The organism is Erysipelatoclostridium sp. MSK.7.34 (assembly GCF_019041935.1).
Classification (GTDB): domain Bacteria; phylum Bacillota_I; class Bacilli_A; order Erysipelotrichales; family Coprobacillaceae; genus Thomasclavelia; species Thomasclavelia ramosa.
In genome coordinates this window covers 1-57,671 of sequence record NZ_JAHPYJ010000012.1, presented here as the reverse complement: position 1 = coordinate 57,671, position 57,671 = coordinate 1, and the positions used below count along the sequence as shown (strand labels likewise).

Annotated in this window: 60 protein-coding genes and 5 tRNA genes (1 of these 65 running past the window's edge); 60 read left to right on the top strand and 5 right to left on the bottom strand. The window is 34.1% G+C overall.

The window, feature by feature from the left end; genetic code table 11:
- Positions 1–650, top strand: partial view of an N-acetylmuramoyl-L-alanine amidase family protein gene (locus KTF99_RS09655; RefSeq protein WP_009009626.1) — the 3' portion only. 85 nt of this gene lie to the left of the window's left edge; 650 of the gene's 735 nt are visible here — the last part of the coding sequence; the start codon falls outside the window, past its left edge; its stop codon occupies positions 648–650.
- 281 nt (positions 651–931) lie between these two features.
- Positions 932–1,240, top strand: coding sequence for a hypothetical protein (locus KTF99_RS09650; protein ID WP_008790970.1), 309 nt, complete (start codon positions 932–934; stop codon positions 1,238–1,240).
- A 12-nt stretch (positions 1,241–1,252) separates the two neighbouring features.
- Here KTF99_RS09650 and KTF99_RS09645 read toward each other — a convergent pair whose 3' ends face one another.
- Entirely contained in the window at positions 1,253–1,747 is a 495-nt protein-coding gene (locus KTF99_RS09645) for a putative ABC transporter permease (protein WP_029481082.1), read from the bottom strand.
- 188 nt (positions 1,748–1,935) lie between these two features.
- Positions 1,936–2,412, bottom strand: a complete 477-nt coding sequence (locus KTF99_RS09640; protein ID WP_003537204.1) for a glutathione peroxidase — start codon at positions 2,410–2,412, stop codon at positions 1,936–1,938.
- Positions 2,413–2,591: 179 nt separating this feature from the next.
- Here KTF99_RS09640 and KTF99_RS09635 point away from each other — a divergent pair.
- From KTF99_RS09635 to KTF99_RS09590, 10 genes are all read left to right on the top strand, one after another.
- A tRNA-Ile gene (locus KTF99_RS09635) sits at positions 2,592–2,668 on the top strand.
- A 26-nt stretch (positions 2,669–2,694) separates the two neighbouring features.
- A tRNA-Ile gene (locus KTF99_RS09630) sits at positions 2,695–2,771 on the top strand.
- Between the two features lie 26 nt (positions 2,772–2,797).
- Positions 2,798–2,874: transfer RNA gene (locus KTF99_RS09625), tRNA-Ile, on the top strand.
- 18 nt (positions 2,875–2,892) lie between these two features.
- Positions 2,893–2,968, top strand: a tRNA-Ala gene (locus KTF99_RS09620).
- Between the two features lie 56 nt (positions 2,969–3,024).
- The gene (locus KTF99_RS09615) at positions 3,025–3,780 is read left to right on the top strand and encodes a putative ABC transporter permease (protein ID WP_029481080.1); all 756 of its coding nucleotides are present in this window, start codon (positions 3,025–3,027) and stop codon (positions 3,778–3,780) included.
- A 2-nt stretch (positions 3,781–3,782) separates the two neighbouring features.
- Entirely contained in the window at positions 3,783–5,144 is a 1,362-nt protein-coding gene (locus tag KTF99_RS09610) for an MATE family efflux transporter (protein WP_226814572.1), read from the top strand.
- Position 5,145: 1 nt separating this feature from the next.
- Positions 5,146–6,141, top strand: a complete 996-nt coding sequence (locus KTF99_RS09605) for a PTS transporter subunit IIC (RefSeq protein ID WP_029481047.1) — start codon at positions 5,146–5,148, stop codon at positions 6,139–6,141.
- 103 nt (positions 6,142–6,244) lie between these two features.
- Complete coding sequence (locus KTF99_RS09600; RefSeq protein WP_008790974.1) at positions 6,245–7,012, top strand: MurR/RpiR family transcriptional regulator; 768 nt, start codon at positions 6,245–6,247, stop codon at positions 7,010–7,012.
- A gap of 285 nt (positions 7,013–7,297) precedes the next feature.
- A complete protein-coding gene (locus tag KTF99_RS09595) occupies positions 7,298–11,689 on the top strand; it encodes a fibronectin type III domain-containing protein (RefSeq protein ID WP_029481037.1) in 4,392 nt (1,463 codons plus the stop codon).
- A gap of 12 nt (positions 11,690–11,701) precedes the next feature.
- Positions 11,702–13,693, top strand: a complete 1,992-nt coding sequence (locus KTF99_RS09590; protein WP_029481035.1) for a glycosyl hydrolase — start codon at positions 11,702–11,704, stop codon at positions 13,691–13,693.
- A gap of 156 nt (positions 13,694–13,849) precedes the next feature.
- On the opposite strand, the gene KTF99_RS09585 is transcribed toward KTF99_RS09590, so the two are convergent.
- Together KTF99_RS09585 and KTF99_RS09580 are read right to left on the bottom strand one after the other, a co-directional pair.
- The gene (locus tag KTF99_RS09585; RefSeq protein WP_003537221.1) at positions 13,850–14,071 is read right to left on the bottom strand and encodes a hypothetical protein; all 222 of its coding nucleotides are present in this window, start codon (positions 14,069–14,071) and stop codon (positions 13,850–13,852) included.
- A gap of 113 nt (positions 14,072–14,184) precedes the next feature.
- The gene (locus KTF99_RS09580; protein WP_029481034.1) at positions 14,185–17,391 is read right to left on the bottom strand and encodes an SNF2-related protein; all 3,207 of its coding nucleotides are present in this window, start codon (positions 17,389–17,391) and stop codon (positions 14,185–14,187) included.
- A gap of 133 nt (positions 17,392–17,524) precedes the next feature.
- On the opposite strand from KTF99_RS09580, the gene KTF99_RS09575 reads away from it, so the two are divergent.
- The 13 genes from KTF99_RS09575 (at position 17,525) to KTF99_RS09515 (ending at position 24,499) form a co-directional block, all read left to right on the top strand.
- Positions 17,525–17,600 (top strand) — tRNA-Thr (locus tag KTF99_RS09575).
- Positions 17,601–17,732: 132 nt separating this feature from the next.
- Complete coding sequence (locus KTF99_RS09570; protein WP_009301168.1) at positions 17,733–18,083, top strand: hypothetical protein; 351 nt, start codon at positions 17,733–17,735, stop codon at positions 18,081–18,083.
- Positions 18,084–18,469: 386 nt separating this feature from the next.
- Positions 18,470–19,825 carry a hypothetical protein gene (locus tag KTF99_RS09565; RefSeq protein ID WP_009301167.1) on the top strand — a complete coding sequence of 452 codons (1,356 nt, stop codon included), beginning with the start codon at positions 18,470–18,472 and terminating at the stop codon, positions 19,823–19,825.
- A gap of 22 nt (positions 19,826–19,847) precedes the next feature.
- Entirely contained in the window at positions 19,848–20,159 is a 312-nt protein-coding gene (locus KTF99_RS09560) for a hypothetical protein (RefSeq protein WP_009301165.1), read from the top strand.
- Between the two features lie 4 nt (positions 20,160–20,163).
- On the top strand, positions 20,164–20,400 hold the full coding sequence (locus KTF99_RS09555; RefSeq protein WP_009301163.1) for a hypothetical protein: 237 nt from the start codon (positions 20,164–20,166) through the stop codon (positions 20,398–20,400).
- A 40-nt stretch (positions 20,401–20,440) separates the two neighbouring features.
- Positions 20,441–21,160, top strand: a complete 720-nt coding sequence (locus tag KTF99_RS09550; RefSeq protein ID WP_008790981.1) for a ParA family protein — start codon at positions 20,441–20,443, stop codon at positions 21,158–21,160.
- 1 nt (position 21,161) lies between these two features.
- The gene (locus KTF99_RS09545; RefSeq protein WP_009301162.1) at positions 21,162–22,160 is read left to right on the top strand and encodes a ParB/RepB/Spo0J family partition protein; all 999 of its coding nucleotides are present in this window, start codon (positions 21,162–21,164) and stop codon (positions 22,158–22,160) included.
- Between the two features lie 31 nt (positions 22,161–22,191).
- The gene (locus tag KTF99_RS09540; RefSeq protein ID WP_009301161.1) at positions 22,192–22,623 is read left to right on the top strand and encodes a hypothetical protein; all 432 of its coding nucleotides are present in this window, start codon (positions 22,192–22,194) and stop codon (positions 22,621–22,623) included.
- Positions 22,620–23,165 carry a hypothetical protein gene (locus KTF99_RS09535; protein ID WP_009301160.1) on the top strand — a complete coding sequence of 182 codons (546 nt, stop codon included), beginning with the start codon at positions 22,620–22,622 and terminating at the stop codon, positions 23,163–23,165. The genes KTF99_RS09540 and KTF99_RS09535 overlap by 4 nt, the downstream gene beginning before the upstream one ends.
- A complete protein-coding gene (locus tag KTF99_RS09530) occupies positions 23,158–23,463 on the top strand; it encodes a hypothetical protein (RefSeq protein ID WP_009301159.1) in 306 nt (101 codons plus the stop codon). Before KTF99_RS09535 ends, KTF99_RS09530 begins: the two co-directional genes overlap by 8 nt.
- On the top strand, positions 23,460–23,750 hold the full coding sequence (locus tag KTF99_RS09525; protein WP_009301158.1) for a hypothetical protein: 291 nt from the start codon (positions 23,460–23,462) through the stop codon (positions 23,748–23,750). Before KTF99_RS09530 ends, KTF99_RS09525 begins: the two co-directional genes overlap by 4 nt.
- Before the next feature lie 41 nt (positions 23,751–23,791).
- Entirely contained in the window at positions 23,792–24,169 is a 378-nt protein-coding gene (locus tag KTF99_RS09520) for a helix-turn-helix domain-containing protein (RefSeq protein WP_009301157.1), read from the top strand.
- Between the two features lie 30 nt (positions 24,170–24,199).
- A complete protein-coding gene (locus KTF99_RS09515) occupies positions 24,200–24,499 on the top strand; it encodes a hypothetical protein (protein WP_009301156.1) in 300 nt (99 codons plus the stop codon).
- Positions 24,500–24,630: 131 nt separating this feature from the next.
- Here the strand turns inward: KTF99_RS09515 and KTF99_RS09510 are convergent, their stop codons facing one another.
- On the bottom strand, positions 24,631–25,500 hold the full coding sequence (locus KTF99_RS09510) for a hypothetical protein (protein WP_009301155.1): 870 nt from the start codon (positions 25,498–25,500) through the stop codon (positions 24,631–24,633).
- A gap of 129 nt (positions 25,501–25,629) precedes the next feature.
- Between KTF99_RS09510 and KTF99_RS09505 the strand changes: the two genes are divergently transcribed.
- The 35 genes from KTF99_RS09505 to KTF99_RS09335 all read left to right on the top strand — a co-directional run bounded on the left by KTF99_RS09505 (position 25,630) and on the right by KTF99_RS09335 (position 57,606).
- Positions 25,630–25,887 carry a hypothetical protein gene (locus KTF99_RS09505; RefSeq protein WP_009301154.1) on the top strand — a complete coding sequence of 86 codons (258 nt, stop codon included), beginning with the start codon at positions 25,630–25,632 and terminating at the stop codon, positions 25,885–25,887.
- A 25-nt stretch (positions 25,888–25,912) separates the two neighbouring features.
- Positions 25,913–26,125, top strand: a complete 213-nt coding sequence (locus KTF99_RS09500) for a hypothetical protein (RefSeq protein ID WP_009301153.1) — start codon at positions 25,913–25,915, stop codon at positions 26,123–26,125.
- 36 nt (positions 26,126–26,161) lie between these two features.
- Entirely contained in the window at positions 26,162–26,497 is a 336-nt protein-coding gene (locus tag KTF99_RS09495; RefSeq protein ID WP_009301152.1) for a hypothetical protein, read from the top strand.
- A 19-nt stretch (positions 26,498–26,516) separates the two neighbouring features.
- Positions 26,517–27,080 carry a hypothetical protein gene (locus KTF99_RS09490; RefSeq protein WP_009301151.1) on the top strand — a complete coding sequence of 188 codons (564 nt, stop codon included), beginning with the start codon at positions 26,517–26,519 and terminating at the stop codon, positions 27,078–27,080.
- A gap of 388 nt (positions 27,081–27,468) precedes the next feature.
- On the top strand, positions 27,469–27,636 hold the full coding sequence (locus KTF99_RS09485) for a hypothetical protein (protein ID WP_233521040.1): 168 nt from the start codon (positions 27,469–27,471) through the stop codon (positions 27,634–27,636).
- Positions 27,637–27,768: 132 nt separating this feature from the next.
- Complete coding sequence (locus KTF99_RS09480; protein WP_009301149.1) at positions 27,769–28,104, top strand: hypothetical protein; 336 nt, start codon at positions 27,769–27,771, stop codon at positions 28,102–28,104.
- A 592-nt stretch (positions 28,105–28,696) separates the two neighbouring features.
- Entirely contained in the window at positions 28,697–29,878 is a 1,182-nt protein-coding gene (locus tag KTF99_RS09475) for a hypothetical protein (RefSeq protein ID WP_009301148.1), read from the top strand.
- A gap of 214 nt (positions 29,879–30,092) precedes the next feature.
- Positions 30,093–33,959: a SpaA isopeptide-forming pilin-related protein gene (locus KTF99_RS09470; protein WP_029481031.1), complete on the top strand. Its 3,867-nt coding sequence runs from the start codon at positions 30,093–30,095 to the stop codon at positions 33,957–33,959.
- Complete coding sequence (locus KTF99_RS09465; RefSeq protein WP_009301145.1) at positions 33,946–34,770, top strand: class C sortase; 825 nt, start codon at positions 33,946–33,948, stop codon at positions 34,768–34,770. The genes KTF99_RS09470 and KTF99_RS09465 overlap by 14 nt, the downstream gene beginning before the upstream one ends.
- Positions 34,758–35,381, top strand: a complete 624-nt coding sequence (locus tag KTF99_RS09460) for a hypothetical protein (RefSeq protein WP_009301144.1) — start codon at positions 34,758–34,760, stop codon at positions 35,379–35,381. The genes KTF99_RS09465 and KTF99_RS09460 overlap by 13 nt, the downstream gene beginning before the upstream one ends.
- Before the next feature lie 221 nt (positions 35,382–35,602).
- A complete protein-coding gene (locus KTF99_RS09455; RefSeq protein ID WP_029481017.1) occupies positions 35,603–38,413 on the top strand; it encodes a SpaA isopeptide-forming pilin-related protein in 2,811 nt (936 codons plus the stop codon).
- An 84-nt stretch (positions 38,414–38,497) separates the two neighbouring features.
- A complete protein-coding gene (locus KTF99_RS09450; RefSeq protein WP_009301142.1) occupies positions 38,498–38,749 on the top strand; it encodes an LPD11 domain-containing protein in 252 nt (83 codons plus the stop codon).
- Positions 38,750–38,838: 89 nt separating this feature from the next.
- Positions 38,839–39,297, top strand: coding sequence for a hypothetical protein (locus KTF99_RS09445; protein WP_009301141.1), 459 nt, complete (start codon positions 38,839–38,841; stop codon positions 39,295–39,297).
- Positions 39,294–40,154: a hypothetical protein gene (locus KTF99_RS09440; RefSeq protein ID WP_009301140.1), complete on the top strand. Its 861-nt coding sequence runs from the start codon at positions 39,294–39,296 to the stop codon at positions 40,152–40,154. The genes KTF99_RS09445 and KTF99_RS09440 overlap by 4 nt, the downstream gene beginning before the upstream one ends.
- Before the next feature lie 40 nt (positions 40,155–40,194).
- Entirely contained in the window at positions 40,195–40,518 is a 324-nt protein-coding gene (locus KTF99_RS09435; RefSeq protein WP_009301139.1) for a hypothetical protein, read from the top strand.
- Positions 40,496–41,419, top strand: coding sequence for a conjugal transfer protein (locus KTF99_RS09430; protein ID WP_009301138.1), 924 nt, complete (start codon positions 40,496–40,498; stop codon positions 41,417–41,419). The genes KTF99_RS09435 and KTF99_RS09430 overlap by 23 nt, the downstream gene beginning before the upstream one ends.
- A 3-nt stretch (positions 41,420–41,422) precedes the next feature.
- Positions 41,423–41,716 carry a hypothetical protein gene (locus KTF99_RS09425; RefSeq protein WP_009301137.1) on the top strand — a complete coding sequence of 98 codons (294 nt, stop codon included), beginning with the start codon at positions 41,423–41,425 and terminating at the stop codon, positions 41,714–41,716.
- Entirely contained in the window at positions 41,716–42,120 is a 405-nt protein-coding gene (locus KTF99_RS09420; RefSeq protein ID WP_009301136.1) for a hypothetical protein, read from the top strand. The genes KTF99_RS09425 and KTF99_RS09420 overlap by 1 nt, the downstream gene beginning before the upstream one ends.
- A gap of 127 nt (positions 42,121–42,247) precedes the next feature.
- The gene (locus KTF99_RS09415; protein WP_227154608.1) at positions 42,248–44,545 is read left to right on the top strand and encodes an ATP-binding protein; all 2,298 of its coding nucleotides are present in this window, start codon (positions 42,248–42,250) and stop codon (positions 44,543–44,545) included.
- Entirely contained in the window at positions 44,538–46,607 is a 2,070-nt protein-coding gene (locus KTF99_RS09410; protein ID WP_227154609.1) for a hypothetical protein, read from the top strand. Before KTF99_RS09415 ends, KTF99_RS09410 begins: the two co-directional genes overlap by 8 nt.
- Positions 46,597–47,619, top strand: a complete 1,023-nt coding sequence (locus tag KTF99_RS09405) for a glucosaminidase domain-containing protein (protein ID WP_029481015.1) — start codon at positions 46,597–46,599, stop codon at positions 47,617–47,619. Before KTF99_RS09410 ends, KTF99_RS09405 begins: the two co-directional genes overlap by 11 nt.
- Positions 47,619–48,104 carry a hypothetical protein gene (locus KTF99_RS09400; RefSeq protein WP_227154610.1) on the top strand — a complete coding sequence of 162 codons (486 nt, stop codon included), beginning with the start codon at positions 47,619–47,621 and terminating at the stop codon, positions 48,102–48,104. The genes KTF99_RS09405 and KTF99_RS09400 overlap by 1 nt, the downstream gene beginning before the upstream one ends.
- Positions 48,105–48,721: 617 nt before the next feature.
- A complete protein-coding gene (locus KTF99_RS09395) occupies positions 48,722–48,955 on the top strand; it encodes a hypothetical protein (RefSeq protein ID WP_009301131.1) in 234 nt (77 codons plus the stop codon).
- A 5-nt stretch (positions 48,956–48,960) separates the two neighbouring features.
- Positions 48,961–49,191 carry a hypothetical protein gene (locus KTF99_RS09390; RefSeq protein WP_009301130.1) on the top strand — a complete coding sequence of 77 codons (231 nt, stop codon included), beginning with the start codon at positions 48,961–48,963 and terminating at the stop codon, positions 49,189–49,191.
- On the top strand, positions 49,179–49,475 hold the full coding sequence (locus KTF99_RS09385; protein ID WP_147322428.1) for a DUF6036 family nucleotidyltransferase: 297 nt from the start codon (positions 49,179–49,181) through the stop codon (positions 49,473–49,475). The genes KTF99_RS09390 and KTF99_RS09385 overlap by 13 nt, the downstream gene beginning before the upstream one ends.
- A gap of 242 nt (positions 49,476–49,717) precedes the next feature.
- Complete coding sequence (locus KTF99_RS09380) at positions 49,718–50,353, top strand: hypothetical protein (RefSeq protein WP_009301128.1); 636 nt, start codon at positions 49,718–49,720, stop codon at positions 50,351–50,353.
- 138 nt (positions 50,354–50,491) lie between these two features.
- The gene (locus KTF99_RS09375) at positions 50,492–50,788 is read left to right on the top strand and encodes a hypothetical protein (RefSeq protein ID WP_254210127.1); all 297 of its coding nucleotides are present in this window, start codon (positions 50,492–50,494) and stop codon (positions 50,786–50,788) included.
- 801 nt (positions 50,789–51,589) lie between these two features.
- The gene (locus KTF99_RS09370; protein WP_029480999.1) at positions 51,590–53,791 is read left to right on the top strand and encodes a helicase HerA domain-containing protein; all 2,202 of its coding nucleotides are present in this window, start codon (positions 51,590–51,592) and stop codon (positions 53,789–53,791) included.
- On the top strand, positions 53,779–54,210 hold the full coding sequence (locus KTF99_RS09365) for a hypothetical protein (RefSeq protein ID WP_009301125.1): 432 nt from the start codon (positions 53,779–53,781) through the stop codon (positions 54,208–54,210). The genes KTF99_RS09370 and KTF99_RS09365 overlap by 13 nt, the downstream gene beginning before the upstream one ends.
- A gap of 19 nt (positions 54,211–54,229) precedes the next feature.
- Positions 54,230–55,078 carry a replication-relaxation family protein gene (locus tag KTF99_RS09360; RefSeq protein ID WP_009301124.1) on the top strand — a complete coding sequence of 283 codons (849 nt, stop codon included), beginning with the start codon at positions 54,230–54,232 and terminating at the stop codon, positions 55,076–55,078.
- A 78-nt stretch (positions 55,079–55,156) separates the two neighbouring features.
- On the top strand, positions 55,157–55,348 hold the full coding sequence (locus tag KTF99_RS09355; RefSeq protein WP_008791014.1) for a type II toxin-antitoxin system HicA family toxin: 192 nt from the start codon (positions 55,157–55,159) through the stop codon (positions 55,346–55,348).
- Positions 55,349–55,380: 32 nt separating this feature from the next.
- Entirely contained in the window at positions 55,381–55,782 is a 402-nt protein-coding gene (locus KTF99_RS09350) for a type II toxin-antitoxin system HicB family antitoxin (RefSeq protein ID WP_009301123.1), read from the top strand.
- Positions 55,783–56,033: 251 nt separating this feature from the next.
- Positions 56,034–56,225 carry a type II toxin-antitoxin system HicA family toxin gene (locus KTF99_RS09345; protein WP_009301122.1) on the top strand — a complete coding sequence of 64 codons (192 nt, stop codon included), beginning with the start codon at positions 56,034–56,036 and terminating at the stop codon, positions 56,223–56,225.
- Between the two features lie 36 nt (positions 56,226–56,261).
- Positions 56,262–56,666: a type II toxin-antitoxin system HicB family antitoxin gene (locus KTF99_RS09340; RefSeq protein WP_117562845.1), complete on the top strand. Its 405-nt coding sequence runs from the start codon at positions 56,262–56,264 to the stop codon at positions 56,664–56,666.
- Positions 56,667–56,709: 43 nt separating this feature from the next.
- Positions 56,710–57,606, top strand: coding sequence for a DNA/RNA non-specific endonuclease (locus tag KTF99_RS09335; RefSeq protein WP_217215545.1), 897 nt, complete (start codon positions 56,710–56,712; stop codon positions 57,604–57,606).
- The last annotated feature ends 65 nt before the right edge of the window (positions 57,607–57,671 follow it).

Here is a 57,671-nt window from a genome sequence, read left to right as displayed (position 1 = left end):
AAAATGATGTGGCCGTAAGCAAAGATTTACCATTAAAAAATGTATCAGTAGTAATTGATCCCGGACATGGGGGCCTTGATAATGGTGCAAGTGTTGGAAAAATTTATGAATCGGAATTAAATTTAAAAATTTCATATGCCTTGAAAGAAGAACTTGAAAGTCGAGGGGCAACAGTAAATATGACTCGTGAAGACGAGCAGGATATGACCAAACGAAATCATCACTATTCAAAACAGGATGATATGTATTTAAGGGTTAAAAAGATAGATTCATATAAAAGTGATTATTTAATCAGTATTCATTTAAACTCAGCTCCAGCCTCAGGTGCTTGGGGTTCCCAAGTATTTTATTATAAAAACAGTGATAAAGGAAAGCGCCTTGCCAGTGAAATACAAACTACGATGAAAGAAGTTACAGGAAGTGCAAAACGCATTTCAGGTGCAGATTTCCGAGTTTTACGGGCAACCCAGACAGTCGGAGTATTGATTGAATGTGGTTTTATCTCTAATGCTAATGAAAGAGGACAACTGCAAAGTAGTAAGTATCATCAAAAATTAGCAGTCAAAATATGTGATGGGATTGAAAAATATCGTGAGAAATATCCAGAAGATACAATTGATCCAAAGGATTATGAAAAGATATTATCGTAGAAAAACTCCTTTTTTAAGTACACTCTATAATTTAGTTGGCTGAGTTATGGAAGTGTGCTTCATTTTATAGGAGTTTTTTAAATATAAATAATAAAATATATTGTCAAAAACAATAAAAAAATATAATAAATAGTGATGAAAGCATTTACATCTTTTCTTGTAAATGATATATTTGTGTGTATAAAAAATAATTTTTGCTTATAAAAAGTTTTTAATGTGATAAATTAATGGATAAAATACAACAAATTATACCAAAATATAAAGGAAAGGGGTTTAGCAAGATGAAAAAAATTGTTTTATTGTGGGATACAGAAATACCAAGTGATTTTTTTGTTGAAAAGCTGATTGAAGAATCTGAAAAAGGCTCTGTAAAATGTGAAATTCAAGCTTATTCAATTGCTGAAGCATTAGAAAACCGAATTGATGCTGATGTTGTCTTGTTAAGTCCTTTGATTTGTTTTGAACAAATTAAAATTGAGCGTTTAGTACGTTGTCCGGTTGATATAATCGGAATTGGTGCTTATGCTTTATTTGATGTTAAGGCAATTTTATTAAAAGCATTTGATGCGATGAGAAAAAAGAGAATCTAATATGTAGGCAACCTATTTAGGCTGCTTTTTTGTTACTTGAAATTGCTGATTATAAAATTGATATAGGATTATAAGGATATATATGAGTGCGATAATATTAACAGCATAATAATTTAAATTAATTAGAAGGCTATTAATAAATGGATCGATGTAATTAACTAAAATAATTCCTAAAAATCCCCACATCAAGCTATAGAACATACAAATACGGCTAGTATAATTGCTAGGTATTTTACCATAATCCCATACTTCTATTTGTGAATCATATGATAAGAAAAAGTGAGTCAAATATTCTAGGGCAGTACAGCCGAATAGTGAATAAAAAAAGATTTCAAAATTATTAGTATGATAAGGGACAATGCTTAAAATCAATAATGCACCAAAGCCATAGATAGGGATAAACGGTCCTTTTAGTAATCCCGATAGATAGAATTCTTTCTTTAAGATTGAAACATATACTGACTCAAGAATAAATCCTAAAAATGTATAAATTGCAAATTTTACCATTATTACCTCCTTTAATAATATATGTAATTAAAAGAGGAATATACAAGAATCTTATCTTAAAGATGAGGTATCAGATACGATGAATATTAATATTAAAAATGAACTTATTATTTTTGATTTAAAATAATAAGTTCATTCAATTTAGTAGTTTTTATTATGTTGCAATGCAAGTATGTTGTTATAAAGATTTATTTTAATAATTTTTTAATATTATTTTCAATTTCTCTTGGCTTTACTAACGGTTCAAAGCGGGCAACGACATCACCCTCTTGATTAACTAAAAATTTTGTGAAGTTCCAGTCGATTCGTTTTGATAAAGTACTATCTTGTTTTTCTTTTAAATATGTATAAAGTGGTGATTCATTTGGGCCGTTGACTTCGATTTTAGCAAATTGCGGAAAACTAACACCATAAGTATCCGCACAAAAAGACATGATTTCTTCCATTGTTCCAGGTGCTTGTTCACCGAATTGATTACATGGGAAATCTAGAATACAAAAACCATAATTATGATATTTTTCATAAAGTTCTTCTAAATCATCATATTGCTCGGTGAATTCACAATCGGTTGCTGTATTGACGATTAGTAAAACTTGATCTTTATAATTATTTAGTGAGATTGTTTGATTGTTATTATCTAATACTTCTATTTCATATAAGTTCATAATTGCCTCCCTTAAATATAAACTATAATCAAAGTATAACAATATTTAGATATGCAAACAAATAATATGCAATGACGATTTTTTGATAAAATTAAGAAATAAAAAAAATTGTCAAAATTATAAATAAATGCTTGACGGTAAAGAATCTACATGCTATTATATTAGGGCAGTTGATTGATGGGCCTGTAGCTCAGTTGGTTAGAGCGCACCCCTGATAAGGGTGAGGTCGATGGTTCAAATCCATTCAGGCCCACCATTAGTTAATTGCAAATAGATATATATGGGCCTGTAGCTCAGTTGGTTAGAGCGCACCCCTGATAAGGGTGAGGTCGATGGTTCAAATCCATTCAGGCCCACCATTAGTTAATTGCAAATAGATATATATGGGCCTGTAGCTCAGTTGGTTAGAGCGCACCCCTGATAAGGGTGAGGTCGATGGTTCAAATCCATTCAGGCCCACCATATATATTTTAATATTTTGGGGCCTTAGCTCAGCTGGGAGAGCACCTGCCTTGCACGCAGGGGGTCAGCGGTTCGATCCCGCTAGGCTCCACCAATTGTATATTAAGTCTGCTTTGGCAGACTTTTTAATTTATTTAAAGGAGGCAAAATATGACTGGAAAGTTGATAATTCTTGTGGTTTCATTCTTTATTTATTGTTTAATGGGGTGGATTTGGGAATCAATCATTTTGCCTTTATCACGGCATCAAAAACCATATAATCGAGGTTTTTTAAATGGTCCCTGGATTCCTATTTATGGTTTTGGTGCAATGCTGGTAATTGTTTTATTTGATATTCAGCAGGTTAATTATCCTATTTATACTTTATTTATTAGTGGCGGGGTAGTAGCTTGTTTATTAGAATATATTACTTCGTATGTAATGGAGAAACTGTTCCATCGACGCTGGTGGGATTATAGCCAAAAGGCTTTTAATTTGAATGGTCGTGTTTGTTTAGAGGGTTTTATTTGTTTTGGTTTATTTAGTGTTGTGGCAATCGATTATGTTCAGCCTTTTTTTACTAGTAAGCTATTATTAGTTGATGAAAATATTTTATTTGTCTTAAGTGGGGTTTTATCAGTTCTCTTTATTGTTGATACAATTGTATCAACACATGTAGCATTGGATATTGAAAAGAAATTAGAATTAGTAAAACAAGTACTGGAAGAAAGTGAAAATAGATTGATTGCAAGTATTGAGGAAAAACAAAATGAAGCACGTGCATATATTGAAAAACAGCGTCTAGAATGGCAAAAGCAGCAAGTCGTCTTAAAATCATTAATTAGACAAAAGAAGTTGTTTAAATATGGGCACCGGCGTTTGATACGTGCGTTCCCTGATTTATTAAAGAGAAAAAAGGATGAGTGATGATGCTGAAGAAATATTTTGGAACTAAACAATTCTATAGAACTGTTATTAGTATTGCTTTTCCAATTATGGCTCAACAGTTTATCACAACGTTTGTAAATTTAATTGATAATGTAATGATTGGCAGTATTGGCAATATTGCATTAACTTCAGTAACGGTGGCAAATCGTTTTTTTCTAATTATGAACTCAATTTTATTTGGGTTATGTGGAGCGGCGGGAATCTATATTGCTCAATTTTTCGGGGCTAAGCAGAAGAAAAATTGCCAAGAGGTATTTAATATTAATATGGCTTTTGCGGTTGGGGCAGGACTTTTATTTACATTAATAATTTTTATTTTTCCTCAATACGCAATTGAATTGTTTTCTAAAACACCGATTATAGTTGATGAGGCGATTAAATATTTACATCTTGCTAAATATACATATATCCCTTTTGCTGTTTCGTTCACTTGTATGATGGCTTTACGAGCAGTTGGTATTAACAAGATTCAGCTAAAAGTGGGGATAGTAGCAGTAATAACTAATACCGCATTAAACTATTGTTTGATTTTTGGAAATTTTGGATTCTTTAAAATGGGAATTCAAGGGGCGGCTATTGCAACGATTATTGCTCGACTTGTTGAAATGGCAATATATTTGATTATTTTATATCGAAATAAACATTTCTTTAGTTTTGATTTAAAAGGGATAATTAGAATTAATGTCAACTTATTAACCAGTATTGTTCGTAAAGCAATTCCTTTGACGATCAATGAAATTTTGTTTTCATTGGGACAAGCTTTAATTTTTATGTCATATATGCGATGTGACGAATATTTAGTGGCTTCCATATCTGTTGTTGACACAGTAGCTAATATAATGTTTATTGTTTTTGGTGGTCTATCTTCAGCTGTGTCGATCATGATAGGAAATAAATTAGGTGCTAATAAACTTGATGAGGCTAGAGATAATGCGCGTAAATTATTATGTTTTGCATTGATGGTATCGTTAATGATTGGGATGATATGTTTTTTATTGGCACCACTGATTCCTAATCTGTATAATGTTGATATACCAATTAAAGAAGCAATCGTAAGATTGGTTCGAATTAAATCGATAATGATTAATATCTATGCTTTTAATGTCTGCATCTTCTTTATTTTAAGGGCGGGTGGAGATGTTGTTAGTACGATGATTATGGATTCAGGTTTTTTGTGGGCTGCTGGAGTACTGGTTTCAACTCTATTATCGTCATTTACGACTATTTCTTTAATTTCGTTATATATCGTTGTTGAAAGTTTGGATTTGATAAAATTAATAATTGCAACCTACTTCTTTAAAAAAGAACGCTGGGTTAAAAATATTGCAGTTGTAGGAGGTTAGAATGAAAAAAGATAACTATATTATTAAATCATTAAATGGAATGGCATATGGCTTTTTCTGCAGTTTGATCATTGGAACGATTTTTAAACAAATAGGAAATTTTGCTAATATTAGCCAACTAGTTGCTTGGGGTGAGGTGGCAACTTATTTAATGGGACCAGCGATTGGAGCAGGTATTGCTTATGCAATCGATGCTAAAGGATTAAATCTAATTGCGGCAGTAATTGCTGGAACGATTGGAGCAGGAACATTTAATGGTAATACGGCGACAACTGGAAATCCAATCGCAGCGTTTGTAGCCGTAATTATTGCAGTAGAAGTAACAAGATTAGTACAAGGAAAAACACCGGTTGATATTTTGTTAGTGCCTTTTACTTCTATTATAGTTGCGGGAATAGTGACAATATTTATTGGTCCATATATCACTAAATTAATTGTTTGGATTGGTGATTTAATTAATCAAGGGGTAAACATGCAGCCATTTTTCATGTCAATTGTAGTTGCAGTTTTGATGGGAATAGCTTTAACAGCACCGATATCTAGTGCGGCGATCGGAGTGATGTTGGGACTTAATGGTTTAGCTGCTGGGGCTGCTTTAGCTGGGTGTTGTGCTCAAATGATTGGTTTTGCGGTAATGTCGATGGATGATAATGATATTGGTGATGTTGTAGCAATTGGCATTGGAACAAGTATGCTGCAGTTTAAAAATATTGTAAAGCATCCGATAATTTGGCTTCCGCCGATTTTAACAAGTGCTATTATTGCTCCAATTTCTACTTGTTTGTTGGAAATATCTTGTTCAGCAATTGGTTCAGGAATGGGAACTGCAGGACTGGTAGGGATTTTAGAAGCTGTTAATGTGATGGGAAATAATTATTGGATTCCAATCATTGTTATTGATTTACTAGCACCAATGTTGATCAGCTTTGGAATTTATAAAGCTTTTAGAAAATTAAACTATATTAAAGCAGGGTATCTTAAATTAGACCGTTTTTAGTTAATAAATAAATTTTAAACTCTTAAATTTGGTGGATATATGTGTTAGAATTATACATAATCAGGGAAGAAAGCTTCATCCAACAAAAAAAGGGGGCGATAAAATGCTGTTTACATACAAGCAAATTGCTAATTTGAATGAAACAGAAACATTTATTTATCGTTATGTAATGAAGCACATTAAAGTTGTTACAAATATGAGTGTTCGTGATCTGGCTGAATGTACTCATGTATCAACGGCGACAGTAGTACGGTTTTGTCAAAAATTGGATTGTAATGGTTTTGTAGAATTCAAGACAAAGTTAAAGTTATTTAATGATGGACTTACTCTACCAGAAACTGATGATGAAATTGATGTTCTTTTAGAATTTTTTAACTATGCACGAAGTGTAGATTTTAAGGAGAAAATTAATAAATTTGTTAAGTATATCAAGGAAGCTAAGTCGATTTGTTTTTTAGGAATTGGAACAAGTGGTACTTTAGGAAAATATGGGGCTCGTTATTTTTCAAATGTAGGGTATTATTCACAAAGTATCGATGATCCTTATTATCCCCCACCAGTTGATGGTAATGAAAGTTCATTATTAATTGCTTTGACCGAAAGTGGTGAAACTCGAGAAGTAATTGATCAGCTTAAAATGTATCAGAGTCAGAATACAAAAATTGTGGTAATCACTAATAAGCCAGGGTCAACAATTGATCAAATGGCAGATTTGGGAATCTACTATTATGTTAAAGATATTATTTTACCACAAACATATAATATTTCATCTCAAGTTCCTGTTCTTTATATTCTTGAGCGTGTTACTCATGAGTTACAAAATGCTAAGGAAAAATCGCTGCCGTTGAAGTTTACCAGCCGTAATTTATAATGTGGAAAACTACTAAAAAATAAGTAGTTTTTTTTATAAAAAAATAAGCAAACTTGTTACATTTAATGTAACCCGTTACATAACCTCTTGCGTTCATTCCTTCTTATTATTAATTATGTTATTTTATAGGTGTAATGTTAAGCACATTGCATTGAATATCAAATAATCATTAAGCGCTTATAGTATTTGATATTCTAATTGTTATGGATTGTATTGAAGTAGGCCGCTTTGATACAATTCAAATATTGCTTATATACGAAATATATTAAGAAGGGGAAATGGAAAATGATAAAAAGATTAAACAAGAATTTTTTTGCAGCTATTCTGACCTTTGCGATGGCAATTGGTATGATAGCACCTGTAAATGTTGCAGCGAATGACGAATACTTGAATTTTGATCAGGATTCAATTTATGCAATTGTTTCAACTACAACTGGAAAAGCATTAAATATTAAAACAGCTAGCTGGACATCACCTGCAGAAGCAGATGGTGAATATAATGCTAAGACAAATAAAATAAGTAACTCATCACAATTTATGTTTATTAATGAAAATGATGGTTCAGTAACAATTAAGTATACTGGTATAAATGATGGGCAAGATTATTACTTAAGAACAGAGTCTGGGCAAACATATGTATGGGCTGATACTAGAAATGAAGATACCACAGCTAAGTATAAAATAACTAAAACGGCCGATAACCAAGGTATTATTGAAAGTATGAAAAGAACTAATGAATATCTTTCAATTGATAGTAAAGGAAAATTAGTCTATACAAGTGATAGAGATTTGGCTGAAAAATTTAATTTTGTCAAAAATCCTGGAATTATCAGTAATATCGCTTGGATTGAAAATGTGGCTACAGGAAAGTTAGTAACATTTGCTGATCAGCCAGATGAAAACTTTTCTGCAATTAAGGTAACTGGAGATGCTGGTAATATAGGTGATACTGAAAAGTTTAAAGTTACTTTTCACACTAATGACAATGGGATTAAAAATGTAATTTCATTTGAATCGGTTAGTAAACCAGGTTATCAAATTGCATCAGCTAAGTGGGTAGATGGCGCTGTACCTACCATTGGGTCATATAAAAAAGTGGGTGGTGGCTGGGAAGCTGTCGCAGTTGAACCGATTGGAAATGGATTGTTTGTATTAAAGGATGCAGCTACAGGAAAATTGGTTACTGCAAATAATGATGAAGTTCTAGAAGGTGGTTATGAAGGGGAATTAACTGATCGAGAAAAATTTATTATCCATAATGCTATTGATATTGCTGATGTCACAGATTTAAAAGCAGATGATAGCTCAAGAACTGAAACCACAATTGATCTTACTTGGACAAATCCGAATAGTTTATATACTGATGTAACCTTATTTAAAAAAGCTTCAAATGAAGTAGTGTTTGATAAAGTTGCTGATGTAACTGGAAAAAAAAGCTATCAAGTAACTGATTTGAAAGCGGGGATGCAATATAGTTTTAAATTAGAATATGTAAATGGAAATGGAAATTTATCAGATATTAATAATCCGAAAAATGAAAGTGCTGAATTGAAAGTTAGTACAAGAGCAGGAGCAAAACCAGCGACACCAGCAGATGTTAAATTAGTTGAAAAAGATGGTGAGTTCACAATTAGCTGGGGAGCTGCTGAAAATGCAACACACTATCAATTGTTAAGAGCAGATAGTATGCTTGGGGAATATAATGTCGTAGAGACTGTAACTAGAGATAGTACTTCTGTTACTGTTGCACCTATAGGTGATAAATACGAGAATTATTATCGCATCATTGCTCTAAATAATGGACAAAATAATGATGATGATTTATCAAATGCTGAAATTTCGGAACGTTCTGAGTATGTATCTCTAGAAAAGAATATATTTGGAGAACATACGTTGTTCTTCTCACCCAAAGATGATGTAGCACAACTTGATAAAATATTATTAGATTTATTCAATCAACAAAATGATAGAGGAGCAGATGCTCAATTTAAAGGGCAACAATACCAAGTTTATTTCAAACCAGGTGATTATACTGAAACTACATGTATGTATTTAGGGTTCTATACATCATTTAATGGTTTAGGAAAAATACCAATGGATGTTAAGTTAAATAATATCGCAATTCCATCTTATCTAGATGGTAATAATGCTACTTGTAATTTCTGGCGTTCTGCAGAGAATCTAGCTGTTATAAATACTGGGAATGAACAAGGAAAGGCTGGCTTCGATTGTAATCTTGCCCGACCAGAATATTTTAACTGGGCAGTAGCTCAAGCTGCACCGCTTCGTAGAGTATATTCAAGTCGTCCGGTTGGATATGACTGGAATTATGGATGGGCTAGTGGTGGATACGTAGCAGATTGTATGTTTGAAGGTGTATTTGAAGATCAAGGAAATCAATTATCAGCTGGAACATATAGTGGACAACAATTCTATACTAGAAATAGTAAATTGACAGGAGGCGGATATGGAACTACTTTAAATAATTTCTTCCAAGGTGTTGATGCTCCTAATTTACCAACTGAAAAAGATGGTGATGCTTTAGCTAATGGCAATGGATATTCAAATTGGGGTAAAGAAGCTGCGAATGGGGAACAGCAAGTATTCACAAATGTTGAAAAAACAAAGAAACTTAGTGAAAAGCCATTCCTATATTTAGATAATGGTGAATATAAGATCTTTGTTCCTGACTTACAAAAAGATACATCTGGTACAAGCTGGACTAAAGATGGTGATATGGGTAAAGGGAAAAGTTTATCTTTAAGTGAATTCTATATAGCTAAGCCAAGTGATTCGGCTAAAACAATTAATGAACAATTAGATAAAGGTAAAAATATTTATTTCACACCTGGAACATATCATGCTGAAGAATCAATTAAGGTTAATAAAGCAAATACGATTTTAATAGGTACAGGTATGACTTCAATTATTCCTGATAATGATGAAGCAGCAATGGAAATTGCTGATGTAGATGGTATTAAAGTAGCTGGCTTGATTTTTGATGCTGGTGAAAAGGATTCAAATTATTTGTTAAAAGTTGGACCTGCTAATAGTGATAAAGATCATTCTGCTAATCCAACTATACTACAAGATTTATTCTTTAGAGTTGGTGGAACTACAGCTAATCCAACACGTGCAAAAAATGCATTAGAAATTAATAGCAACGATGTAATTACTGATCATTTCTGGATTTGGCGTGCTGACCATGGTAATGGTGTAAGCTGGAGTGGTAATGCTGCTGATCATGGTTTGATTGTTAATGGTGATAATGTAACATGTTATGCATTATTCAATGAGCATTTCAATAAATATGATACATTATGGAACGGTGAAAATGGTGCAACATATTTTTATCAAAATGAAAAATGTTATGATCCTATTAGTCAAGAGGCTTGGATGTCACATAATGGAACAGTAAATGGATATGCTGCTTATAAAGTAGCTAATGATGTTAAGGAGCATTATGCAGTTGGATTGGGAATTTATAATGTATTTATTTATACTGGTGAAGATTATGATTCTTCAAAAGTGCAAATTCAAATGGATAGTGCAATTGAAGTACCAAATAGCAAAGGTGTAATTATTGAAAATGCATGTTTACAAACATTTGCTGATGAAAATAAAGTATTACAAAAATTTAATCATATTATTAATGATGTTGGTCCTGGTGTAAGCAGTGGAACTGATAAAGATGATTTTGCTATTAAAGGTGAAGGCTGGTCAAGAAAATTCTTATTAAATTATTGTGATGGAACTGCTGTTTATGGTAAGATGCCAGCTGCTGATCAAAAAGGAAAATTTATTGGAACAGTAACTGAAGAAAACATAAAAGCATTAGGTGATGATAATATTGATACAAAAACATTGAGTGATCTATATAATGTGAATAAGGATAAAAATGAAAATAATTATACAGTTGATAGCTGGAAGGTATTTGTGAAAGCGTTAGATGATGCTGGTAAACAATTGAATGCTGATTTAAAATATGCATATCAAAAAGATTTTGATAGTGCAAAAGATGTATTGAATGATGCTATTGATAATTTAGTATTAGTTGGTGCTGATTATAGTAAAGTTGATAGTATCAAGGCTGAAGCTGAAAAAGTTTTAGCAAGTGATAACTATACTAAAGATTATTACACAGAGGCAACAAGAGCGACATTTGATAAAGCTAATAAAGCATTAAATGATCTTGCTGATGATTTAACGATTTTAGAACAGAATAAAGTTGATGATGCAATTGAATTATTGACTGAAGCAATTAATGGTTTAACATTAAAAGGTGCCGATTATAGTAAATTAGATGTAGTTAAAAAGGAAGCTGAAAAAGTTTTGATAAGTGATAATTATACTAAAGGTCACTATACAGAAGAATCGAAAGCATTGTTTGATGAAGCTTATGAAGTGTTAAGTAGTCTTGCTGATAATTTAACAATTATTGATCAAGGTATGGTTGATGAAGTAGTAAAGGCATTAGATACTGCGATTAAAGGTTTAACATTAAAAACTGAAGAACCGGGGCAAATTGTAAAACCAAATGAGCCTGGTCAATCAACAAAACCAAGTGACAGCAGTAGTGCTAAAACAGGCGATGATCAAATGATTTATGGTTATGGAATTGTTACTCTCCTTGCACTGGGTGGTTTAATGATGTTAAAAAGACATCATACTAGCTAGTGGAGAAGAATTATGAAAAAAAGTAAAATTATAAAGGTAGCAATACTCGCACTATTTAGTGCGGTATTGCTCACATTAAATAATGTAGGAGCTATTTCAAGTAATCCATATAATGATTGGAAAACTTCAGCGATTAATTATCCTAATAATGGGCAGTTAGTTCCAGCGGGACCAATTACAATAACCTGGGATAGATTAAGTATTGATAGTCATGAAGTAATTGGTTATGAGGTATATCTTGATAATGTTCTTCAAAATTCAACAATTATTGATGAAGGTGATATTTTTAGTTGTGAAGTTTATACAACTAAAGTGGCACAGCATCAAGTTAAAATATTAGCTCAATTGAGCAATAATACTAAGATTTCAACTAGTGCTAGAAATTTTTACATATCTAAAAAAGGTATGGGTTTTTATAGTGGTAACGGCTACAGTGCAATTCAAGATGCACAAAATATGGGATTGTCTTGGTATTACAATTGGGGAACGGCACCAACGTATGCTGGTACTTGTCCAAATCAAAAGATAGATTTTGTTCCTATGATCTGGGGTGCCTATAATGGTTCAAACGAGCAATTAACAACAATTAAAAATGCGGGATATAAAACAGTATTGGGTTATAATGAACCGGATTTTGTAGATCAATCGAATGTTCCAGTAGCTACAGCGATTGCAAATCAACATTATTTTACAAATAGTGGTATGAGAATTGGGGCACCGGCAACGGCTATTCAGGCTCCTAATTCTGAATGGTTTAATGAGTATTGGCAGGGAATTAATACAGATGATATTGATTTTATACCTGTTCATAATTATCCTGGTAATATTGGAGTTACTGATAAAGAAATTAAAGACAATGCTAAAAGTTTTTTAAATTTTATTAATGAAACACATAATAAATTTAATAAACCGATTTGGGTTACAGAATTTGCGGTAGCTAATTGGGATCCATATTGGGATGGTTATAATGGTGCTAACGAAGCGAATAAAGCTGAAGTGAGAAAGTTTTTGAATTATGTTATTAATGGGTTCGATAATAATGTAGGACTAAATGATTTAGAATTTGTTGAGCGATATGCCTGGTTTTCATTTGATGCACTAGATCGTTATGGTGGTGATTCAGGATTATTTAATACTAAAGCAGATCATGATAAAAATAGCATGTTAAAAATTGGGACATTAACAACTTTAGGAAATGATTATCGTAATCTTGGTAATCCAGAAGGTTATATATTGCCGAACTTAATGGGGGAAATAGAACCGTCTATTGAAGATGAATATGTTGATGATTATGTTAATGTCATGATTAATGGTCGAAGTGAAAACGTGGTATTGGGTAGTAAATTTGATAAAATCGATACGCCTGTTAAAGATGGATATGTATTTAGCGGGTGGTATAGTGATGAGGCGTGTACTAAAGAATATGATTTTGATAGTATTGTCACTGATAATGTCACAATTTATCCAAAATGGCTTAAGATGCATACAGTAACAATTGATGGTATAGATAATAAAGTAATTGATGGCAATACAGCGGTTAAGCCTCTTCCTTCTGTTAAAGATGGTTATGTATTTAAGGGATGGTATAGTGATTCAGAATATAATAATAAATTTGATTTCAATGAGCCAATTAGAGGCGATATTGCAATTTATTCAAAATGGGTAAAATTGGTAACGGTTTCGGTTGATAATAATAAAGTGCTGATTGAAAGTGGTACAGTTTTATCAAGGCCAGATATGCCAATAAAAAATGGGTATACTTTTGCAGGGTGGTACAGTGATGAAGCGTGTACTAAAGAGTTTGATTTTGCTAAGCTATTGTTAGAAGATGTGACGATTTATACTAAGTGGAAAAAAGTAATTGATCCAATGGAAAAAGAAGACCAAACCACTTCAATTAATAGTGTTAAAACCGGCGATAATTTTGCAATTCAAGGTTATGTCCTAGGTTTGATTGGAGTAATGGTGGCAATTGTAATGATGCAAAAAAAATATAATAAATAAAGATATTATGTATATAATTGACTACTTGATAAAAAACCTCTCCTCATTGAAATTTATCAAATTAAATACAAGTAGTTCAAGATGTTAAAAGGGAAGTGAAGGCCACTTCCTTTTTTGTGAAAATAAAAACAGTATTTACTATTGTTTGAATATTGTTTATAAATCAACGATTATGCAAAGAGTTCTTTCAAAATTATTATCAATTATTTTAGTATTTATAATACTGATATCTTTTTTGTAGAGCTCTAATGCCTTTTTTTCACGGCGATGCAGGCATCGATAACAGGATTCGATTATTTCTCCAGTATTTGTAGCGATTAAATAGTTATTGCAGTCATTTGTCAACAATTGACCTTTCAATAGTTCATCAAATATCATTACCTTTCCCCCTCTTGTTTTATGATATTAAAATATCATAATTAAAAGGTAAATAATATAGGTGGAATGATTGTTGAAAATAGTTACATTAGATGTAACAAAAAGAAGGCATTTTAGCCTTCTTGATCGATTGAAAATAAAGATATGATATCAGCTGTTGACATCTTAGTAATACTCCCGTCATTATTTTCAATAAAAATATTTGATAAATCTTGTTTCTGAGCTTGAAGTTCTTGGATTTTTTCTTCAATACTGTTTTTCATGATTAATTTATAAACTTGTACGTTATTGGTTTGACCAATGCGATAAGCACGGTCAGTTGCCTGGTTTTGAGCCGACATATTCCACCATGGGTCAAAGTGAATAACAATCGATGCTGCGGTTAGATTTAGACCGGTTCCTCCGGCCTTTAAAGAAATTAAGAAAACATCTGTATTGTCATTTTGAAAAGCGTTAACTAATTGATGACGTTTGATTTTATTGGTTGCCCCGGTTAAAACGTAATATGATATATCCTCTTTACGAAGTTCTTTTTCTAATAAATCTAAAGAGCTAGTAAATGATGAAAATAATAGAACTTTTTGATTGTTTTCTTTAGCTTTCTTTATTATATCTAGACAAGCTTTCATTTTTGAACTAGGACCAATAATTTCATTATATAGAATTCTAGCATCGCAGCAGATTTGACGTAATCGTGTCATCATTGCTAGAATTTGAATTTTATCAATTCGTTCAACGTCTAATGCTGTCTTAAGTTCGCTATTAATTTGACTTAAATTAGCTATATACAGATTTTCTTCTTCTTTATTAAAAGCAATCTTAATGTTATTCTCAATCTTATCAGGTAATTCTTCTAAAACTTCTTGTTTTGTTCTTCTTAAAATAAATGGTTCAACCATTTTCTTTAAACGAATTTGAGCATCTTTATCTTCATCGCGAACGATTGGACGCTCAAAATGTTCTCTAAAATAATTGTAATTATATAAATAGTTAGGCATCAAAAAATCAAAAATTGACCATAACTCTGCAAGTGAGTTTTCAATTGGGGTACCTGTTAGTGCAAAACGATGAGTACCATGTAACTCTTTTACTGCTCTGGCATTTTTTGTTGCTTGGTTTTTAATGTATTGAGCTTCATCGAGAACAATATATTCAAATTTAAATGGTTTATATAATTCAAAATCCCTTCTTATATAATCATATGATGTAATGATAACATCGTAGTTGTTTATTTGTTCAATCATCTTTTTACGAACGGATAATGTTCCACTAATACATAGGACATTGAGATCGTTTGAGAATTTTTTTATTTCATCCTGCCAGTTTAATATTAGGGTTGCTGGGGTTATTACAATACTAGCTTTGTGATTCTTTTTAGCGTCTTCTAATACAGTAATCATTTGTAAGGTTTTTCCTAATCCCATATCATCAGCAAGAATTCCTCCGAATCCATAATCGCTCATTGTTTTGATCCATTTATAACCAGTACATTGGTAATCTCTTAAAATATCACTGAATGGTTCAGGAACAGGATAATTATTGATATTGCAGTTAGTTAGATGGTTGATGAGTTCTTGGAATTGTTGGTTACGGTTAAAATTAATTGTTTCGCTATCTTGTATTAATTCGTTTAAGAATAATGCTTTGGATTTATCGACTATGATAGCGCCATCTTGAATATTTTTGTTTTCAAGATTTAAATCTTGAATTAAATTATAGGCTTCATTTAAAGTTTGATCTTCTAAATTCACAAATTCACCATTTTTTAAACGATGATAGGCTTTGTGTTTTTGGTATGATTCTAAAATATCTCGGATTTCATCTTTTGAAACATTAATACTGTCTAAATCAATCTCTAATAGATCATTTTTTAAACGGATACCAATGTTTAAAGAAATGTTTTTAGGTTTATTAATATTTTTAATGTCTTCACTGACAAATACATCACAATATCTATTTAATTTAGGCAAAATATTTTTTATAAAATAGTATATATCTTCATCGTTATTGGTGATTAAATACATATTCGTTAGTTCATCATATTGCGCGTAATCTTCAATCATTGCTAGTGCTGTATCAACGTTGAGTGGCAGCTTGGTTTCATAACTGTCAATATATTTACCGTCAAATAATATATTACCTTCATCATCACGATACTCAAGATTGATTGTTAAATCACCAAAGTTATTCAAATCAACGTAAGTAAGTAAAGTGATCACACTAGGCATATAATCGTCGATATTAGCTCCTGTAATGGCAATATAAGGTAAGATTTGATCAATGATATATTTGCCAAAATAACCAAAATCTTCTTTTGCGACAATGAGATTTTCTTTATCTAATTTAGAAATCAGTTTTTTAGTAATTTTAGACATTTTAAGACTGTAACGATTTAAAATGTTTTTGTCTAAATAATATAAATATTGGTTACCAATAATTAATTGGCCGCCTAATGGCAAAAGTGATATTTCAAAGTAATCTTCTTTATCTTCGATGTTGATTGTTAAATTATTTAGATCAATAGTGGTAAAAAACATATTGATGTTAAGATTTGTGAGATATGTTTCAAAAAATTCATCAATATTATATTTGTTAATATCAATAGAACGATATCTTTCAATATCATCAATAAATTCGCTATTATCCCGAATAAAATCAATTTGTTTTAATGCTTCTGAACTAAATGATTTACGATTGTAATCGGTTGTTAACTGACTACCGTAAGTATATACATTGTGATAACGATAGTTATATATGAATTCTTTAAGATTTTTTATTAAGTAAGTTTTATTTTGACCAATTCGATAACTGATCAAGATTCGATTAAATGAATAATTAATATTAGGAATTAAATCAATCAATGAATCATTTGTTAGTTGAGGATCTTGCTGATTAGTGTAGTCGGTAATTAATTTTTTTGATTCTTCGAGTTTTGTTTGAATTAATTTTTCTTCACGAACGCGTTCAAAGGCTTCAATTTTTGCTTTGTAATCAATTTTTTGATTAAACTGAAAAGGAATTTCAGACATTTCTAAACTATAAAATTTTAATAATAGTACCCCAATATGACCACATGCTAATTCATCATTATGGCAATAAGGGCAATCACATTCAAAATTATTTATTTTTCCTCCAGTATCTGCGACGATATGACAAGTACTACTACGACCATATATTTCAACAGTACCATCAATGTGGTACTCATTTCCCTGTTTTAGAACGGACATGTTTGTGATTACATTATCTTTATAATAACTGTGAGCAATTTTCCAGTTTTTTTCATTAAATATCCTATTTATTTCATCATCTTTAATATACATGTTCTTTCCCTCCGATAGAATATTATATCATTATTTTAATGATTACCAAATAGATAACATTAAAAAAAGATAAATAAAAAAAGATATTTTATGACAAGGAATAAAGTGTTATAATATGAATGCGGTTACTTATGCCGGTATAGCTCTAACGGTAGAGCAATCCACTCGTAATGGATAGGTTGCTGGTTCAAATCCAGTTGCCGGCACCATAATTTTATTTCAATAACTCTGTCTGATTATTTGGAAAGGTTATGAATGAATATATACGAAGCGACAAACTGTATTCTGTTAGTCGCTTTTTTTGTTATATTAAACATGTTTTGAAGGGAGGTGAGATTAAAATGGTGGCTAAATCGAAAATCAGTCAGGGAATTAAAAATTTACAAAATAACTTAGGGTTCACACGCGATGAAGCAATAAAAATAAGCTGTGACAACATTACGAAGTCTTTTCAAAAAAATCTAATACCTGCACTGATCGAACTGCAGGAAAGGTTCAGATACAGTTCTGCTTATCTCGATAACTTGTATCACCAGGAGAATGAATGCAGAAGCAGATGGTATCAAGGTGTTAAAAATACAGCATCACAAAATATAAAAATGAAGACGTTAATAAAACTCTCTACGGCGTTTGAAATGTCACCTGGAGAACTGATGGATTACATTATTGATTTTGACAAAAAGAAAAAATAGCCTCTCGGCTATTTAGATCTTACCCACTCGGCAAAGTGATAAGTCAAAACAGATAAAATCCATCAATATTCCCAGATGTCACTTAAGTGCAGCAGTGAAATATTAACGAGATCATAATCAGTAATTACTCACCACAAGGAGAGAGATTACATGAATTATCAGGATGCCCCCGCGCAAGCCCTGACGATACCACCAGTGTATCACCCAGTGTATCACCCAGTGTATCACCCAGTGTATCACCCAGTGTGCCACCCAGTGTGTCACCCTGTCTGTTTCTAAAAAAATTCTATCAATTTTTGGCCGCGTTTTCAAGTCAAAACCGGCAAATAGATAAAATAAAAATCATTAAAGTCCCTTTAATGTTAATTTAGACGAGGAGATTAGACATGCCTACTGCAGAGAAAATGGTAAATCAGGAAAAACTATACAACAACGGCAAGTTCGTTAAATACACCACGATCAAAGATAAAAAGTTTATTTATACATTTATAAAAGAAGACTGCTATTCAAATTCTTCTAATCTTGAAGCTGCAGTCAACAGACTTGTGGCTTATGAAGATACTGTTTCCAGAAGTAAAAACTACTGTGTTTATTTACAGGTGATGTATCCAAAGGATCTGTCAAAAAATGATCAGCATGAGTTTATAAAAAAATTCATGTTTGAAATAAGTCTGCATTATAAAAGACTGCTGTTTGCTTATAAGTTTGTAAGAAGAGGTAAAGGACACTACGTTGATGTTATTGCTTTTGAACGTGAGCTTTACATACGTGAACGGGAAATTGAAGAAGTCTATGCCCGTACTATGTTTATAAATAAAATCACCGGCAGAACATGCAGTAAAGATGATCCTGAGGCAGTCTGCAGATGCAAAAAGGGGGCAGTCAGAACCGATGAAAACGGATGTCCGGTAAAGAAAAAAATTCTGATATCTCCCAAGAAAACAAGATATTTCAATTATAACAGCAGTGATGATGCAGCAGTGAAAAAAGCCAACTTTAATAATTTCAGACTTCGTCTCTGCTTTAAGGCATCAACGGCTCTTTCTAAGATTTTCAGCGGATACCGGAATATACGTACATTAAAGTATGCAAAAAGAAGCTATGGTTTCAGCGATGTGCGAACAGTTAATACACAGATGTATAACGATGCAATCAGTGATATTAATAGCGAACTCTGGAAAATACAGCAGATATTAGCTTTAAGAGGGGCAGTGCTTGATAAGGAAGAGGCTCAGAAGCGATTCGACAGCATATGGTACAGTCTTGATCACATAAACAGCTATAAGACGATGAAAGCAAATACAAAAAACAGTTACAAGATCAATCTTTCGCCAACTGCATCGATCAACCAGAATACAGAAAAATATAAAGAAACCGTGAAACTGTTCAGGGATGCGTGTATGGCAAAGATACAGCACTGGTATGCTGTAGAATTTATATACAGCTGCAGGCGTATAGAGAAACGGACTGATTCAAAGAGCAACAGTATGATTTCTGACAATATTACATGGCTGATCAGAAACCTTACACACCTTAAAAATTATCAAATTTCGGACAATATGATACAGGCAGTTGAAAATTCAGTGAGCAGATTAAAAGCCTATAAAAAAGAGAAAAAAGTATTTAGATATAATCAGCAGAATATCAGGAACAGACTGGCTGCAGTTATAAATGCCGAGAACAAGGAGCCGGTGATTATTGGGCTTTTATCTGTTCTGAAACTGCAGAACAGAGGCATATAGACACAGGAAAAGGGGTGAGAAAATGAATGAATCAGGAAGATTAATCAGTGCAGATTTCCTGCTGCGACTGGCCAATGATGATCTAACTTCAGAGGAAATCCTAAAACTTTATTTTAAGTACTACTTCTGTCAGGGGAAAAACATAAGGGATCTAAGATTAGACTATATGAGACTAAGGAGCAGAGGGTGCAGTTCTGATGATCTTAGATATCTGAATTTCAATCTGCTTTCTAAAGAAAAGATTGAAAAAGCGATAGATAGTGTGAAAGACGCTGTCAATGAATTTATGATCAGAACTTTTGGATTGGAACTGAAGGAAAATACATGGAGGTAGAAAAGTGAAAAAAACAGGAGAGTACATTAGAAAAATAATTAATTCCAATTTCCCGGCATATATATTTCTGTTTATTTTAACAGCAGCACTGATTATAGATACAGCAATGATTGCAGTATCTATTGCAGCGTATGCAATAAGCGGGAATGCTGCAAATCTTGAAAATATAACAACATATGCCCTGATAATTTCGTTTGCATCTACAGTGAATGTATATCTTATCAAAAAAATAATGAAATAAAAATGTACCAGTGACTGGTACAAAATGGAGGAAAGAAAAAATGGCAAAAATTATAACAATCGTTAACCGCAAAGGCGGATGCGGGAAAACAACAACTACAAAAAACCTTGGCTACTCACTTGCTAAAAAAGGTTATAAAGTGCTGTTAGTAGATTATGATCCGCAGTGCAATACTACAAAAGGACTGTCCAAACGAAATTACAGGAAAACAGTTATTGATATGATGAGAGGAACTGATGTAAGAAGATGCATCTATAAGACACGGTATGATATGGATATACTGCCCGGCAATCAGTTTCTGGCATCTGAAGAAATAGCAGATCATGTGATAACAGATCAGATGAATCTGATTTTAAGAGATTATGATTTTATTATTAATGATACATCACCTTATTTTAATAAACTGACCGCAGAAATTCTATTTGCCACAGATATGGCAGTAATTCCAACTGTGGTTGAACCGGATTCCCTTGACGGGATGTCAACAACGATAAATGAACTTGAAGAACTCTGTGATTATGACATAAAATACAAGATCTTATTTACACAGGTCAATGATCTAAAAAGTACAGCAGATGATGTAAAAGTACTCGATGATAATCTGGATGATCTTGTGTTCGATACAAAAATAAGATTTCATCGATATGCGGTGAAGAGGGCAAGAATGAAGCAGCAGCCACTGGCCAAAAGATATCGCAGAGCTTCGGTAACCAGGGATTATGAAAAACTGGCCAATGAAATTGTAAGGGAGGCAGATTAATATGGCAAGCAGTATTTTAGGAGCATTTGAAGGAGTAAAAACTAAAAAGAAGAACAAAGATGATATTCAGTATATTTATTACAAAGATATAAGATCTGCACCAAAAAACAGGGATACTGGTGATATTGAAGAACTTGCAGAAGATATTGCTGAAGACGGCTTAGATCATAATCTGGTATTAAGAAAAATCGACGATGAGGATCATAAGTATGAAATAGTTGCAGGACACAGACGGTATCTGGCAATTTGTCATAACATTAATAAGGGTGATTCTACATATGAATACATTCCCGCAAAAGTAAAAAGCTATGATGATGTGGATGCCGTGAGACGTCTTCACTTGAACAATATAAACGGGAAGCCTTATACACCAGGCGAAATGCTTACTGCAATAGAAGACCTTAAGGAAGTCTACCGTATAAAAAAAGAACGCGGTGAAAAAATGCCGGGGAGAGTACAGGAATTAATTGCCAGAGATACTGGTCTGGGAAAGACACAGGTCGGTAATTATGAAAAAATTATCAACAATGCAGTTGAACCGGTAAAGGAACTTGTAAAGAATGATGAAATTACTTTAAATGAAGCACTGGAAATTTCGGAAATGGATGATGAAAATCAGATGAAGTTTGTTGAAGATAATGCGGGCGATATATCTTTAACAACTATAAAAGATTATAAAGAAACACTGTCTTTAGAAGAAGATACTTCAGATGAAGGTGAAAATGAAGATTACGAAGAGTACGGTGAAGATGATATTAATTGTGACGATTTTGACGATACAGATGATGATGACGATGATATCGACGAACCGTATAGCAAGCCGGAGAAAACTGATAAAAGTGTTACTCATTATTCAGTGTCAGAATTAGTTATTGAAATCCAAACAAACCTATATCTGCTGAAAAATAAGATAAACGGTGTTGAGTGGAAAAAAGAACAGATCATGCTTGAGGAAATGATAAAACTAATAACAGAGCTTAAAGAATCAGCAGGTGTATAAATAGAAAAGATATAGTAGAGGGGGGATTGTAATGAGTTATATAGATCTTTTGGATAAAAATAAAAGTATTCAGGCTGCCAGGCATGAAATGGAGCATTTCAGTGATCTGTATAAACTGCACGAATTCAAGGATATTTATGAAATAGGCAGCGGTACAGGAAATGATTCTGTTATAAGCATTATAAACTGTCTGAATTACGATGCAAAGGAAATTAATAAAATAGACAGGCGGGACCGTCAGCTTGAATATATTCAAAAAGTTCTTAAAGCGATATCCAAGCTGAGTGATAAAGATGAGCTTGAATATATCTATTATAAATATGTGAAGTTTTTAAGAAATATTGAAATCGATGAAATGTTGAACAAGAGTCCGCGATCACGAGCTCGTCTTGCCTCTAAAGCATTGTTTAATATGGCTCTTTTACTGAACGTCGAAGTGTATGAAGGCGAGGATAAAGCATGAGAGAAGAACGTGTGTATCTGGGGCACATCACTGAGTTCCAGGATAAAAAATATTATTTTAAAGGTACGGCAGAGAATATCGCAAAATTCATTATACAGAATTATCAGTACAGCACTGTAATTACTGATAACGATGGCGCAATAATCTGCAGGTCAGTTGTCGGAGGTTATCTAGATGCAGATAATAAGGAAGTAATGGCTGATATATTACCTATTTTACTTAAATATCAGCGCGGAGAAAAATTTACGGAACTTGTATTTGAAGAGAAAGAAGAAAGAAACTATTACTCTGAAGAGCTAAATGTACCAGTGACTGGTACATTTAGCGAACCAAAAGAAGCTTCAGGTGGCAAGCCAACGGATAGTCTTATAAAAAGGAAATATTTTCTTTATCAACGTGATTTGACCGAAGAACGGGTGCGGATTCTATATGAAGAATTAAAGGGGAGCGGATACAGTGTCTTAAAAGTAAAAAATAATGGTCTGTATTCACTGTACTGCAGAAAGAGAAAAGTTTTTGAGGGGAGGAGAGGAAATGGATAAATTTAATTCAGACTATGAAAAATATTTAGAAAAAAATGGAATAGGTGTTGTGAAAAACAACTATATAATCTGGTATCAATGTTATGGTACATATATAGGGACTAAAACTGTCTATAATCCTGATATGACTGATTATTATGAAATCCCATGTGAAAAGAAGGTTGCAATATCGGAGCCAATAGAAACAGATATTGTATTTTATACAAAAAGTGAAGCAGAAAGATACTGTGAGGAACATACTGATGAGGATGTTGAATATTGGTTTGAGACAGAAAAGGGCGGGGTGAACGAAAAATGAGTGATTACTTGAAATATCTTCAAGAAAAACGTGCGGAAGTATTAAAAAAAATTAAGCCGATATGTGAGGCATTTGGAATAGAAGATTATGATTATATTGTTAGCGATAAAGGGCAAACAGAAATATTAAGAATAGGAACTACAAAAATAGGATGTTCCTGGAATTCTATAGATGCTGTTGTACAGGAATTAGTGGGTTACTTGTTCGTTTTTTATTTTAGAGAAAGAGCGTTAGGGCACTTTAAAACGCAGGTGTTCAATGAAATAAAATGTTACTGGCTTAAATAATAAATGTACCAGTGACTGGTACAAAGGAAGAGGTGAAAATTATGAACGAAAACAAAGACAAGATTTATGATGATGCAGACAGTAGAAAAAAATTATATAAAAAAGATATATTGTTTAAATCTGAAGGACATGGCGAAAAGACGATAATTGATAGAGCTGAGTTTGAAAAGTGGGCTAAAGAAAATGGGAAAATTATTATTGATCCCTTGGATAAATTTATGAATACGATGAAAATAATTGAACTTATGAAAGAAAAAAATATAACAGTATATAAATTATCAAAAATGACAAATTATGATCGTACAAATTTAAAAAAAATATTAAATGGAGAAATAAAAGAGCCAACAATATCTACTGTAATAGCTATTGCAGATGCATTAGAGGTAAACATAGATGAGATAGTAATTAGGCATAACTAAAAATAAATATCATAGGGGAGAAGTAAAGATATGAAAGAAATATTAAAAATTATTTATATAGCAGTATGTTTAGCAGTTTGTCTATATCCTATATACAGATGGATAGAAGATGCAGTATATGAAATAGGATCTTATTTCAAACATATTCATCATTCGGACAGTTGCAGTAATAAAATTGCAAGGATAGTAATTTTTATCAGAGATTTATGGGAAGCTATGTCAGTTGATGGGCATAAATATTCTCTTTCCACAGTAATGTTTATAGGAGTTTGCGACGCAATTTTACTTTCACTTTTTGCTGCACTTGGTTATTATCTGTTTTTGTTCTGAACAGCCATAACTGAAAAAGCATGAATAAAAATGTACCAGTCACTGGTACATTCTGAAGTTTATTATTAGTAAAATTAAACAGTCTAAATAATGCTGTGATTTCTTATATACTTTATATAAGATTACTGTTATTACATATAAGAAAATAGATAATTTGGAAAAATTATAAAAAATGCAATAAATATAATCAACCCCCAACTGTATACAGAACTATTTGCAGATACCAGTAGTAACTTTTTCTTGCGCGATGCAAAGATTATGTCGATTAAAGGAATTACAGCCAAAAGTATCTGGCCGATATTTATAAGAACGTAAGCATAAATGAAATTTTGTGGTATACCTAAATTGGAAAAGAAACTTGGATCTTTCAAAATTGAAAAGAAATCATCAGGTACATTCTGTACTGCTAATGTTACAGTGTTCCAGTAAGCATCAGGCATAAAGAAATGTGTCATGTATATTGAAGATAAAATTAAAATAAGAAAAGAAAAAAGTAAATATTTATCTTTTTGCAAATATAACGATTTATCTTGTCTGATTGATCGTACAAAAAAAACTTTATGCAAAACTAACAAAGCACCAGTAAAAATTAATAAAACAAGATCATAGTTTTGACATACTTTTCTAAAAAACAGAAAAATAAGTGCGATAATAATAGTTATGGCGATGACCGTAATTATGAATAACAACAGGCTTGAAAAAGAGTCATTTCCTGAAGAAGTAGTACGAGAATAATAGTGGTTGTATGTTGTTTTGTACTGTTTGTTTGTGAGATTTAAAGTCACATTACCGTTATTGGAAAATGAATTATTTTTTACTAGTTGGTTACTTAAATTACCATTTGTATTATTTTGTGTAACTGATTTGCGAGTTATCTGCTGATATCTTGTTTTTACTGCTTCTTTTTCACTGACTTTCTTTTTAAGAAATTTGTTAAGGATTGAGTTTCCAACAAAATCAATTAAAAAAGCAACAATAGGTGCAAAAAAAATTTCAAACATTAAATAAAATCCACCTTTCAAAAATATAATTCTATTATAGTAGTAATATTACTTCGTTTCAACGTCTTGATAGAAAAATTATAATGAAGAAGTTAAATTAAAAATGAAAATATAGTTAAACAGTACAGAATGAGTAAAACAGTTTATAAAAAGGAAGGGATAAAAATGATTATGATTATTGAAGCGGTTCTGGTCGGTGTTGCCGTGTCGACTTTTATATTTGGAATGACTGGCTTTTCAGTGTTTATGAATAAGATGGAGGAAGCGGATAATATCAAACAGGGATTAAAAATGCTTGCATTTGCTATACTCAGTCTGTTAAGTTGCTGTGCAGTTATATATGTTTTAATGGAAGTGACTGAAATAATTAGAAAAATAATCTGGTAGAGTTTAAATTGCAAAGGGTAAAAGTATGGGCAATACAATAAAGTCGGGAAACTTTGGAGAATATGAATTAAATATATTCGTAGAAAAAATAATATTTGTTAATGAACAGATACCTGAAGCTGGCCGTGAAGGAACTGTTCTATGTAACTGCGGTGGTAAAGTACACTATGTCAGAAATTACTATAATAATCACTTGTGGTGGAACTGTAATAAATGCGGCTTTAGTTTTGGTCAGTGATGATCTTACTAGTTATAAGATGGAATGGTGAAGAAAATGAATAAAATTGAAAAGTTAAAAGCGGAACTAAGACACTATGAAAAGAAATATGAAGAATTAATAGAGGGTCATGTACAAAGTGAAATTAATAAGGTGGATTCCGATATTAAGGCAAGTATATCATATATTGATTTAGGTAGGATTCAAATTGATTATAAGCAATTTAGATTTTCATTCAGATATTTCTTTTATACAGACGGCGAGCTTTTTTTAAGAGGTAATGGAAAATATATAGATCATGGATATGGCTATGCAAAAGAAAAGAATAAAGAGCGTGAGAATGCGTATTACTATGTGCGTTCGATACTAAAAAGTGTTTTAGAAGATAGTTAGAAAAAGAGGTGGAATGAAAATGTATGTAATCAAATATGATAGGGATATTTATGCAGGAACATATAGTGATATGGATGGATGTTATCTTTATCCAAGCTGCGACATTAATATGCAAAAGCCGAAAATTTTTAAAACACTAAAAGGTGCAGAAAAGCATCTTAGTAACTTAAAAAATAAAGTTGTTTATGGAAAAAATGCTGATGTATATAATTTTAAGATTATTGAATGGTCTGAAAATGATTTAGAATCACATTTGATGAGTATTGGAGTTAAACCTGGTAAAAATGATGATCCACAAAACAGTAATACTATTTCACCAGATAAAAAGTTAGAGAAGTATTGGAAAAAAGTATTCAAACCATTGAAAAATGAAGAAATAGAAATTACAAATATCACAGTATCTGATAATGTATGTACAATTAATTATTTGATGCCTTATTGTACAAGTAGCGAAGAATATATATTCCAAGCTGACATAGATAAGGAAAAAGCAGTTGGTGGATTTTGTAACACAGTAGAAGAAAAAGCAAATGAAATGATTGTTATGATTAAAGAGTGCAGCAATATAAGAAATCTATTTTAATAGCGGATAAAAAAGAAAGGTGAGTAAATTAACAAAGGAAGAATGTACCAGTGACTGGTACATAAAGAAAGCAAGGAAAATATAGAGATGACTGGAATGACGATCTGGCCGTATTGATTGCGATAGTTCTGACAAATCGATTGATTGTTTTTTTAGTAGTTATTAGCAAGATGAAGGGAGTGGGTGATATTAGGTTGGAATCAAAAATTCTTGTATTTACTATGCTGAGTCTGTTAAGCGGTTTTGCAACAGCGTATAAGTGTATATTTTAATTGGATAATTATTAATAATATGATGATGATTTGAATTTAAACTTGCAAAGGAGACAGTAAAAATGTGCAATACAATAAAGGCAATAAGTTATGAAGAATATGTAAACACTCCCTCGTTGAGAAACGGTTATAACGATACACTTGTAAAGTGTCATCTGTACAATTACGGGTGTATCTTTGTTGAAACAATACTGGGGGTTACAGATGTCATGGAAATTGAAGAAGTTGAATATTTAGATGACGTGATCAAGAGTGAGATAACAAATAATCAGGGTACATACTGAAAGAATTAGCTGCTCTGTTAGATGAGTCTATTGAATTACTTGAGAAATACGAAAAGAAGATCCAGGTTAATGGATACTTAGTATAAAAATGTACCAGTGACTGGTACAAATGTTAAAGTTGAGGTGAAAGGAATGGAAAGAATAGCTGTTGAGCTGTTTAAAGGAAGACATAAATTTGAAGATATAGAAGGATGTATTTTCAATAAAGAGCTTAGAGATGTTAAGAATATGTACTATATGCAAATGTCAATTAAAAAGGCAGTCGATGCATTAATGAAGAGACATGGGATTCGTGAATATAGAGATATTGAACTGGACGTCTATGTAACAGGACTGACAGTGGCGCTTGTAGAAGTGATAAATTTCTGCAGCCTGTATGACATAAAACTGGTACTGTATCATTACGACAAATATACAAAAAACTATTATACTCAGGATGTGTATTTGAAAAGACAGCAGTACGTTTAAACAGATAAAAATTTTGCAGAATGAAAGATTTATTGCAAAAAAACTTTAAAGACCTAAAAAACGGATTTTAACAAGAAAAATATATTAAAAAAATTTCAAAAAAGTTCAAAAAAATAAGCTTGTCAAGGGGTGAAAATTCATTGGTATAAATTTATAAAATGAGAAAAAATTTAGGAAAACAACTAATATAATGATAAAATTTATGAAAATAATAATGAGTTGGCACAAAGTTGGCACAAAAGGTGGCAAAAAAGTGGCACAAAGTTGGCATTTACAATGACTAAAAAAAGTGATAATATGGTATCATACAGAAGTATACAGGAAACAGAGATGTTCCTAAACAGAATATATGAAGTAATGTACCAGTCACTGGTACATTTTTTGTTGTAATTAATCCGCCTGTAAATAAACAGTAGAGAACTCCCCATCTCGGCGGATTGATATATACAGCTAATAATTATTATTTTCTAAAAATTCATAGTATTGAAATCAAATAATATAGAGGTATTAGAGTTTCTATACTGTCTAAGCAGATTGAAAAAAATTAAATAGATATATATAATAAAATTAGGGATAAGGAGAATGAGGTAAAATGAAGGTTATTGAAAAATACTTGGATACAAAAAATAAAAAAATTGCTGCAGGTGTAACTGCAGCGGTTATTATTGCAGCTGTTGGGGGTGGTACTTACTGGGCACTTAGAGATACAGCGCCGGAGCTTTTATTAAAGAACAGTAAGACGATTACTGTTGAATATGGTGAAAAATATGAACCAAAATTTGAAAATCTGGTCAAAACGAATGGACTTGATAAAGAAGATGTTCATACTCTGCAGCATAACACAAAAATTACTTCGGATTTAAAAAATGAAAAGGTTGAAATCAAGGATGAAGCAGGCAATGTCACAGGTGTAGAAGAAAAAGAATATCCGGCTGTTGGAAAATATACCATTGAGTTAAAATATTACGGGGATACTTTTAAACAAAAGGTAGAGGTAAAGGATACTAAAGCCCCATCCTTGACAGCACCTGAAAACATAGAAATCCTGCAGGGAACGGATTTAAATACTTTTGATTTTAAATCACTGTTGCCAGTTACTGATTTTTCTGAAATAAGTGATTATACATTTGATCTTTCAGGTATAGATGCAAATGTGCCAGGTGAATATACATTAAAAGTGTCTATTCAGGACAAATATGAAAACAAAACTGAAAAAGATGTAAAAGTAACTGTTACTACATCGCCGGCAGTAGCTTCTGATGAGGTGGTAGTACAGGAAGAAGTTACTAATCCAGATGGGACAAAGAGTATAAAGAATACAGTTAAGAAGAAAACAGATGCCGGAGGGAATAAGGTAGTAAGCAGCGGTTCAGGATCGTCAGGCGGAACAGGTTCTTCTAATTCGTCAGGAACAGCAGGAGGGAACAGCGGAACGACTGGAGGAAACACAGGCGGTAGTAATAAGCCTTCAGGTGGAGGATCAACCGGAGGAAACAGCGGTGGTTCAAGCTCAGGTGGTTCGTCATCAGGCGGAAATACTGGAGGATCAACGGGCGGAAGCACAGGTGGAAATACAGGTGGAAGCAGTGAAAATAAACCGGTTCAACCGCCGAAAGTATGGGTTTACTGGGCTGAATGTTATTGGTGCCATTTTAGAACAGAGTCAACTGTTTCATCGAGGGATGCAGTAAATAAACTTGAAAATGACTTTAGCTGTACAGGAAATGAATATGGTATACATGGAAGATATCATTATGGTGGGTATGAAAAGTAGTTTTGGATTAATTTAAATATGTATAAATTAAAATGGATATTCAAACCATAGATAAGGCAATCGAAAGATTGTCTTTTTTATTTGAATGGTTATTCAATGTGTTTGAATGTAAAACCTATATCAGAGAAGTAAAATGATGTTTTAAACTTGCATCATAATAAATAGTCCTAAGCACGACGATAAAAGGCAAATATAGTAAAGGATAAGCGTATTTATGAAGAAGAAATCAATGTTTTCTGTAATGTGCAAAACAGTAATGGTGCTCCTGACGATGTTTTCCCTGTCGTTTAGTAATCAGATCAGCGTAAAGGCATGGGACAGCAGCATACCGCACGAATTTACCAGAGTAAAAAATATTCGCTATCCAGAATGGTGGGCAAGAAAAGTACCAGGCTTGAGGGGATGGAGTACATATTCGACAAAATATAACGGACAGTGGGCATACTGTCTTGAATCAAGTAAGAATACTCCACCAAACGGGCAGTATGTTGGCGAGGTTATTGAAAATAACGAAGCTGTAAGAAAACTTATGTACTATGGCTTTGGAGGTCCCGGTGCTACAGGAGAATTTGCTCCAGGATATGATTTAAAAGCAGCAATATGTCCTAATGACAGTTATCTTACTAATGATGATGTTAAATATTTGCTGACACATATATTTTTGAGCGGTGCCTACAGCGGGGACTGGAATGGATTCAGTGAGTCAGGATTCAATGCTGCTTTTGGAGGAACATATGGCACTAACATAATGAATATATGCAGAAGGATAGTTGCGTTGCCGGAGCCGGGATATGCAAGATTTACACCAAGTCCTTCACAGGATGGAATAATTTCTAGTTTTACTGCTAATTTAGATATAGCAAATAATATTCAAATTACAAATACTGTTAAATTTGATGCAGGAAATGGTGCAACGGTCAATATACCTCTCAACAGTGATGTTACTATACATATTGCAGGAACAACAGCAACGCAGACTGGCGGTACGGCAGTTGTATATGGAGGACAGAGTTTTTATTTTACTGCCCCTTTGAACGGATCGTCGGATATGCCTTTGACTAACGTAACCGGGAGTCAGTGTGGCAGGTTTACAGCTTTAGCAATAAAAACTGGTTCGGGTTCTAATCAGACTGAAGGAACGTGGGTATGGGATCCAGATGTTATGAAATTATATACTCAGATAAAGTGGATTCATGGAACTGAGATACAAATAAGCAAAAGTGATAATTTTGGAGAAAATGTGGCTAATGCAGGATTCGAGTTGAAGCAGTGGAATAAAAATTCAAATACATTTGAACAGTTTGCTTCTCTGAGCTATGACGCACAGAATCAGGTATATAAAAGCGGTATGCTTCAGCGTACAGATACAAATGAAGGAAAATTCAGGATAGAAGAAACTGTACCAGATGGTTACAGTGAATCGAGCCGTTATATCAAGGAATTCAGTCTCTATGATGCTGAGGAAAGGAAGGTATTCAATGCTCAGATGGAAGGGCAGGAAGTAACTGTTAAATTTTCGTCAATGCTGATGGACAGGCATAATATTTTATTTGAAGTGTCTGGAGTTCCTGAAGCGGTAACGCTTGTAAAGTTCCCGACATGGTCTGTGGCAGGAGGACAGGATGACATTCAGTGGCTCGAACTTTCTAAGGACAGTGATGGAGTATGGCGGGCATGGAAACAGATGCCGGAAGACGGCGAGTACTATATTCATGCTTACTACAATACTGCAAGTCAGGAAAACAAGGTAAGTTTTACAACGTCCTACACCCCGGAAGCGCCTGTAATGAATGCAGTTAACAACCGTATTATGGGTAAAGTCTCGGTTGTCAAAAGTGATGAAGAGACAGGAAAAAAACTGGGAGGTGCAGTTTATAACATTACTGCAAAAAATGATATTCTCTCCCCTCAGGGAACTGTTATAAATAAAGCGGGAGATCTGGCAGGAACACTTACAACGGATGAAAACGGGTATGGTGAGTTAAATGGTCTTCATCTGGGACAGTATATTCTTAGTGAGGTGAAGCCGCCTGATGGATATCATACCGGCAAAGATATTGAGTTCAATCTGACTGCAGAAAACAACTCTGCTGATATAGTGAGCAGCGAACTGAATGTTACAGACCGTCCAAACCGGTTCAAAATAAAAAAAGTCGATAAAGATACAGGCGAAGCGCTTAAAGATGCGAAGTTTGAAATTTATGATGCTACTGCTGATAAAACGGCAGGAAGCCTGGTAAGTAATAAAAACGGAGAAGCAGAATTGAGCAGACTGAAGCCGTCGCTGTATTATATTTGTGAAGTAAAGGCTCCTGAAGGTTATAAGCTGAATGAAACTAAATATTATTTTGAAATCGACAGTCTTGGAAATGCATCGGTTTCAGATATGAACAGTACCGAAAGCAGCGGTGCTTTTTTTATTGATGAAAATGGTGATTTGACAGTTACTGTTAAAAACGAGATCAACTTGTGGAACTTAAGACTTGTTAAAAAGAATGATGCCGGCAAAACACTGGAAGATGCAGAATTTACTTTGTACAGGGATAAAGACTGTACCGATCCGATTGGAAAGGGGACAACAGATGAGAATGGAAGAGTAAATTTTGACCGAATAGTAGCAGGAGAGTATTACCTTCTTGAGACAAAGGCGCCTGCGGGATACAGAAAAATTGAAGATCCTTTAAAGGTTTCATTAAGAAGCGAGGATGGGAAATTCAGTTTTTATATAAATGATGAAGCAGTGAAAGTTCCAGAAGGCACTGAAGAAAGCTATACCCTGGATGTCGATTATGGATGGTATCTCATTGACGAAGTCACAAATGTTGAGGGTACACACAGTGCAGCATCGCTTTGTATGGTAAACACTTCTAATCCAGATATGACAGTCGATATAAAGTCGGATTTCCCGGTTATTCAGAAACAGATCCAGGAAGATGACAATAGAAAAAATATCGGGATAAACAGTGATGGATGGAATGATGTGGCCGACTTTGAAATAGGGCAGACAGTTCCCTACCGGTATAATTCATATGTACCTGATATGAACGGTTATGATACGTATTATTATGCAGTCCACGATAAAATGAACAGTGCACTTACTTTTGTTCCAGACAGTGTAAAAGTTAAGATAGGAAGCATGACGCTTCAAAAAGATACAGACTATCGTGTGGTTACTGAAGGTATTGATGACGGTGAAACATTTCAGATTCAGATCATGGATCTAAAAGCGGTGATAAACAGGTATTACTACAGTGATGAAGCAGGGAGCAAACCGGAAACTGAAAAAGTATATGGTCAAAAGATTCTGATTGAATATGATGCTGTTTTAAACGAAGATGCTCAGCTTGATACAGGGCGTCCAGGATTTGAGAATGATGTAAAACTTGAGTACAGTAACAACCCGGATGCTGATGGTGCAGGACAGACAGGCGAGACACCATGGGATACAGTTGTATGTTTTACATTTAGAATGAATGGTATCAAAGTAAATGATCAGGTGCCAGAAAGAAAACTAGAAGGAGCTAAGTTTAAATTATACAGTGATAAAGACTGTACTCAGGAGGTATATGTAAAAAAGGCTTCCAAGAGCGATGGATACACCGTTATCAGCAGGGACAGTGTAGCAGGAAGTGCATCGCCTTCAGAAGCGGTGGAAATAGTCTCAGACGAAAACGGTGCGTTTAATATAATTGGCCTTGATTCACAGGTGTATTTTCTTAAAGAAACTAAGGCACCGGATGGATACAGACTATTAAAGGATCCAATCGAAATAGATGTAAAGGCTGTTTATGGAGCAGACAACAGAACAGAATACATAAAAGGAGACGGGGCAACTGATAAAACATTAAGAAGTTTAGAGGCAACAGCTAAATTTAAAGAGTTTTATACAGGGGTACACAGTGAGTATGAGAAATCTCTATCAACAAATGTAGATACGGGTACATTTAATATAAAAGTAGTAAACAAAGTCGGGTCTAAACTGCCTGCTACCGGTTCTGCTGCAACTATAGTATTAGTCTGTGCAGGTACAGCGGTTATGGCAGCTGTTCTGATTAAAAAGAAGAAAAATGAAAAAGAATAGTCTTTTCAAATTTCTAAAAAAGGATATTGTGATTTTTATGACAGGACTGGCACTTGTAAGCTATCCTGTCATTTCCAATTGTATTGAATCCAAGTCACAGACTGGGCAGATAGCTACTTATAAAGAAAAAACGACTGATACAGCTGCTGAAGATAAGCGCTGCATGATTGAAGATGCTGAAAAATGGAACATGGAGCTGTATATGAATCAAAAGGGAATACCTGCCTCCAGAGAATTTAAATATGAGGATATTCTTGATATTGGAAACGGAATGATCGGCAGTATAGAGATACCGTGTATAAATGTCAACATGCCGATATATCATGGAACGAGTGACAGTGTGCTTAGTACCGGAGCCGGCCATATACAGGACAGTTCTTTTCCAACGGGTGGTAAAAATACCCATGCAGCTATTACAGGACATAGAGGACTGCCGTCAAGCCGATTGTTTACGCGTCTGGATGAGCTTAAGACGGGTGATCTGTTTTATGTAAATGTACTTGATGAAACAATGGCATATAAGATAAGCAGGATTGAAACTGTTCTGCCTGAAAAAGTCAATTACTCTATTCAGGATGATAAAGACCTTGTTTCTTTGATAACCTGTACACCATATGGATTGAATACACATCGTCTGGTTGTTACTGGTTACCGCATTTCTTATAAAGAATCGGTAAAAAAGGAAATAAAAAAGAATATTATCTCATTTCGAGAATTTGTTTTTTATAGTCTGCCAGTTGTTTTTTCAGCAGTTGGTATATTTGTTTTTAGAAAAAAAGAGATGAAGGGGGATAGAGGATGCGAAAAATAATCATTGTAGTATTTATCCTGGTATTCTCTGTAGGATTTGTTTCAAAGAATACTGTAAATACTGAAGAAACAAAAAAAACTAAAGGCTCGATAGCGGTATATCTTGAAGAAAGCGGAAATAAAACCAGTAACAGTGATGTTGCTTTAAAACTGATAAAAGCCGGAGAAACTGCTGATGGTAAATATGTGCTGACAGGTGAGCTTAAGACATGCGGTATTGATCTGAATGAGCTTGAAACAGCTGATAAGATGCAAAAAGCTGCAGAGAGTATTTTCAGGGAGGCATCGACTAAAAAAATAAGTGGTATTATAAAACATACAGACAGTTCAGGATATGTAAAATTTGAAAATCTGGAGAACGGGATATATCTGCTTGCTGCTGAAGATATAAACAAGTATGATAATATCTCTCCTGCTCTTATTGCAGTTCCTGTATTTGATGAGGAAAGCAGTGAAACTAATGGCATGAAATATGATATTGTCGTTTATCCAAAACACTGGCCTGTAACCGCTGCTAAGACGGGTGATAACAGTAATTGTGAATTATATATGTCTGGACTGGCAGTGATAGTTTTTATTCCGCTGATTAAAAAAGCTAAAACAGGAGGTTAAGATGAAAATAGAAAAATGGGTATTCAAGCCATAGACAGTCGAAAGACTGTCTATTTGTTTTTAGGGTATCTCACTGCGGCTGAGAGTAAGACCTGAATTAAAGAAGTATTATGATGCTGGCTGGCTGAAACAATTAAATACAGTATAGGAAATAATCCCTTTGGCCGTAACTTGCATCATCTGTATTAATGAAATCATAAAAAGATAAGGAGGAAAAACAGATGAAAAAAGCTGTTTCAAAAATTTCTAAAATTCTGTTTGTTTTAACGATGATCTTTTCAATGTCGTTTGCACAGATCAGTAATATAGAAGCATGGGACAATACTGTTCCGCATGAATTTACAAAAGTTAAAAAAATAAAATATCCGGAATGGTGGGGAAATAAAGTACCAGGCCTAAGCAGCTGGAGTACATATTCAACCAAGTATAACGGTAAGTGGGCATACTGCCTTGAATCAAGCAAGAAAACACCTGGAAACGGCAATTATGCAGCTGATGTAATTGAAAATAATGAAGCTGTAAGAAAGCTGATGTATTACGGTTTTGGAGGACCGGGTGATGTTTTAAAAACCTGGGGACAGGGTGATCCGAATGCTCAGGGAAAGGTTGGATATGACTATCTTAAATTAAGCATCTGTCCTAATGACAGTTATCTGACAAGTGAAGATGTTGCATATCTGCTTACACATATCTTCTTAAGCGGTGCTTACAGCGGAGACTGGAACGGATTCAGTGAAGCAGGATTTAACGCTGCCTTTGGCGGAAACTATGGTACTAATATCATGAATATTTACAGAAACATTATAAATCTTCCTGATATTGTAGAGCCAAAATTCAGTCCTAGTGAACAAGATGGCATAATATCAAGTTTTTCAGCATTGTATGATAAAAGTACAAAACAGCAGATTACAAATACTGTGACATTTGAGGGGAATTCGAGCTCTACGATCAACATTCCTCTTGCAGACAATGTAACTATTTATATCAATGGAAATGCAGATCAGACTGGCGGTACTGCAACAGTGCACGGCGGTGAAAGTTTCTATTTTACAGCACCGGCGAAAAACAGTCCTGACGATATGCCATTAACCAACGTTACAGGCAGCGGGTGTGAGCGTTTTACAGCACTTGCGATAAAAACAGGAACAGATTCAGCACAGCAGCAGGGTAGTTGGACGTGGGATCCTGATAATTCTAGATTATATACAAAAATTGACTGGATGGATTTTGGTGAACTTGAACTTGTGAAAACTAATGATGTTGGGGATCTGATTGATGGAGCAGTGTTTAATTTGAAATCTTCATCATATGACGGCTATGAAGAAAATATTACTGTAACAAATGGAAAAATCAAGGTGGAAGATCTGCCTGTAGGTGAATATATTTTGACCGAAACAAAAGTCCCAGGGGGGCATGCAATTACACAAAAGATTTTTAAAGTAACTATTAATAAAGATGAAGTTACTCAAAGAGTTGTAGTAAATAAAATAAGACCAACTGGAAATTTAAAGATCAATAAAGCTCTTGAAAATTCTGAAAATGAAAATACAGTAAATAAGGCAGATTATGATTTTTCAAAAGTACAGTTCAAGATTACCGCAGATCATGATATCTATGATAGTGTTTCTTTAGAAAAATTATATTCTAAAGGAGATGCAGTCACTACTGGTTCGGGTAAAGGAAGCAATGATGATACAGTAAAACTGCTAACTGGTACTGAACTGGGAAATGGTATCTACACACCTGATAAAGACGGTAAATTAGAGTTAAGCGGTCTTCCTATGGGAACATATGCAGTTGAGGAAGTGAACAGTCCTGAAGGTTTTGTTCTTGATGGCGGTGCTAAAAAAGTACAATTCCAACAGACTGATTTTGTAACTCTGACATACTTTAATGAATTAAATATAAATAATGAATTAACAAAAACAGTTTTCAGCAAGGTAACTGCTGATGGGGACAATCTTTACGGTGTTCCAATGGAAATCGTAGATGCCAAAACTGGTGAACAAGTTTATAACTGGATCACAGATGATAATGATCTAGAAATCGACGGATTGACAACTGGTGATTATATCTGGCGTGAGGTAAATGCTCCAGAAGGTTATGTTTTAGCAAAACCTATCGAGTTCACTGTCAAAGATGGAGATATCCAGGATATTGAAATGAAGAATTTCAGTGTTGAGTTTGCGAAAAACGGAAACGATGGCAACAAACTTTTAAAAGGAGGAGAATTCCAGGTAACAAGTACTAAAACTAAACAGGTCCTTGATAAATGGACAAGTGGTGAACATATTTTCGATATAACTGAGGATATGAAAACTAAACTTACATCAGGTGAAGTTGTTAGTAATATGTATGTTGATATTGAAGATGATTCAAGTACATATTATAGAATTTCTAAAAATGAAGGACGGGATGATTATAGACTTTTAATGCAGGCAAATGGTGAAACTAAATATTATAACATCGATATCAACGGTGATGAAACAACGCATATGATCAGAGGTACAGCTGAAGATCAGGAATATGTTATTACAGAGCTTAAGAGTCCTGATGGATATGCAACAGCCGAGCCGGTTACATTTAAAACAGATGAAGATAAAAATTTAACTGTTGAAATGATTGATGAGATTACCCGGGTTGAAGTATCTAAACAGGATATTACAACAAATAAAGAGCTTCCGGGAGCGACACTGGTTGTTAAAGATAAGGACGGAAATGTTATTGATGAATGGGTGTCAACATCTGAACCTCATATTATCAGAAGCTTAACTGTTGGTAAAACATATACGTTATCTGAGACTATCGCTCCAGACGGATACAAGATTGCACAGTCTATTGATTTTAAAATTAAAGACACAGGTGAAGTGCAGAATGTAGTTATGTATGATGAACTTTTACCATCGTCAGGAGGAGTAAATACATCAGATAATACCAGTACAGGTGCTATGGCCGCCTTAGTGTCAGTAAGTACGTTAGGTATGGTGTCATACGGAATGTACGAATTCTTCAGAAAAAGATATAATCAGTGATCATAGTAAAAAGGCTCGGAAGAATTTCCTGAGCCTTTTATTTTAAAATGTACCAGTGACTGGTACAAAAATGGAGGTAACATTATGGATGATATTCTGAATAAAGATGAAAAGTTTCGATATATGCTGCTTGACAGGATGCGCACTGACTGTGAGTACTATCTTGGCAACGGGGGTAGAAATGCAAGGGATCTCTGGGCAGGCGATGAACAGCTGCAAATTGAATATATGGTAGCTCTTTATAACAGTTTTGACGAAGATTCGAAACCACAGTGGCTTACCCTTGATGAAATCTATGAATTTAAAGAACTTATGTGTGATAACTCATATAAGTGATTTTGGGAGAATCGGCAATTAAAGTGCTGATTCTCTTATTTTATAACATGTACCAGTGACTGGTACAAAAAAATGGAGGTAAAAGCAGTATGGATGATTTAACTAATGAACAGAAATTAATTCTTGATGAATGCCGGATACTTTTAAAGGAGCACAGGCAGCTGTGTGAAGAGTCTGAAAGGACAGGGATAAATAATGACAATGAAACAGATGAGCTTTACAGCAGATACTGGCATCTCATTCATGATAATTTTGATCTGGAGTTACTGAAAAAAACTGAAAGAAGAGCCGGTCATGGCAGTTTCATGGAACCTGAATACATTGATACTCTGATCGAGGTAATAAAAGAACAGCCTAAAAAGATATGCACGTACAGGGGATATGAACTTATAAGAGGCATAGACTGCTGGGGAAATATATCATATGCCCCGTATAAAAACGGAAGTCAGTATGGTGATGTGCTTGACGGGTATGACGATGAATCTGCTGTGGCAGCATTTATCAAGGCAATTGATGATGATCCAGGTGATCCGGATTTTATGCTATGACAGACATTGTAAAAAGAAATATGATTTTTTCGGCTGTATGCCTTCTGCTGCTTTCAGGGGTTTTTGGAATCTGGTATTACACAGAACAGAAGAGTGAGGCATATAGGAATATATACCTTGAATTTAAAAAAACTGAAGATGAGTATGAGCTGGGTGTGAAAATAGATCCGGTCAGCTTTATTAAAAAAACCAACGTTGATGATATCGAATTTCCCCTCATTGAGGCGACAACTGTTGGAGAGCATACATATATCTATATTGCAAAAGACGGCTGGGGAAACAGGAAAGAATTTGTTTTGAAATTAAAATTTGCTGATCCAACTAAACCTGTACTTACTCTTACAGCGGACTATGTGGAAATAACAGAGGGTGACAGTATAGATTTTAATTCTTTTGTAAAGGAAGCGTACGATGAAGCAGAAGGTTCTCTGGAGGTTAAAATCGATGCTCCTGAAGAGCTTAAACCTGGAGAATATGAGGTCATCTATACTGTCAGTGACAGACATAAAAATAAGGCAGAGGCTGTTTTGAAACTGAAAGTTAATGCAAAAACACCTGAAAACAGTCAGGATTCATCACAAAGGGATGATATCCGGACAAAAAAAGAAGAATCAAAAAGCAGTACGAAGAAAGAAAATAAGAAAGATGAGACAGCGAATAATCCCGGTCAGCCGGTTCCATCAGTACTGCCGCCATCAAAAATATTTCTGTTTAGTGAATACGGCTCAATTGCAGCGGCTGAAAGAAATGCAAAAAGCTATGGACAGAATAACTGTCCGTCCGGTCATACATGGTACTGCAGTCCTTACAGCGACTCGTCAGGAACTGCAGCAGGATATATCGTTACATTTAAATAAAATGTACCAGTCACTGGTACGTTTTGGAAAGGAGATTATGATGGTGAAAAATGAATATTTAAGACTGTTTGGCGGGTTTAAAAAATCTTATCCCCGCTCATATGAAAGAAGGATAGCAGATTATCTAAACCGCTTTGAAAGGACAGTGCTGTCCAACAGTCTTGTGCAGATAAATATTCTTGTATGCTTTAGAGAAGGAGATGATGACATGCAGGAAATGTTTCCTGAAATATATGAAATATATGATGAGACGTGCTTTAGAAAGCTGAATGATTCTGACATAACCGCAATCTGTAAAAGCTATGTAAATAAAGTTAGAGAGATTGGAGGTGAATTTATCGATGCTGTTAAAAAAGTTTCTTAAAAACAGGGCAGACGATGAAAAAGAAGAGGAGGTATCTCTTGAAGAGCTGCAGGAAAGAAAAATAAGGCTGGTCAGATCTATAAAGCGAAAAGCGATGATCAAAAGGATACTGGTGATCCTGGTACTGTTTTTTGGAGTTGCAGGAGGGTATAAGGCGCTGTTTGATACAGGAGAAGAAAACAGTTATACCGAACTGAAAGATCAGGCGTTTGTAAGTGCGTATATTACAGACTATTACAGCTATCCAAGAAGCGATGAAACAAAGGAGCGTTTAAAGAATTTTACGCTTTCAGATGATGCGTACAGTTATGAATATGCTAGTGATGTAGAATCGGTTGATGTCAGATCCGTAATCATCTATAACATTGTAAAGCTCGACAGTATAAATCAGATCTACAGCTACTATATAAAATGCACTTATGATGTAAAGGTCAAAGACAGCGAGACTGCTGTTAATACTATGTTTAATAAAATCACAGTTGGTAAAAACGGTGATAAATACAAGGTCATACGACCGGTTACAAATATTAAGAATGAAGTTCAAGCTGTAAAAGACAAAGATGTCCTGGATTCATACGGCTACGATCCTGACAAGGGGTCTGAATCTGTGGATGAGGAAACAAAGAGTGATGTTAAAAACACAATTGAACTGTTTTTAAAAACGTACAATGATGATATCACACAGGCAAGGCTGTTGTTTTTAGAGCCGGACAGACTGCTGCCGCTCGATGACAACACTTCACTGGAGCTTAACGGTATGAGCGATGTTACAAAGAGTGAAGACACATACTATGTAAACTGTACGCTTAAACAGACGGTTTCAGAAATGCAGATGATTTTAAAATATCATTTTGAGATCGATATAGAAAAAAACAAAGTCAAAGTTATGGAGGTATATTAATTAATGAATCTTTTAAATACAGAATTTGGTCGATTTTTATGGAGAGTATTTATCATTGTTATCTTTTTGGGAATTATGTTCCTTATTATTAAAAGTGCAATGGCATCATGGAAACGTACGGAAAAGGTACTTAGCATGATGGATGAAGTTATAGAGGGACTTGTAGTACTTGTTATTTTCTGCGTGATAATGGCAAATGATGCCTCTACTGTTATCGGATGGGTAACCACACCGCTTATGTGGATAATCAATCTGATTAAAACGTTCTTCCGTGAAGTACTTGGGATACCGTTATAATGGCCAGATCAGCATACAACTATACACTTGCTGAAACACACAAAGGTAAAGTATATATACCTTATGTCGGGATAGAGGTAAAAGGATATACGACACTTTTTTCCGCGGTTCTGGGTTTTTTTACAGTAACGGCGGTTATAGGATTTCCTTTGTCCTTTATTTTTGGAAGTGTTAGTTACTTTATAGCCGCAGCTTTAGCAGTGTGTGCGGTTGTTACCGCTGTGATATACAGCAATGAGATAAACAATGAGACAGGAAGAACAAAGCTGAAGGAATTTTATTATCTGAACATAAAAAAATACAGGTATGTATATGATTCTAAGGGCATTAAACGTTATATAAGACCTAAGACGAAAGGAGCTGTTTATGTAAATGTATGTAGGAATAGTACACGGATACGATAATATTTTATATCACGAAGATGTAGTCAGTTATTATTACCGGATCAGGCCGATTAATTCTCTGTTTGCCTCAGAAAGCCAGTGTGCTACGTTGATCGATGACATGGTCAAGGTCATACAGGATGTCAATATGCCGGGTGGAATTATCATCAAGCCTACAAAAATAGACAATAATAAGATATATAAGGCTTATACAGATAATTTTAAAGATCACGGAAATCCGGCACTGATGCATCTGGCAAAGGATTACATTAAATCGTTAAAGGAAATTCTGTCTTCAGCAGTAAGGTACCGTTATGAAATATATTTTGTTTTCTGTGACGGCAGGGATGAAATAAAGAAGAAGATTCCCTTAAAACTTTTTCGAAGTGAAAACCGGCCTCTGTCAAAGCAGGAACTGGAGCTGTACAAAACAGTAGAAAAAGAGATCCTGAAAAAGCTCAAAAAGACAGTGCCTGCTCAAAGAATGGACAGTAATGATGTAACAGCACTCAATAATTATACTGCTGTCCCCGTTGATGAAGTAATAGCTGATTATTATGTAGAGGAAAATCCTTCTGAGATCAAATATACTTATAAACAGGCAGGATCATCAGTGTGGAAAACTCTGTACAGTCGTACACACGCAGTATCGAGTTTTCAGACGCTCAAAGCTGATAATGGCGACAGAGCTGATGATGTGATCAACAGTTTACAGCTTGAATCTTATCCGTCGGATCTTTTTATTAAGTTTGATCTTGAACAGACTTCAGAGTTCAAGAAAAATATGAAAGTTAAAAAAGAGAAAATAAAAAAGGATCAGAAGAGATATGATTCACTGGCAGATGCAAAAGACAGGGAAATGTCAAAGGCAGAGCTTATTGCAAAAGCAGGAGAAGAAGTTGATCCCGCTATTGAAGGGTCTAAGATAAAGTTTCAGATGTTTATAAGGCTCAGAGCTAATCAGATCGATATGCTTAATAAAAGAAGTGAATTTTTAAGAGCAAAGTTTGAGTCGAAAAGAATACTCCTTACAAATGAAATAGGGGCGCAGATATCTATGGCCAATAATCTTTTTCCATACAGAATCAGTTTTTCTAATTATATCAATACGACTGATCTAAGATTTTTTGCAAGATATAATTTTTTAGGAGGTCTGTATATCGGCGACGAAGAAGAAGGAATGATCATAAGCTATACGGTACCGGGAGGAATACCAATCTTTCACGATATTTCAAAACCGCTGCTTGGAAAAACAAAAACAAGTGCTCCGGCTATTGTCTTTGTCGGTGAAACTGGTGCAGGCAAGACACAGCTGGCAGATTTAGAGGCTTTCCAGAATATGATTTTCAAAGGAATGAAGGTACTGACAGTGGATCCAAAAGGGGATCGCGAGAAAAAAATCAAGCTTCTTGGCGATAACGCTGCTCACTTAAAAATCGGCTCTAAAGACTGCTCGTCCGGTATGTTTGATCCGTACCTGATGAACCAGAATGACGACAGAGAAGCACTTGGCCAGGCGATGAGAGATATAGACAGTATGCTCAATGTACTGGGACTAAGTATTGATACAAACTTCCGTGCAATAGAAAAAGCGCATTATGATATGCTTAAAGATTATGAAAACAGGATAATACACCAAAAGACACTTACATATCTTATTTCAGAAAAACTTGTCAAATATGATAAAACAACAGCTGAACAGGTTATGACACTTGCGAATGATTCGACCATGCGGCTGTTTTTTGCAACTCAGGAAAGCAGATATGACAGTGCATTCAATCTTACAAAGCCGTACAATCTTATAACCTTTGAAAAGATGCCGTCAACTGCCGGTGAAAAAATGGAAAACGATCCAAACAGGCTTGATAATGCAATCTTTGCGATGCTGTTTTCCAGAGTACAGGGGATAATTGACGGTTTTATGAAACGTTTTTCAAAACAGGAAACAATAGTTGTGTTTGATGAATATAAAGTGTATCAGAAAACCCCCGGCGGGGAAGAAGTGGTCGATAATGTAGTACGTCAGGCCAGAACACTTCAGACACATCCGTTTTTAATAACTCAGGAGCTGTCATCAATAAGTGATGCGATTTTAAATAATGTCGGTGAGATTTTTGTAGGCAGTCTGAAATCATCTAAAGAAATTGAATTTATTTTAGAGGAAATGAAATTATCAAATCATCCAGCAGTTAGAGGAGCGTTGATTGATCATACTCAGGATGAAGGGGTTACTGAGGAAAAGAAATATAATTTCTTAATGCAGGATTACAACAACCGCAAGTGTCTGACCAAAAACAAGATACCCCGGTGTTTTGCAGAGATATTCAGGACACTTAAAGATGAAGAAGAATCTAATCAGGAACAACTGGATACGGATGATAAAAATGTACCAGTCACTGGTACATTTTTAAATAAGAAAGAAACGGGAGGCCTGTATGATGATTAGAAAGTTAAATCTTAGAACGATAATACTTATTCTTGCGGTGTTTTTTACTGTCACGGCAACAGTAAATATTAAACCGGTTGTGGCAGAACCCCCAGATGAAACAACGACAGAGGAGCTTGATGAAGGGCGTGAAACAGAAAGTGACGATGTCAGGTTAAATACATCAAATTTTTATTCATCAGCGATTATGTCGATTGATACGACTACCAGGGAAAAAGAGGCAGATATGGATTATGTTAAGAATTTTTCCAACAGCATGATAACTGCTCTTTCATATGATCTGTCTTTAGTAGATCCTGATACGATCCTGATGCATGCATTAGGGATCGTTATAAATATTATTGAATCTATCGGCGGGTTAATGTCGCTGATGGTTCTAATTGCTTATAATCTTGCAAGCAGCAGTTTCTGGAAAACAACAGTAGCAACAATTTTTAATACTTTTGATAAGGCGATTTTTGACTGGTCGGATACAAGCAGCTGGTTTTATAAGATAATTGTACTCTTTGGGCTCGTCGCAGTAATAAAAAAACTGTTAGGATCTATGAAACGGGTGCTTACATATAAAACGATAATTTCCACAGTTATACAGGTGGTTGTTTCATGCATAGTGATAATTACGATTGCTCAAAGCGGAAGAAATGTAGTCAGTTATGTCGATACACTTGTGAATCAGTCTATTTCAACGAGTTTTAACCTTGTCGATGATCAGTATGAAAGTTCCGATCTGCCTGTTGAAATAAATGTAAAAAGCATGATATTTGATATACTGCAGAAGCAGGGGTTCACGCTGAGACATTTCGGGGTAACCAGTGCGGATCAGATTCCAAGTGAATATAAAGGAACATATAAAGGAAAGGACTGGACGGCAGTTAAAACCGGCGAGGAAAGGCTTCAGGATCTGCTTGACAATCCTTCTACAGAAAATGCAAGAATTGAAAGACAGAAGAACGGTAATGATCAGATCGGATACAGCGGGGCACAGTGCCTGATTATTTTAGGCGAGTCATTTATTTTTCTTGTTCACAGACTTCTTACAGCTCTGGTAATCGGAGGAGCGTGTGTGCTCCTGTTTGGTTTTTCTCTGGCCAAAGAGGTCAGTCTTAATGTTTCGGTTTACGGACTGGTATTTATGCTGTTTAAAAATGAAATGCGGGTAGCAAGTTCATGGTTTATGGCAAGGATGAAGTGGACAATCATGTTTATTTTTGTGACACTTGCCTTTAATATGTTTCTGTCATTTATGATAATATTTATTAATGGTATCGTGGCAAAGTCGCTTCTGTTTCTGCTTATTTTTGATATCGTAGCAGTGTACGCTATGTGGTATCTGCTTAATCACTGGCAGGAAATCTGGCAGAAGATAACCAATGATCTTGGCATTTCATCTGACTCGACGATTATTGATGCCGGCAAAGCTATTTTAAACGGTGACATCGCACCGGGAGATGTCTACAGCAACCATAAAGAACGGATTGCAAAAGAAAAGGCTGAAAGAGAAGCGGCGAGTGATTCAACAGATGAGGACATGGACACTTACAGTGAAGATTCAGTTTCAAGTGTAAAGGAAAATGACGAACTTGCAGATAAGGAAAGTTCAGACGATGAAAGTGATGAAGGAAATGAAGGCTCAGCTGAAGATGAGGATACTGATGTGTTTGATGTGGATAAGGAGTTTGACGGCATAGATGCTGAAAATGAAGAAGATGCTCCTGACAGTGACGAGTCATCACCTGGAAACAGGAATGAGCTGAGCGAGACTGATGATAAAAACGGTTTGAATCATGAAGGTGAAACAGATGATGAAAAAAGCTCAATCTCATCTACAGATAATAGTGATCTGAATGATTCCTGCGATAGAGAAGATGATGTTCTGGATGGTGAAAGTGATGAAGTATCCAGGGATGAGGAATATAGAAAATTACCGGAAGAAGATAGAGTGTCGAACAGTACAGATGCATCAGATGAGACTGCTGAACATGATGAAAAGGTTACAGAAGAGCAGAAAGATGAGATTGACAGTTTTTTAAATGAACTGATCGAGGAAGATGATGAAACCTAGAAAAGTGATATTCGGTATTTTTCTTGCACCTATGGTTGTGTCGGTTTTAATAGTAATTATATTTATTTTTATGCTTGTTGACGGTAATTCATCAAGCGGGAACGGAGATATTACGGTTTCAGGACTTCCTCAGTGTATTAAAGAGGAAATGGTGATTGCAAGTCTGCAGTGCCAGGAGAAATATAAGCATCCTGCATCCGTTACACTGGCGCAGATCATTCAGGAATCTACTGGAAAAAATTCGGGGCTTTCGGGTCTGGCATATACATACCATAACCTGTTTGGCATCAAGGCAGGTAAAAACTGGACTGGAAAGACATGTACACTTTTTACCAGTGAACAGAGACCGGATGGTTCGTCGTATCAGATAAGGGCAACATTTCGAGCATACGATTCATATACTGAATCGATTGAAGATCGCAGCCGACTGTTAAATTCAAGCAGCAGCTATCCGGTTGAGGGAGTAAGCGATCCTAAAGAATTTGCCAGATGTCTAAAGAAATGGGCTACTGATATAGATTATCCTGAAACTCTGATTGGCCATATGGATAAATATAATCTATATGTGTACGATAACATGTCAGTTGAAAGTTATAATCAGCAGAAGCTTTCAAGCGGAAATAAGGTCGTAGAAAAGGCAAAAGAGAAAATAGGGTGTAAATACGTCTGGGGTGCCGGACACTCAATGAACGAAATAAAAAACCCGCAGTTAAGCACGTTTGACTGTTCGAGCTTTGTATGCTGGTCGTATTATCAGGCGGGGATAGATATTGGCAACATGACAACTAAGGAACTGGTTGTTGCAGGTATCGAGATAAGTCAGTCGGAGCTCAGGCCGGGTGATATAATCCTGTTTGCAAGAAACAAGGGCGGTACAACACCTTCACATGTTTCAATATATATCGGAGAAGGGAAAATGATCCATGCACCGCGCACCGGTGATGTTGTAAAAATTGTCAACTACAGTGAACACTGGAAGGACAGAACGATATGCTTCAGGAGGCTGTATTAGTGAAGAAAGATATTGTAAAGATTATTTTAATAGTAGCCCTCATGCTGCTTCTTGTTAACTGTTTTGACAGGCCTGAGAAAAGTAAGAAAAGCAGCAGTTATAAAAATGAAGAAAGTGAGGTTTTGACTGATAATAACTATTACAGGGAACAGGAAGTGACAGAACCTATGCTTTTTGATTATGCAAATTTGAATTATCAAAGCAGTACGTATGATGAAGAAACAAATACGCTTGTTATGAAGTACGTTGAGACAAATGAAAAAGAAGAAGGCGATGATTACAGCATTCGTGCATATGAGGGCAAAAGGAAATTTAAGGCTTATATATATAAAGGCGAAACAGAATATATACAGGATGATGATCTTTATTATACAGAGTATCAGATCAGGATCGTTATTTCTGATAACACACAGTTTATACTTGAAATATCCAGAAACAATGCCTCGTATACAGTCAGGTGTACTGCAGGATCACTTGTAAACTGATATGAGAGCTAACTATGTATTCAAGAGGTTATGATTTGATGAGGACGAAAAAAATGTACCAGTGACTGGTACATTTTTTGGAAGCTGTAACAAAAGAAGAGAGTATTTGATGGAAAATAATTTTTATTTTAAGTGTACTTGATATTTATCGGGGCATATTATATAATGTGCTTAGGCAAGGATTGAGTTCAAGCCACGGCAAATAAAAAAGGAACGTTGCAGCGTTCCTTTTTTTGTGCTCAGGCTGTCATGCTATCTTCTATCAAGCCACTTGCAGATGCAATGGCAAATTACACCTGCTACGATAGAGATTAAAATTGAGTTCAATACCTCCACGGCAGTCACCTCCTTCCGGTGGTTGGAGGGATGACAGCCTGTATTATTATATCACGGCTACATTTTTTTACAAATACTGATACGGTATCTGTTTAAAAATTGTTAATTATTATAAAGGGAATGTACCAGTCACTGGTACATTTTTTATCTAATTATAATATTGTTTATAATTTAGAATAAATAGAGCTTATATTATCATAATATAGGATATGAAAAAGAAAATCCTACTTATTGAATTCATTATGTTATATGCTACAATAGCATTTGTAAGGAGTGGTAATATGAAGTATACTTTCAGAAAATTTAATATGATGTATGCGTCGCTTAAACTGGTAAAAGGAGACTACTATAGAACTAAGGAAGCACGTAAGGCGATTAAATATATCTTACTGCACCCATCTTTTTTATTCAAAAAGAAACGGGTTGAATCAAAACATGATTCGGTTTTAAAAGCTGTAAATGTTATCACAAATTATCCTTATATTGATAAATTATATTTTTCAGTAGTTAAGTAATTGGTATGAAAAATATTGATCGATTAAAAAGTAAATTAGAAATATTTGATGAAATACTGTCAGAAAGAAGAATGCATTATACAGTATATCTGTTTGGTGCAGGCTTAGGAATATACCATTTACATGAAGATTATAGAATGTCCAGTGATCTAGATTATATGTCGCAGGATGAAATAGATGATGAAGATTTAAAGATGACGCTGGAAACTTTGAAATCAGTGATATGGGTGGTATAATGCTTGTTCCTGAATTAGCTGATATTGAAATCGTAGATAGAGTTGAATATCAGTATTTAACTGTTCTAATTCCTAGTATTGAAAATTTTGCATTATCAAAACTGTTTTCGTCTAGGCCAAAGGATTATAATGATCTGGAAAATTATCCAATACTGGATATGTGTGATGTTGAGAAGTTAAAAGAAATGCTTGAGGAATACTTGCCTTATTTTGTTTTTGCAGATAATCCGAACTATAATTTTAATTATTTAGATGATCTGCTTAATAAGAGGGGGCTGGCTTAAAAATATTAATAAAGGGAAATGTACCAGTCACTGGTACTTTTTTTATTGAGACTGATTGTGTAGAAATACCGGTTTCTTTATCATATAACGCTGAAAATTCCAAGAGTAATATTATTATATTGGGACTATGATTGAATTCTTATTATATTTAGTGATAGTAATATTAACAAATGATATACTTTTAATATAAATATACTTTGTTATACTACAGATAGCACAGATGATGAAATGGAGGGGAAATTATGAAGAAGTTATTTATCAGTTATCTAGTGGCGATTTTATCAATTGGATTATTTGCTGTTTCTACAGTAAATGCTGCTAGTGATGTTTCGCAGCTGTTTAAGGAGTTCATGGATGAATGTTTCAGTGACGAGACTAACGTAACAGTATTTAAGGGAAATCAGGATGTGACCAAAGAATTTTTTGACAGGTATCGTGATATGTATTCAAATAATGAACTGCTGATTATTAGTAATGATATAGAGTATTATGGATATGATATTACTCATGAGATTGATATGCCTGTTATAAGGGCAAGTACAACCAAATCAAAAACTTTTAAATCATATGAAACTAAAACTGTTAAAGGAAATAAAAAAGAATGGACAACTATTCTTTACTGCAAGTTTACATATAATCCTGGCACTGGAAATATAACATCAATCTCAAATCCTCAGCTGAATGTAGATTTTGGCTCATGGGGTAGTGCTTTTACACCAAGATGGTTTAATGCTTCAACTGGAAAAGAAAAAGTGGGAAGGCTGTCTGTTAAGTTTACATGTGATTATGATGTTGAAGCTACATATGATCCACCATACTTGCCGGCTTCCACGTGGAATTTTGGGCATTGTTCACGTTCATATACACTTAAGGTCTAATCTATGGAAAAGTCTATTGTTACAAAGTTCTGTATAATAAATACAGTATGTTTAGTTCTGTTTCAAATGATTCATATTATAATTGAACTACTCAAAAAAAATGTTTCAAATAGTGTAGAGCTAACACAATCGCAAATCATGGAACAAATGAAGTATAGCAAGATGCAGAGTGTTTTTAGTTATCTGACGTATGCATGTATACTGTTAATTATAATAATTTTATGTGTTTCAGTAGTTCAAAAGAAATATGATAATGTTTTATTAATAAATATAGCCGGTATGTCAGTGCTGCTGTTGCTGTCTGTGGCAGCTGTATTGTTTTTAAAACTAAATGCAGGTAATGTTTTTGAAAATATTTTAGGATTAGGAATACTGGAGATATTATTTATAGTTGCTTATTTATACAGGAGGAATTTTTCAAAACAAAATAAGTGACTAAAAAGAATATGAATATCAAGAAGTTCTGAATAAAATATTATTAGATGAAAAATTAAAATGTTGCTTATTTGTTATTTGATAAGGTATATTTGACAATGAACTAAGATGAGAATAATGTCTGGGTTAAACTGGGAAAAAGGACGTTGACACGTTCTTTTTTATTTTATGACAGAACTCAATTATTGTTTTTGGATACTTTTTTTGATACGATGCAAGTTTATAAGTTGATGATTTTTATATAGTGATAAGATAGGCTGTATTTATAAAGGTGGCAGGAGTGAGGCAAAGCGCAACTATGCCATTACTATGGTATTGGTATGGTATTACTATGGTAATGGTATGGTATTGTAATGATTTTGATAATGACTGAGGCGTGAGGTTTTAACTATAATTTTTTGTCTATAGATATAAAATTATCCAGGTGATAATAAGTAATAAAGACTATGGTCTTTACTATGGTTTCGACTATGGTTAAAACTATGGGAGATATACCATAGCTCCAACCATAGTTTTTTTCGCTTGAAATCCTTGGTATATATAACTTTTTATGCTTTCGAAAATCTAAAGAATTCTCTCGATTACTATCGTTTTAACCCTTATTAAACTCTTATAGACAAAACCTTATCGGCTCAAAGCAGTAAACACCCATATTAGACCATTGATACTTTAATAAAACAATATTATCAATAAAGAAAAAATATATATTTAAAATACAAAATAAATATATTATATAAATCAGTTTTTAAAATGTACCAGTCACTGGTACATTTTTTTGAACAGAACAGGAGAGAGAAAAATATGTATTATCAAATTATTCCAAAAAGAGATTATCAGTTCAGTCTTGAAAATACGATTATGCTTTTTAAGAATATAGGATCTGCAAGAGAGAAACTTACATTAAAAAATATATTTGCAGGTGCCTTTAATTATAAATATATAATCGACTGTGATAAAGATAACAGAATCAATTTCTATTTGTGGATCAGTGATTCTGTGAATCAGGATGCAGCTGTAAATGCTGTAACTGTCTGGCTTGCTAATAAAGCTGTTGTTTTTAAATCAAATGCAGTATTGAAGGAGTACAGCGTAGTTGATACGCTGTATGATTATGAATCAGCAGGAGGGAAAAATAAAAAACTTTCTGCATTTACAAATGAAACGGTGTTCATGAATATACTGGCTATGCTTCAGCCAAGAACAAGAATAGTTATAGGGTTTAGAGTTACAGATATTTCACTAAAGGAAAAGAATAATTTCAGATTTGGAAGAGGTGGAACAGATGTAGAGATTGAAGCTCTTATTCAGGTAAGCGGCGACAGTAAATATTCGAGAACCAATGTTATGAATATTGCAGGCAGTATCTGTTCGTTGACAGCTGATGAAAGACGGCTCAGTGTCAAGTTCAAAAATAAATTTATGCCGATAAAATTGTCCGGAAGTGAGTTTGCAAATATTTTTCAGCTCCCGACATTATTTAGAAAAGATGAAGATACTGTTAAAAGAATCAATTATTTATTTCCTGGGCAGATTACCTTGAATGAAGATGAGTATAAGGAAGGTATCTATGTAGGTAAAAATTATCATCCGGTTCAAAAAGACAGAAAAGTGTTTTTGGATCTAGATCAGGCAAGAAAGCATGGTATTATATCGGGTTCAACCGGTTCAGGGAAATCATCGGAAGTTGAAGAAATGATAGATGTTTTACTTCTGAATAAATTAAAAAATCTAAATGCACCGGGATTTACTCTTTTTGATCCGCTTGAGTCCAGTGCCTTAGGTGTTATAGACAAAATTTTGAAGTTAAGAGATGATGGACATGATGTTGAACAGCTGCTGAAAAAGGTAAGATATATAGATCTGTCTATTGATAATTATATATTTCCTGTCTCGCTGCTGAATTCAAATGTATCTGATCCGACGGAAACATTAGATTTTTTCAAATCACTGTATGGTGATCAGAATACTATTCAGGTTGACCGCATGATGTCCAGTGCTTTAAAAGCTCTTTTAGAGGACAGTGAGGATCATTCTGTTTTTGATATGCAGGAGATTTTTAATACTAATGATGATACTTTCAGGCAGGAATTAATAAAGAGGCTGTCTAAAGATATCTATGCTGCAGATGAGATTAATTTCCTTAAGAATACAAGATTTAACCAGTCTGTCTCAGATCCAATTTTAAACCGGCTGGATCCTTTTAAAAATACTCGGCAGAAAAAGCTGATGTTTGGCCTTCCAAATAAATTTGACTGTGTAAAGGATATTCGAAAATGGATGGATGAAGGATATATTATTCTGTTTAATTTAAAGGGTTTGAGCAAATTTGATATTAAAGTGATCTGCGGATACCTGACAACACAGTATTATTTGACGTCGTTAGCCCGTCCCGATTTTTCTATGCTTCATCTTCTTTTTATAGATGAAGCGCATGATGTACAGATGCCCATCTTTCCCAAAATTGGAGCCAAGTCACGTAAAGGAGGACTGGGGCTGTTTTTAATTACACAGTTCATTGAACAGTTTGATCCGGATTATTTAAAACAGCTGATGGGGAATATAAACACGTTTATTTCTTTTAAACAAAAAGAAACCGCAGCGATGACTCTGCAGAGAAATATTCCTTCACAGGATGTAAGCAAAAATGACCTGATGAATCTACCGACATTTGTGGGATATTTATCAACTGAAGAAAAAGGAAAAGAACAAAGTATTCTGATTAAAGTCAAGCCTCCGTACCGTTATACTGAAGGCAGACTGGTTGATCATAAAAACATTACTGAAGTACAGGAAAACTTGAATAAGAATCGCAGGTTTGCTCATAAATTGATGGCAAGAGATTTTTTGAGCAGAGAAGAAGCTGAAAAAATAGTGTACAGAAAGCATTTTAAAAATCTGGAACTGGAAAAATACGAGAAGGAACTGCTTGATGAGGGGGATTCACTGATTCCTGCAGAAGCAAGCGATGATGTAAAAGGAGGAATGATGATGTGGGAAGATTAAATCTTGACTACATAAAGTATATACTGAAAAATAAACTGATAAAAATTATACCTTATAAGTACAGAAAACCATTTATTCTCGTTTTTGCAGTTTTGTCTTTATACGGTTATTTCAAATTTATGATTATGCTAAGTGCCAGACTTTTTGGAACACCAAGTACTTATCTGCTGATAATGCAGAATGCGGTTATGAGTGTGCTTGATATACTGGTGAGAAGTTTTGGCCAAAACGGAGCCGCTGCAATAATGGTGTTACTGGCGGGTATACTTATATACAGATATACACGGCCGGTATATAAGAAGAACGAAAATAAAAATGAATGGCATTCAAAAAGTTTATATTATGAAATAAATGCGGTGATTTCTTTACTGTATGTTGTAATTACAGTACTTGCATTTATACCGTTGTTTATAAAATGATTATGGAGGGGATAGCGTTATGGGTAATATTAACAGACCAAAATTAAATGCTGAAGATATTGAACTGATGAGAAAAATAGGAGAACACAATTTTGTAGATATGATTTACATATATAAATTTTATAAGACGGATTGTAAAAAAAGAACAGTAAATGAAAGAATCACACAACTTGCTAAGCATAGATATCTTAGTATAATAGAAACATTTATACCGCCTGAATATACCGTAAAAAAAATGAAGGGGTACAAAATAGTTTCTTTGGGTGCTAAAGGGGTCGAAATCATGAAAGATTTAGGTGCTGAAGTTGAAACTAATTTAAAGGCATTGAAAAATGCCAGCAGTTACCGCATGTATCACCAGTGTCAGGTTGCTATGGTATGTGATTCTCTGGAATATGAATTCAAGAACAGCGAAAGCAAGTTTGAAGTTGCAGAAATTTATAATGAAAAAGAAGGATTTATAAAGGGAACTGGAAATATGCCGGATGCTGTTATTCTGTTTAGACCCAAAGCAGAGTATCTGATGTCTCCGAAGGAAAGATATATAGTTGTTTTTATAGAAATCGAAAGGTCATATGCAAGCCTAAAAAGATTTAAATCAAAAATCAGATCTTATGAAAATGCAATTGCTGAAGGGACATATATAAAACATTTTGATATATCGGCTATGGCTCAGAGGGTACTTTTTGTAGCGCAGACAGACGGCCAGTTTAAAACTATCCTGGATAAAATTAATGAAGCAGGATACGATGATATAGACATCCTTGTATCTAAGTATTCGCAGACATGTAATGCTCCTGCAGATAGAATATATACAAATCCTAAAAACGGTGAAAAGTATAAGCTGTTATCAAATTTGGAGGTATAATAATATGGAAATATTTAACAACACAATTGACTACACGTATAAATACGTGTTAAAATATAAATGGTGGGAGGTATTAATATGCCTATGACACCAAAAGAAATGGTGAGACTTCTGAAGAAAAACGGTTTTGTTGAAATTAGGCAGAAAGGTTCTCATTTAATGATGATTAACTATGAAATTGGAAAACAGACTACTGTACCAATGCATAGAAAAGATTTGTCAAAAGGGACTGAGCGCGCGATTTTAAAACAAGCGGGACTATTAAAGTAGTCTCACCATAAAATAGATAAGGAGGAGTTTTAATGATAAAAGAAATTATTTATCCTGCAGTATTTGAGTTTGATGAAGAAGGTGCAATTAATATTACTTTTCCTGATCTGCCAAGTGCAATAAGTTGTGCTGATAATACCCAAGATGCATACCGTTATGCTACTGAAGTTGCTGAACTGGTTTTAGAAGATTATATAGAAGATTTATTTGAGGGAGCACCAAAGCCTTCAGAAATAAAGAATATAAATCTTGAAGAGAATCAGTGTATAGCATTAATCAAAATTGATACAGAAAAAGTTGTGAAGGAATCGTCCAGTAAAAGTGTAAAGAAAACTGTGACAATTCCCTCATGGCTTAATGAAGCTGGAATGAAAAAGAAACTTAATTTTTCTAAAATACTCCAGGATGGAATAAAAAAAGAACTTGGTATTTAGCCGATAAACTATTCTTAGATACAGTATCTAGGAATAGTTTTATTTTATTAACAGAATGATATATGCGTAAAACTGATGGATAGCAGTCTCTAAAAGTTTAAAAAGCGCTAAAAAAGAGAATATATAAATTATAATTGCATTAATAGAAAATTAAATCTTTAGATACATAGCGGTAGTGGATAAATAATAAATATTTATATTGATAACACATGTTAACACGTGTTATAATGTATATGGTGGGAGGTACTAATATGCCTATGACACCAAAAGAGATGGTGAGGCTATTAAAGAAAAACGGGTTTGTTGAAGTTGGCCAATCTGGATCGCATTTGAAGTTGATAAACCATGAGACTGGTAAACGAACCGTTGTACCTGTTCATGGAAAAGATTTGAAAAAAGGTCTGGAAAAGGCAATACTTAAGCAGGCAGGGCTATCGAAGTAGTCCTCGCCATTTAATCAGATTACAGGAGGGATGTAGATGACTTTACCAAAAAAAATAATTTATCCGGCGGTTTTTTCTTATGATGACGATGGTATTTGTGTTTATTTTCCTGATGTAGATGGATGCTACAGTCAAGGGGACTCTACAGAAGAAGCGTTGTATATGGCTAAGGATGCGTTAGAATTAGTACTGGAAGATTATATTCCTTCATTGTTCAAAGACGCTCCGAAGCCATCAGAAATTAGAAGTTTAAATCTTGATAAAAACCAGTGTGTAGCTTTAATTGAGGTTGATATAAAACAGCTGATAAAAAAGAATTCAAGCAAAACGGTTAATAAGACGGTTACACTGCCTTCGTGGCTTAATGAAGCTGGAATAAAAAAGAAACTTAATTTTTCTAAGATACTCCAGGATGGAATAAAAAAAGAACTCGGTATTTAAATGATAATGACTAGGCTAAAATAGCTGGGAGGGTACATTTCTAGTGAAAAAAGTAATACTAATAATTATTAATCTGATACTGGTTGTAATGCTGACAGGCTGTTCAACAGCTGAATCTGAGCCTGCAGGTACTAATAATACCAATGATAAGACACAGTTAATAACTGAAAATATACCAGATTACACAGATAAAATTTATGTAGAAGTTAATGGAAATAAAGCAGAATTCAGTGATGAAGATAAAAAACGAACAGATGCTTTTGAACTGTACACTGATTTAGACGAATTTGGGCGCTGCGGTGTTGCATATGCAAATATATGTAAGGAATTAATGCCTACTGAAAAGAGAGGCTCAATTGGGATGATAAAACCATCTGGATGGCAGCTTGCTAAATATGATTCGGTTGATGGAAAATATTTATACAATAGATCACACTTGATTGGATTTCAACTGGCAGGTGAAAATGCCAATGAAAAGAACCTGATCACGGGAACAAGATATTTTAATGTAGTGGGTATGCTTCCGTTTGAAAATGAAGTAGCTGAATATGTTAAAGAAACGAATAATCATGTTTTGTATAGAGTTACACCTGTTTTCAAAGATACAGAACTGGTTGCCAGAGGTGTTAAAATAGAAGCATATTCAGTTGAAGACAGTGGTGAAGGTGTAGAATTTAATGTATTTGTCTATAATGTTCAGCCTGATATTGCGATCAATTACCAGGATGGAACAAGCAGCGGAAGCGGTCAGATTGTAGACGGTGTAGTTAAAGATAAAGAGACTCATGATTCTGAAGCAGTAATAGGGAATAAAAATACTAGAGTATATCACGATAATGACTGCGGTTCTCTTCCTAAGGAGGAAAATCGTACATATTTTGGCAGTGAAAATGAAGCAGTAGATGCAGGGTATACTCCGCATAACAGTTGTATTAATTAAATATGAAAACCTTAATTTGTCAGTTAAAAGTAAATAATTAATGTTTGAGTGTGTAGTTCAGTTGA

Excerpts from the sequence above, each read along its gene's own strand:
- KTF99_RS09535 (WP_009301160.1), top strand. The coding sequence starts at position 22,620 with ATGAGAGAAGAACGTGTGTATCTGGGGCACATCACTGAGTTCCAGGAT.
- KTF99_RS09340 (WP_117562845.1), top strand. The coding sequence starts at position 56,262 with ATGACTTTACCAAAAAAAATAATTTATCCGGCGGTTTTTTCTTATGAT.
- KTF99_RS09390 (WP_009301130.1), top strand. The coding sequence starts at position 48,961 with ATGAAAAATATTGATCGATTAAAAAGTAAATTAGAAATATTTGATGAA.
- KTF99_RS09430 (WP_009301138.1), top strand. The coding sequence starts at position 40,496 with ATGCTGTTAAAAAAGTTTCTTAAAAACAGGGCAGACGATGAAAAAGAA.
- KTF99_RS09475 (WP_009301148.1), top strand. The coding sequence starts at position 28,697 with ATGAAGGTTATTGAAAAATACTTGGATACAAAAAATAAAAAAATTGCT.
- KTF99_RS09645 (WP_029481082.1), bottom strand. The coding sequence starts at position 1,747 with ATGGTAAAATTTGCAATTTATACATTTTTAGGATTTATTCTTGAGTCA.
- KTF99_RS09375 (WP_254210127.1), top strand. The coding sequence starts at position 50,492 with ATGGAACAAATGAAGTATAGCAAGATGCAGAGTGTTTTTAGTTATCTG.
- KTF99_RS09540 (WP_009301161.1), top strand. The coding sequence starts at position 22,192 with ATGAGTTATATAGATCTTTTGGATAAAAATAAAAGTATTCAGGCTGCC.
- KTF99_RS09450 (WP_009301142.1), top strand. The coding sequence starts at position 38,498 with ATGGATGATATTCTGAATAAAGATGAAAAGTTTCGATATATGCTGCTT.
- KTF99_RS09480 (WP_009301149.1), top strand. The coding sequence starts at position 27,769 with ATGGAAAGAATAGCTGTTGAGCTGTTTAAAGGAAGACATAAATTTGAA.
- KTF99_RS09345 (WP_009301122.1), top strand. The coding sequence starts at position 56,034 with ATGCCTATGACACCAAAAGAGATGGTGAGGCTATTAAAGAAAAACGGG.
- KTF99_RS09585 (WP_003537221.1), bottom strand. The coding sequence starts at position 14,071 with ATGATATTTGATGAACTATTGAAAGGTCAATTGTTGACAAATGACTGC.
- KTF99_RS09525 (WP_009301158.1), top strand. The coding sequence starts at position 23,460 with ATGAGTGATTACTTGAAATATCTTCAAGAAAAACGTGCGGAAGTATTA.
- KTF99_RS09380 (WP_009301128.1), top strand. The coding sequence starts at position 49,718 with ATGAAGAAGTTATTTATCAGTTATCTAGTGGCGATTTTATCAATTGGA.
- KTF99_RS09490 (WP_009301151.1), top strand. The coding sequence starts at position 26,517 with ATGTATGTAATCAAATATGATAGGGATATTTATGCAGGAACATATAGT.
- KTF99_RS09425 (WP_009301137.1), top strand. The coding sequence starts at position 41,423 with ATGAATCTTTTAAATACAGAATTTGGTCGATTTTTATGGAGAGTATTT.
- KTF99_RS09515 (WP_009301156.1), top strand. The coding sequence starts at position 24,200 with ATGAAAGAAATATTAAAAATTATTTATATAGCAGTATGTTTAGCAGTT.
- KTF99_RS09600 (WP_008790974.1), top strand. The coding sequence starts at position 6,245 with ATGCTGTTTACATACAAGCAAATTGCTAATTTGAATGAAACAGAAACA.
- KTF99_RS09560 (WP_009301165.1), top strand. The coding sequence starts at position 19,848 with ATGAATGAATCAGGAAGATTAATCAGTGCAGATTTCCTGCTGCGACTG.
- KTF99_RS09415 (WP_227154608.1), top strand. The coding sequence starts at position 42,248 with ATGCCGGGTGGAATTATCATCAAGCCTACAAAAATAGACAATAATAAG.
- KTF99_RS09595 (WP_029481037.1), top strand. The coding sequence starts at position 7,298 with ATGATAAAAAGATTAAACAAGAATTTTTTTGCAGCTATTCTGACCTTT.
- KTF99_RS09435 (WP_009301139.1), top strand. The coding sequence starts at position 40,195 with ATGGTGAAAAATGAATATTTAAGACTGTTTGGCGGGTTTAAAAAATCT.
- KTF99_RS09395 (WP_009301131.1), top strand. The coding sequence starts at position 48,722 with ATGAAGTATACTTTCAGAAAATTTAATATGATGTATGCGTCGCTTAAA.
- KTF99_RS09530 (WP_009301159.1), top strand. The coding sequence starts at position 23,158 with ATGGATAAATTTAATTCAGACTATGAAAAATATTTAGAAAAAAATGGA.
- KTF99_RS09370 (WP_029480999.1), top strand. The coding sequence starts at position 51,590 with ATGTATTATCAAATTATTCCAAAAAGAGATTATCAGTTCAGTCTTGAA.
- KTF99_RS09360 (WP_009301124.1), top strand. The coding sequence starts at position 54,230 with ATGGGTAATATTAACAGACCAAAATTAAATGCTGAAGATATTGAACTG.
- KTF99_RS09545 (WP_009301162.1), top strand. The coding sequence starts at position 21,162 with ATGGCAAGCAGTATTTTAGGAGCATTTGAAGGAGTAAAAACTAAAAAG.
- KTF99_RS09440 (WP_009301140.1), top strand. The coding sequence starts at position 39,294 with ATGACAGACATTGTAAAAAGAAATATGATTTTTTCGGCTGTATGCCTT.
- KTF99_RS09420 (WP_009301136.1), top strand. The coding sequence starts at position 41,716 with ATGGCCAGATCAGCATACAACTATACACTTGCTGAAACACACAAAGGT.
- KTF99_RS09500 (WP_009301153.1), top strand. The coding sequence starts at position 25,913 with ATGGGCAATACAATAAAGTCGGGAAACTTTGGAGAATATGAATTAAAT.
- KTF99_RS09640 (WP_003537204.1), bottom strand. The coding sequence starts at position 2,412 with ATGAACTTATATGAAATAGAAGTATTAGATAATAACAATCAAACAATC.
- KTF99_RS09615 (WP_029481080.1), top strand. The coding sequence starts at position 3,025 with ATGACTGGAAAGTTGATAATTCTTGTGGTTTCATTCTTTATTTATTGT.
- KTF99_RS09565 (WP_009301167.1), top strand. The coding sequence starts at position 18,470 with ATGCCTACTGCAGAGAAAATGGTAAATCAGGAAAAACTATACAACAAC.
- KTF99_RS09445 (WP_009301141.1), top strand. The coding sequence starts at position 38,839 with ATGGATGATTTAACTAATGAACAGAAATTAATTCTTGATGAATGCCGG.
- KTF99_RS09355 (WP_008791014.1), top strand. The coding sequence starts at position 55,157 with ATGCCTATGACACCAAAAGAAATGGTGAGACTTCTGAAGAAAAACGGT.
- KTF99_RS09495 (WP_009301152.1), top strand. The coding sequence starts at position 26,162 with ATGAATAAAATTGAAAAGTTAAAAGCGGAACTAAGACACTATGAAAAG.
- KTF99_RS09505 (WP_009301154.1), top strand. The coding sequence starts at position 25,630 with ATGAGTAAAACAGTTTATAAAAAGGAAGGGATAAAAATGATTATGATT.
- KTF99_RS09350 (WP_009301123.1), top strand. The coding sequence starts at position 55,381 with ATGATAAAAGAAATTATTTATCCTGCAGTATTTGAGTTTGATGAAGAA.
- KTF99_RS09460 (WP_009301144.1), top strand. The coding sequence starts at position 34,758 with ATGCGAAAAATAATCATTGTAGTATTTATCCTGGTATTCTCTGTAGGA.
- KTF99_RS09570 (WP_009301168.1), top strand. The coding sequence starts at position 17,733 with ATGGTGGCTAAATCGAAAATCAGTCAGGGAATTAAAAATTTACAAAAT.
- KTF99_RS09455 (WP_029481017.1), top strand. The coding sequence starts at position 35,603 with ATGAAAAAAGCTGTTTCAAAAATTTCTAAAATTCTGTTTGTTTTAACG.
- KTF99_RS09510 (WP_009301155.1), bottom strand. The coding sequence starts at position 25,500 with ATGTTTGAAATTTTTTTTGCACCTATTGTTGCTTTTTTAATTGATTTT.
- KTF99_RS09610 (WP_226814572.1), top strand. The coding sequence starts at position 3,783 with ATGCTGAAGAAATATTTTGGAACTAAACAATTCTATAGAACTGTTATT.
- KTF99_RS09580 (WP_029481034.1), bottom strand. The coding sequence starts at position 17,391 with ATGTATATTAAAGATGATGAAATAAATAGGATATTTAATGAAAAAAAC.
- KTF99_RS09650 (WP_008790970.1), top strand. The coding sequence starts at position 932 with ATGAAAAAAATTGTTTTATTGTGGGATACAGAAATACCAAGTGATTTT.
- KTF99_RS09605 (WP_029481047.1), top strand. The coding sequence starts at position 5,146 with ATGAAAAAAGATAACTATATTATTAAATCATTAAATGGAATGGCATAT.
- KTF99_RS09405 (WP_029481015.1), top strand. The coding sequence starts at position 46,597 with ATGAAACCTAGAAAAGTGATATTCGGTATTTTTCTTGCACCTATGGTT.
- KTF99_RS09590 (WP_029481035.1), top strand. The coding sequence starts at position 11,702 with ATGAAAAAAAGTAAAATTATAAAGGTAGCAATACTCGCACTATTTAGT.
- KTF99_RS09550 (WP_008790981.1), top strand. The coding sequence starts at position 20,441 with ATGGCAAAAATTATAACAATCGTTAACCGCAAAGGCGGATGCGGGAAA.
- KTF99_RS09385 (WP_147322428.1), top strand. The coding sequence starts at position 49,179 with ATGGGTGGTATAATGCTTGTTCCTGAATTAGCTGATATTGAAATCGTA.
- KTF99_RS09470 (WP_029481031.1), top strand. The coding sequence starts at position 30,093 with ATGAAGAAGAAATCAATGTTTTCTGTAATGTGCAAAACAGTAATGGTG.
- KTF99_RS09410 (WP_227154609.1), top strand. The coding sequence starts at position 44,538 with ATGATTAGAAAGTTAAATCTTAGAACGATAATACTTATTCTTGCGGTG.
- KTF99_RS09520 (WP_009301157.1), top strand. The coding sequence starts at position 23,792 with ATGAACGAAAACAAAGACAAGATTTATGATGATGCAGACAGTAGAAAA.
- KTF99_RS09465 (WP_009301145.1), top strand. The coding sequence starts at position 33,946 with ATGAAAAAGAATAGTCTTTTCAAATTTCTAAAAAAGGATATTGTGATT.